Source organism: Arthrobacter sp. TJ-238, from assembly GCF_058269215.1.
The window spans coordinates 392878-449278 of the sequence record NZ_JBZCNH010000002.1 but is presented as its reverse complement, the minus strand read 5'-3'; the positions used below and the strand labels follow the sequence as shown (position 1 = coordinate 449278).

Here is a 56401-nt window from a genome sequence, read left to right as displayed (position 1 = left end):
CGGCGGCGAAGGTGCCCCACGGCGAGGAGCGTCCGAGGAGCGCCACGGTGATCGCGTCGAAGCCGAAGCTCGCGGCGACGCCCGAGGTCAGGACCTTCTCGGTGCCCGACACCTGCGCCACCCCGGCCAGGCCCGCGAGGGCTCCGGCGATGGCCATGGCCAGGATGTAGCCCTTGCTGACGTTGACGCCTGCCGTGCGGGCGGCGCTCGGGTTCGCGCCGACGGACCGGAGTTCGAAGCCGACGGTGGAGCGGTTCAGCAGCCACCAGACGAAGACGGTGGCGAGCACGGCGACCACGAAACCCCAGTGGAGGCGGAAGGCCGGTCCGAGCAGCGGCGGGTAGAGCGCCGTCGCGTCGAGCTGGGGACTGATGGGGTTCGTGGACCCGGGCCGCTGGAACGCCGGGGTGCTCAGGAAGTAGAGCACCAGGTTCGTCGCGATGTAGTTGAACATGATGGTGAGGATGACCTCGTGGGCGCCGGTGCGGGCCTTGAGGAGTCCCACGAGTCCGGCCCAGATGGCGCCGCCGACCATGCCCGCGAGGATCACGAGCAGCAGGTGGATCCCGGCCGGCAGGTGCAGGGTGAAACCGACCCAGCCGGCGAACGTCGCGCCGATGAGGATCTGTCCCTGGGCGCCGATGTTGAACAGGCCCGCCCGGAACGCGAGGGCCACGCCGAGACCGGCGCAGATGAGCGGCGTCGCGACGGTCAGGGTCTGCGTCAGGGGGTAGACGACCCGGGTGAAGGAGTCCCCCTCCAGGTTGAGCACGGAGCCCTGGAACAGGGCGAGGTACGCGCTCGAGGCGGCCGTCCATGCCGCGGCCAGGGTGTCCTGGGGGCGGCTGAAGAAGTACGACGACGCCCGGGCCACGTTCTCGTCCGTCACCGCGATGAGCAGGCCGCCGAGGATCAAGGACAGCACCACGGACAGGAACGCGACGAGCGCGTTGCCCGTCATGATGCGCTGCATCAGCGTGGCGTCAGGCCCGGGGCCGGCGCCGAGGTCGGCCGCCGTCGCGGGCACGGCCGGGGGCGGCAGCTCCCCTCCGGCGGTCTCGACGGCGTTCTCGAGGCGCACCTCGTCCTGGCGGGCGGCGTCATTCGCTTCCCTGCGCGAGTGCGGGGCACCCGCGCCGGTGGCCGGGACTGCCGGCCGTTCCTCCTGCGGGGTCACAGGTTTCCTCCTTGAACGTCGTGGGCCTGCGCCAGCGCTTCGTCGGCAGGCATGCCGGCCATCATGAGGCCGAGGACATCGCGCGAGACCGTGCCGGGCACGATCCCCATGAGGCGGCCGCGGTACAGCACGGCGATGCGGTCGGCGAGCTCCAGGACCTCGTCGAGCTCCGTGGAGACGATGATGACGGGCGTGCCACCGTCACGTTCGGCGACGATGCGGCGGTGCAGGAATTCGATGGACCCGACGTCGACGCCGCGGGTGGGTTGCGAGGCGATGAACAGTTTGAGCGGCCGCGAGAACTCGCGGGCCATGACGACCTTCTGCTGGTTGCCGCCGGACAGGGTGCCGGCCGCGGCGGACGCCGACTGCGTGCGGACGTCGTACTCGGCGATCTTCTCGTCGGCGTTCTTCTCGATGGCCGACGGCGACATGGACAGCCCCTTCGCGAACGGGGCGGCGTCGTACCGGTTGAGGATGAGGTTCTCGGCCACGGAGAACGTGCCCACGAGGCCCTCGACGCTGCGGTCCTCGGGGACGAACCCGACGCCGGCGCGGATGATGTCCTTGACGCTGCGGCCCACGAGCTCGTTGCCGCCGAGGGTGATGGATCCCGTGACGTGGTCCTGCAGGCCCATGATGGCCTCGGTGAGCTCGGTCTGCCCGTTGCCCTGCACGCCGGCGACGGCGAGGATCTCGCCCTCGGCGACGTCGAAGCTCAGGCCGTCCACCACGCGCTGGCCGTTGGCCGCCTGCACGGTGAGGTCCCGGACCCGGAAGGTCACCTCGCCGAGCGTGGCGGGCTTCTTGTCGAGCGTCAGGCTGACGGACCGCCCGACCATGAGGGACGCGAGTTCCGTGGTGGGAGCGTTCGGGTCGGCGGTGCCGACCACCTTGCCGCGGCGGATCACGGTGATGACGTCGGAGACGGCCTTGACCTCGCGCAGCTTGTGCGAGATGAACACGATCGACTTCCCGTCCGCCTTCAGCTGCGCCATGATACCGAGCAGCTCGTCGGTCTCCTTGGGCGTCAGCACGGCGGTGGGTTCGTCGAGGATCAGCACCTCGGCCTCGCGGACGAGGGCCTTGATGATCTCGACGCGCTGCTGGACACCGACCGGGAGGTCCTCGACCACGGCGTCGGGATCGACGTCGAACCCGTACTGGTCGGAGATCTGCCGGATCCGCGTGCGCGTCTCCTGCAGGTTCAGCATGCCGCCGGCCTTCGTGGCCTCGTTGCCGAGGGCCACGTTCTCCGCGACGGTGAAGACCGGTACGAGCATGAAGTGCTGGTGCACCATGCCGATCCCGGCAGCCATCGCGTCCCCGGGGCCCTTGAAGGTCACGGGCCTGTCGTCGACGCGGATCTCGCCCTCGGTGGGGTCGTAGAGCCCGTACAGCACGTTCATGAGGGTCGACTTGCCGGCCCCGTTCTCCCCGAGCAGGCTGTGCACCTGTCCGGGTTCCACGACGAGGTCGATGGAGTCGTTGGCCACGAGCGATCCGAAGCGCTTCGTGATGCCGATCAGTTCGAGTTTCACAGCTCAGCCTGTTCTGTTGTTCTCACGTCTCTCGTCAGGCGAGAACCGTGCTGAAGTCACCGGAAAGGATACCGGGTGCGGCTCTGTGCCACGCACCGCGGACGAACGCAAACCGCCTTCCTCCCTGCGGGGGTCCGCAGGGAGGAAGGCGGTTCGGATGCGGTGGCCGGTGCTACTTGGGGCTGGCGGCCGAGTCGACCGTGATCTCGCCCGCGACGATCTGGTCCTTCAGCTCGTCGAGCTTGGTCTGCAGATCGGCCGGCACGTTGGCCTCCTGGTCGTGGAACGGCGCGAGTGCCACCCCACCGTTCTCGAGGGTGCCCACGTACGGGGTGTTGTCGAAGTTGCCCTCGACGTCCGTGCTGATGACGTCCTCGACGGCGTCGCCCATGAGCTTCATGACGGAGGTGAGGATGAACTCCTCGCCCTTGCCGGCGGTCTCGTAGCCGTCGGAGTCGACCCAGATGGCCTTGACGTCCTTGCCGGCGCCGTTGGCCTCGATGACGGCGTCGAGCGTGCCGGAGCCCACCGGGCCCGCGACCGGCATGATGATGTCAGCGCCCTCGTTGATGAAGTTCTGGGTGTTGGTCTTGCCGGCGGCCGCGTCCTCGAAGTTGCCGACGAAGGTGCCGTTCTGGCTCTCCTTGTCCCAGCCGAGGAGCTGCACGTCGCCGCCCGTCTCCTCGTTGAAGTAGGCGACTCCCTCGGCGAAGCCGTCCATGAAGATGGTCACGGTGGGGATGTTGATGCCGCCGTAGGTGGCGACCTTGCCGGTCTCGCTCGTCGCCGCGGCCGTGTAGCCGGCGAGGAACGCTGCCTGGGCCGTGTCGTAGATGATCGGCTTGACGTTGTCGGCCGTGATCGAGTTGTCGTCGACGATCGCGAAGTTTGCGTCCGGGTTCGCCTCGGCGGCGGCCTTCGTGGTGTCGGCGAGCAGGAAGCCGACGGTGACCGTCAGGTTGCAGCCGGCCTGGACCATCTGGTCGACGTTGGGGCCGAAGTCGGTCTCGGCCTGGGACTCGGCCTGGTTGATCTTGATGCCCAGGTCCGTCTCCGCCTTCTTCAGTCCCTCGTAGCTGGACTGGTTGAACGAGCGGTCGTCGAATCCGCCCGAGTCCGAGACGATGCAGCCGAGGTAGTCGGAGTTGGCTTCGGCGCCGCCGCCGCCGGACGAATCCTCGGCCGGCGGCGCACCGCAGCCGGAGAGGACGAGGGCCGATACGCCGAGGACGGCGGCGGACAGGCCGGTGCCGCGCGAAAACTTGCGCAGTGAGTTCTTCAAAATGCCTCCAGAAAAGAAATGCGCCACGGGTATGAGTACCAGTGAGTGACCATCCCGGGTCTCATGCGATCCGGGGCTCTGTTGTCACTGGAAGACCGTGGCGCCGCGACACCGTCGGTGCAGCACGTATGCGAACATCCTAAGGGCCAAGTGACGAAGAGCACTACACGGCCCGCTCGGCGGGGAGGATCGTTCGGGTTTCGTTATGCGTGGCGACCGCGGGGACGGCAGCGGGCGGGTCCGGGGGCCCCGGCCTCAGTCGTCCTCGCCGAACACGACCTGCAGGGCGGCCGCGGCCATGACGCGCACGCCGCAGCCGATGGCCCGCTCGTCCGGCGCGTAGTCGCCCCGGTGCAGGTCGAACGTCTCGCCGCCGGGGGTCCGTGTGCCGAGCCTCATCATGGCGCCGGGCACCTCCTGCGTCATCCACGCGAAGTCCTCCCCGCCCATGGACTGGGGCGTCAGGACGACGGCGTGCGAACCGAGTTCCGCGCGTGCGGCGGCCTCCAGGAGACCTGTCTCGGCCTCCTGGTTCACCACCGGCGGTACCCCGCGGATGTGCTCGAGCCGGACGTCCACGCCGAACGGGGCCGCGACCTCGCGCACCGCGCGGTCGAGCATCTCGCCCGCCGAGTGCCAGGCCTCCCCCTCGAGGCAGCGGAGGGTCCCGGACATGAAGCCGTGGGCGGGGATGGCATTGGGGGCGGAGCCCGCGTGGATCTGCCCCCAGACCACGGACACCGCGCTGCGGACGTCGATCCGGCGCGACAGGACGGCCGGGACGTTCACGGCGATGGAGGCGAGCGCGAAGACGAGGTCCTCGGTCAGGTGGGGGCGCGAGGTGTGGCCGCCGCGCCCGCTGAGCTCGACGCGGATGGTGTCCGACGCGGAGGTGATTGCCCCGATGCGGGTGCCCACGAGGCCCACGTCGATCCGCGGGTCGCAGTGCAGTGCGAGGATGCGCGGGACGCCTGCGAGGACCCCCTGCGCGATCACGTCCAGGGCACCGCCGGGCATCAGCTCCTCCGCGGGCTGGAAGATGATCCTCACCGTGCCGGGCAGCGCCTCGTCGGCGTGCACCCCGGCGAGGACGAGCGCGACGCCGAGCATCACGGTGGTGTGGATGTCGTGTCCGCACGCGTGCGTGACGCCCGTCGTGGCGGACTCGAAGGGAAGGCCCGTCTCCTCGATGATCGGCAGGGCGTCGATGTCGGCGCGCAGCGCCAGCCGGAGCGGTCCGCTGCCGACGTCGACGAACACGCCCGTCCCCTCGAGCCGCTGGGGGGAGAGCCCCGCCTGCTCGAGCCGGGCCACGAGGACGTCCGTGGTGCGGTGCTCCTTGTAGGACAGTTCGGGGTGGCGGTGCAGGTCGCGCCGGATCTGCACCAGCTCGTCGTGGAGCTGCTCGAGGGCGGCTCCCACCCGGGAGGTCGGAGTCTGCGTGATGAACGTTTCCACCAGCTCAGCCTACCGACCGCAGGGCGGGCGCCCCCACCCGGGACCCGGCGGGTCCGGTGTTCGACAGATCGGCTCCCTGCAGGGCGTCGGCGCTACAGCACGTCGGTGTCACCGCTGGCACGCAGGCGCTCCACGGCCTTCTTGACCTCCTGGGCGTGCTCCTTGGTCGTCACGAGCAGGGCGTCGGGGGTGTCGACGATGACGACGTCGTCGATCCCGATCAATGCGATCACACGCTTGGTGTCGGACACGACGATGCCCGAGGCGTTCTCCGAGAACACGCGCGCGCCCTCCCCCATCACCGTGAGTTCGCTGTTCTCCTCCGCCGGGTTCAGGCGGCCGATCGCGGCGAAGTCCCCGACGTCGTCCCAGCTGAACTCGCCCGGGATCATGGCGACGTCGCCCGCGGCCGCCGCGGGCTCGGCGACGGCGTAGTCGATGGCGATCTTCGGGAGGGTGGGCCACACGCGGCGGGCCACCTCGACGCGCCGGGGGGTGTCCCAGGCCGCGGCGATCTCCATCAGGCCCGCGTAGAGCTCGGGCTCGTTGGCGGACAGGTGCTTGAGCATGAGGTCCACCGGCGCCACGAACATGCCGGCGTTCCACGAGTAGTTGCCACTGTCGATGTACCCGTCGGCGACCTCCTGCGACGGCTTCTCCACGAACTCGATGACGGCGCGGGCGCTGGGGGCGCCCTCGGCCGCGAGCGACTCCCCGGCGCGGATGTACCCGAAGCCGGTGGAGGCGTGGGTCGGCTTGATGCCGATCGTGACGATGTACCCGCAGGCGGCCGTGTGGATGGCCTCGCGGACGGCGGCCTGGAAGACCTCCACGGGCGCGATCACCTGGTCCGCGGCGAAGGACCCCATGATGATGCTCGGGTCCCGCTGGTGCAGGATGGCGGCGGCCAGGCCGATCGCGGCGCCGGAGTCCTTCGGCTCGGACTCGAGGACGAGGTTCATGTCGTCGATCTCGGGCAGCTGCGCGAGGACGGCCCGGCGGTGCACGATCCCCGTGACCACCATGGTGCGGCCGTCGCACAGGGGCCGGAGCCGGTCGTAGGTCGCCCGGATCAGCGTGCTGCCCGAACCGGTGAGGTCGTGCAGGAACTTCGGGGCGGCCGCCCGGGAGAGGGGCCACAGGCGCGTGCCCGTCCCTCCCGCGGGGATGACGCCGTGGAAGCGGTCCAGCACGTTGTCGGGGGTCTGGGCAGCGGCCCTCTCGGTATTCATCGCTTCCACGGTAACCGACGCGCGCCACCGGGCACCGGTGTGTCGCGATCCCGGGCTCACCATCGGCCTCGGCCCCGGTGGTGACCCCGGTGTTAACAAGGTCACAGGTGAGGCCCCCCTAAATTGAACGGAGAGTGTCACCGGCCTAGATTATTCTTATCTGAAGAGTGCTGTCGCACTGGCGTAATCACTGCGTATATCGCGCTAACGCCCTCGCGATGCAGGGAGGTAATTTCAATGCCGAAGACACTGACACCAGCAGGCACCCTTTACCGCGGCCGTGAGGGCCAGTGGTCCTGGGTCGCGCACCGCATCACCGGGGTCGTGATTTTCTTCTTCCTCCTCGTGCACGTGCTGGACACGTCCCTCGTCCGTGTGTCGCCCGAAGCGTATGACGCCGTGATCGCCTCCTACAAGAACCCGATCATGGGCCTCGGTGAGCTCGGCCTCGTCGCGGCCATCGTGTTCCACGCCTTCAACGGCATCCGGCTGATCCTCGTGGACTTCTGGAAGAAGGGCCCCAAGTACCACCGGCAGATGCTCTGGGGCGTCGTGGGCCTCTGGGCGCTCGTCATGATCGCCTTCTCGATCCGCCATCTCTCGCACGTCTTCCACGTCTTCGGAGGTTAGGACCCATGGCTACCCCAATCATCGAAAGCCCCCGTTCCGGACGCGTCGCCCCGGGCTACTCCCGCACCACCAGCTCGCGCAGCAACTTCGAGATGGTCGCGTGGCTGTTCATGCGGATCTCGGGCGCCATCCTCGTGGTGCTGATCTTCGTCCACCTGTACGTCAACCTCATCGCCGGTGACGGCATCACCGGGATCGACTTCGGCTTCGTCGCCGGCAAGTGGGCGAGCCCCCTGTGGCAGATCTGGGACCTCACCATGCTGTGGCTCGCCATGCTGCACGGCACCAACGGCATCCGCGTGATCATCAACGACTACGCGGACAAGAACAGCACCCGCATGTGGCTCAAGGGCGTGCTGTACACGGCGACCGTCGTCATCGTGGTCCTCGGCACCCTCGTGATCTTCACCTTCGATCCCTGCCCCGTGATCGACGGCGTGGCCCACGTCGCGGACTACTGCCCCGCTCCGTAGCAGCGCCCATCGGTACTGCCGATCAGTACCGACCCCAGCACTGACCAACAGCGCTGATCTCCAGCGCTGACGAGCAGTAGCTGCCGTTTCCCGGCAGCACCAGCACGGCGGGCTCATCGCAGCGCCCCCCGGGCACCACCACCGGTTTCAACAGAAAGAGCGACCAGCATGCAGGTCCACAAGTACGACGTCGTCATCGTCGGCGCAGGTGGCGCAGGGATGCGCGCAGCCATCGAATCGGGCCAGCGCGCCCGCACCGCCGTCCTGACGAAGCTCTACCCCACCCGCTCCCACACGGGTGCGGCGCAGGGCGGCATGTGCGCGGCACTCGCCAACGTCGAAGAGGACAACTGGGAGTGGCACACCTTCGACACCGTGAAGGGCGGCGACTACCTGGTCGACCAGGACGCCGCCGAGGTCATGGCGAAGGAGGCCATCGAGGCCGTCCTCGACCTCGAGAAGATGGGTCTGCCCTTCAACCGCACCCCGGAGGGCCGCATCGACCAGCGCCGGTTCGGCGGCCACACCCGCGACCACGGCAAGGCCCCGGTCCGCAGGTCCTGCTACGCGGCCGACCGCACCGGGCACATGATCCTCCAGACGCTCTATCAGAACTGTGTCAAGCACAACGTCGAGTTCTACAACGAGTACTACGTGCTCGACCTGCTGATGGTCGACCAGGAGGTCACGGTCGACGGCGAGACCCGCATCCAGAAGCGCGTGGCCGGAGTCGTCTCCTACGACCTGGCCTCGGGCGAGCTGCACATCTTCCAGGCCAAGTCGGTCGTCTTCGCCTCCGGCGGCGTCGGCAAGGTCTACAAGACCACGTCGAACGCCCACACCCTGACCGGCGACGGCATGGGCATCGCGTTCCGCCGCGGCATCCCCCTCGAGGACATGGAGTTCTTCCAGTTCCACCCGACCGGCCTCGCCGGTCTCGGGATCCTCCTGTCCGAGGCGGCCCGCGGCGAGGGCGCCATCCTCCGCAACTCGGAGGGTGAGCGCTTCATGGAACGCTACGCCCCGACCATCAAGGACCTGGCGCCGCGCGACATCGTGGCCCGCTCCATGGCCAACGAGGTGCGCGAGGGCCGGGGAGCCGGCCCGAACAAGGACTACGTCCTCCTCGACCTCACGCACCTCGAGCCCGCGCACATCGACGCGAAGCTCCCCGACATCACCGAGTTCGCCCGCACCTACCTGGGCGTCGAGCCCTACACGGAGCCGGTACCGGTCTTCCCCACGGCGCACTACGCCATGGGCGGCATCCCGACCAACATCAAGGCCGAGGTCCTGGCGGACAACGACACCGTGGTGCCGGGCCTGTACGCGGCCGGCGAGGTGGCCTGCGTGTCCGTCCACGGATCCAACCGCCTCGGGACCAACTCGCTGCTCGACATCAACGTCTTCGGCAAGCGCGCCGGCCTCGCCGCCGCGGAGTACGCACTCACCGCGGACTTCGTGGAGATCCCCGAGAACCCGACGGTCGAGACCGAGGAACTCCTCAACCGGGCACGCAGCTCCGAAGGCGGAGAGCGCGTGGCGCTGATCCGCAAGGAGCTGCAGGACATCATGGACGCCAACGTCCAGGTGTTCCGTACCGAGGAGACCCTCCTCGAGGCACTGCGTGTCATCGATACACTGGAGGAGCGGTACACGCGCATCACGGTGCAGGACAAGGGCAAGCGGTTCAACCTGGACCTGCTCGAAGCCGTGGAGCTCGGGTTCCTCCTCGACATGGCGAAGGTCATGACCGCGGCGGCCCTGCACCGCAAGGAGTCCCGCGGCGGACACTTCCGCGAGGACTACCCCGAGCGCGACGACGAGAATTTCATGACCCATTCCATGGCCTACAAGGACCCCAGCGCCACTGCCACCAGCGGCGTCCGCCTTGAGACCAAACCGGTTATCTTCACCCGATACCAGCCCATGGAGCGAAAGTACTGATGAGCACCGAAACGATGGAGAAGGAGCCGGCCTCCAAGGTCGAGCTCGCACCCGGTGTCGGCGGCGGCGGAGAGATCCCCACGTTCGACATCACCCTGAAGGTCCGCCGCTACAACCCGGAGGTCTCGGACGAGGCGCACTGGGACGAGTGGAAGCTGACCATGTACGGCACGGACCGCGTGCTGGACGCCCTGCACAAGGTCAAGTGGGAGCACGACGGCTCGGTCTCGTTCCGCCGTTCCTGCGCGCACGGCGTGTGCGGCTCGGACGCCATGCGGATCAACGGGCGCAACCGGTTGGCCTGCAAGACCCTCCTGAAGGACCTCGACACGTCCAAGCCCATCCTGGTGGAGCCCATCAAGGGCCTGCCCGTGGAGAAGGACCTGATCGTGGACATGGAGCCTTTCTTCCAGTCCTACCGCGAGATCATGCCGTTCCTGATCAGCAAGGGCCACGAGCCCGCGAAGGAGCGCCTGCAGTCCGCCGAGGAGCGCGATCGCTACGACGACACCACCAAGTGCATCCTGTGCGCGGCGTGCACGTCCTCGTGCCCCGTGTTCTGGACCGACGGCCAGTACTTCGGCCCCGCGGCGATCGTCAACGCGCACCGGTTCATCTTCGACTCGCGCGACGACGCCGGAGACATGCGCCTCGAGATCCTGAACGACAAGGAGGGTGTGTGGCGTTGCCGCACCACCTTCAACTGCTCGGAGGCGTGCCCGCGTGGCATCCAGGTCACCAAGGCCATCTCCGAGGTCAAGCAGGCGATCCTGACCCGCAAGATCTGATCCGGACACACCGCCGGTGATGCCGGAGCACCGAGGGCGGCCCCTGTACAGGGGCCGCCCTCTCGTGTTCCCGGAGTGTCATCGCGAGACCGGTCAGGGCCCGACGGCGGCACAGCCGGGCGCTGCGCGTCAGGGGTAGCTGCTGCCTGCGCTGCGGCTCCTGCGGCGGCTGCGCTGCCACAGGGTCCCTGCTTTCGCGTGGTGTTCCCGGTCGGAGACCACGCCCGCGTCCGCCGTGCCGATCGCGCACCAGGCGGTGGCCAGCAGGTACACCTGGCTGAGCAGGAAGAACCAGATGAACAGGGCGAGGATCACGGCGAAGGACAGCAGCAGCGGGTTGTTGCCGAAAGCGCCGAGGATCTGGGCCGAGAACGTCCGCAGCAGGGTGGTGCCGAGCCCCGCGATCAGTGCGCCCTGGATCAGGACCCGCCGTGGCATCTCGATGGCCGACGCGGAGTGGAACAGGACCACGGCCACGAGGATGTCCAGCAGGATCATCACGGCGAAGCCCGCTGCCTGCGTCATGAGCTGGTCCACGACGTTCAGGCGCAGGACGGCGAGCAGGGCACCCACGGTGTTGTTGGCCACCACCCCGAGTCCGGTGGTCACCACCATGATCACCCCGAGGAGCGCGAGGGTCCCGAGGTCCTTCGCCCAGAGGACCACCGGGTGGACCGCGACGGGCGGCAGCGCGAAGATACCGCGCATCGCCTGCCGCATCCCCCCGATCCAGCCGAGGGCCGTCACGAGCATGACCACCGAGGACACCACGATCGCCCAGCCGAGTCCGCTGGTGACCTCGAAGAGCCGCTCTGCAGTCACCAGGCCGCTCTCGCCGCTCGCGTCGCCGATGAGCCCGGGAACCGCCTGGTCGAGTGCATCGACCGAGATCTCCCGGAGTTCCTCGTCGCCCGCGATCACGATGCCGAGGGCGGCGAACGCGACGACCAGGAGCGCGGCGATCGCGAAGAACAGGCGGTAGGCCAGTCCTGCCGCCATCAGGGGCCCGCGCCGCTCGTTGTACAACACGACCACCCGCACCGGGCGCAGCGTGAAGAACCGGCACAGCAGCAGGTCCACCCGCGCGAGCAGGAGCTCCGCTCCCCCGCCACCGGAACGGGTCAGCCGGCCGACCCTGACCTGCGCGTCGATGACCCTGCGCTGCAGATCGGGCAGGCTGGCCGGGGACGGCTGGTCAACCCGCGGCGGCTTCGGAGCTGTCAGCGTCTTCGCCAAAGTGCAGCTCCTCCCTCAGTTTCCACAGGCCCGACTGCACATGCTCGTAGAGTCCCATGCCCCGCACCTCGAAGGAGGCGTCGAAGGCGCGGAGGACCTCGGCAGCAGCGTCGAGTCCCGCCGCGGAGACGTCGTGGGCCACCGTGACGTGCGGGTGGAACGGGAACTCGAGGTCGCGGTCGAGCGGCCCCGCCTGGAGCTTCGCGTGCAGCGCGACGCACTCGTCGAAGCCCTCCACGAGGTTCAGGAACACCACGGGCGAGACGGGCCGGAAGGTACCGGTGCCGTGCAGGCGCACCGTGAACGGGCGCTGGCGGCGGGCCACGGAGCGCACGTGGTCGATGGTCTCGTCCCAGTCCGTCGCGGGCGTCGTGGTGATCAGGGTGATGTGGGGCGGCGCGACCGCCGCCATGGGGTCGCCGAAGGACGCCCGCCACGACTCGAGGTCACCGGCGAGCGGCTCGGGGATGGGGATGGTGACGCCGACGCAGCTGCCGCTCGGGCGCGGGCCGGCGAGGGCTGTCACCATTCCGTGGGGCTGACCGTCCGAGGCGCACATGGATCAGAGGGCCCCCGCGCCGGGGAGGAAACCCACGCGTGAGTACACGTCTGCCAGCGTGGGCGCCGCGAGATCGCGGGCCTTGGCCGCACCCTTGGCCAGCAGGCGGTCGAGCTCGGCGGGGTCGGACAGGAGTTCCTCGGCGCGAGTCCGGACGGGCGCCAGCGCCTCGACGACCACGTCGGCGAGGTCCACCTTCAGGTGCCCGTACATCCGCCCCTCGTAGTCCGCCTCGAGCTCCGCGATGGACCGGCCGGACAGCGCCGAGTAGATGGTGAGCAGGTTCGAGACACCGGGCTTCTCCGCCGGGTCGAACCGGATCTCCGTGCCCGTGTCGGTGACGGCGGAGCGGATCCGCTTGGCTGTGGTCTTCGGATCGTCGAGCAGGTTGATCAGCCCCGCGGGCGACGGGCCCGACTTCGACATCTTCGCCGTCGGATTCTGCAGGTCGTAGATCTTCGCCGACTCCTTCTGGATGAAGGGCTGCGGAAGCGTGAACGTCCGGCCGTATCGCGTGTTGAATCGCTGCGCCAGGTCACGGCTGAGCTCCACGTGCTGGCGCTGGTCCTCGCCCACGGGGACGCCGTCGGGCTGGTACAGCAGGATGTCGGCGGCCTGCAGGATGGGATAGGTGAACAGGCCCACGCTTGCGGTGTCGGTCCCCTGCCGGGCCGCCTTGTCCTTGAACTGGGTCATGCGGGACGCCTCACCGAACCCGGTGAAGCAGTTCAGCACCCACGCGAGTTGCGCGTGCTCCGGGACGTGGGACTGCACGAAGAGGGTGGCCCTGTCGGGGTCGACGCCCCCGGCGATGTACTGGGCGGCCGTGAGCCGGGTCCGCTGCGCCAGTTCCTGCGGATCCTGGGGGACGGTGATGGCGTGCAGGTCGGGGATGAAGAAGACGGCGTCGTAGGTGTCCTGGAGGCGCACCCAGTGCACGAGCGCGCCCAGGTAGTTGCCGAGGTGCAGTGAGCCCGCGGAGGGCTGCATGCCGGAGAGGATGCGCTGGCGCCGGCCGGTGTCCGCGGTGGCTGTCGACGATGTCTCGGCGGATGTCCCGGCGGATGCCTCGTGGGCTGTCGTGGTGGCTGTCATGGAAGCTGTCCTGGGGTCTAGATCTGGTAGTCGACGACGAGCGGGGCGTGGTCGGAGAACCGCGTGTCCCAGCTCGGTGCCCTGTCGACCTCGGCGCTCACGGCGCTCTTCGCAAGGGCCTGCGTTGCCAGCTGGTAGTCGATGCGCCAGCCCGTGTCGTTGTCGAAGGCCTTGCCCCGCCAGGACCACCACGTGTAGGGCCCGTCGACCTCCCCGGCGAGGAGCCGGGCGACATCGAGGAAACCGCACTCGTCCGAGAAGAACCGGTCGAAGTAGGCCCGTTCCTCGGGCAGGAACCCGGCGTTCTTGACGTTGCCCTTCCAGTTCCTGATGTCGAGCGGGGTGTGGCCCACGTTGAGGTCACCCATGACCACGGCGTGGTCCGCGCCGTCCCGGAGCTCGGGCAGGCGCGTGATCATCGCGTCGAGGAAGCGGTACTTGTCGTCCTGCTTCTGCGTGCCGACCTCGCCGGAGTGGACGTAGGCGCTCACCACGGTGAGGCTCGCACCGTCGATGTCGAAGTCGGCCTCGACCCACCGGCCGGACGTGTCGAAGTAGCTGCCGCCGATGGTGGTGCGCGTGGCGGTCGGTGCCCGGCGGGAGGCGATGGCGACGCCGGCGCGGCCCTTGGCCTCGGCCTCGGTATGGAGGATGTGCCAGTCCTCCCCCAGGAGGCTGCGGACGACGGCATCGGGCGCGCGGACCTCCTGCAGGCAGAGGATGTCGACGTCGCGCCCGTCCAGCCAATCCTGCATGCCGCGCTTGTAGGCGGCGCGGATCCCGTTGACGTTCACGGAGGCGATGCGCAGGGGTTTCTGCGGGAGGTTCGGTGCCTGGCTCACCCGATCAACCTTACCCCGGAGGGTACCTGCGGTGCTCCCGGCGGGACGCCCGTCACTCGACGACGGTCCCCTCGACAGGGCCCTCGTTCGACCCCTTCATCATGGAGCGGGCATTGTGCGAGGTGATCTCGATCGTCTCGAGCGCGCGCTCCACCATTCCCTCGTCGCTGCCGAGGTAGTCGCGGACCACTCCCACCTGCACCTGCACGATCTTGAAGCTGTGGTCGAGCTTCAGGTCCCGCGCCCGGTCGGCGGCGACGGGGCCGGAAGGCGCCTGCCCCGCAGGACCGAAGGCGCCGGAAACCTGCAGGCGGGCCGCGGCTTTCCGCGCGGCGGAGCGTAGGCTGAAGACCACGAAACTGAAGATCAGGAGCCACCCCAGCGAGATGATCACCACCAGCCAGCCGATCACGTCGTTCTGGTTCGCGGCAAAGACCACGGCGACCAGGAACACGACAAGCATGACGGCCATCCCGGCACTGCCCATGCGCATGCTCACACCCCGGCCCGCAGGCCGCTCATTGCTCCCTAGTGACTGCATGGGATCATTCTTCCGCATGACCCGGCCGGCCCCGGCGCCTTCCACCGCAGGCGAACTGTCAGGATTCTCGAAGTCTTTTCCCATCTCCTCCAATCCGTGATGCCGATCACCGCGAAGTACTGACATGCGCGCCCCACAGCGCGCCTTACTCGCTCTATGGAGGAACTACCCATGAACAAGAAGATGCGCTTCCTCGCAGTACCAGCCCTCGCCATCAGTGCCGTCGCCATGGCAGGCTCGCCCGCCATGGCCGCACATGACGGCTCCTACTCCTCGACCCTCGGCCAGCTCAACGGCACTACGGGGACCGGCACCATCACCCTCGACGTCGCAGGTGACCAGGCCACCGTCAACCTTCAGGTCTCCGGTCTCGCCCAGACCTTCATGGACGCACCGTACCCCCACGTCCAGCACATCCACGGTGGAGCCGAGGGCGTCTGCCCCACGCCTGCCGACGATGCCAACGGTGACGGCATCGTCAACGTCGCCGAAGGCGTCCCGGGATACGGCGACATCCTCACGACCCTGACCACCTCCGGTGCGTCGACCCCCGCCGAGGGACTCAACCTCGCCCTCGGCGGCCAGGGCGGCACCTACTCCATCAACCGCACCATCACCATCGATGAGGCCACCCAGAAGTCGCTCGCCGCCGGCACCGCCGTCGTCGTCGTGCACGGCCTGGACCCGGCAACTGCCGGCGTCTCACCCGAGGTCTTCGGCAGCCCTTCCGAGATCGCTCCCGAGCTTCCCCTCGGCGCAACCTCGCCCGCCCTGTGCGGCACGCTCATGAAGACCCAGATGGGCGAAATGCCCTACGGCGGAGCCGACACCGGTGTCGCCACCGAGTCCTCCAGCTCGACCGGGATGCTCGCCCTCGGTGGCGGACTCGTCCTCGCAGCAGCAGCCGGCGGAACCTACGCCGTCCGCCGTCGCGCAGCACAGAACGTCTGATCCTGGTCGCTCGTGACCAGTAAAGCAACCGACCACCGCTGGGGCCTCACGGCTCCGGCGGTGGTCGCCCTTTTCCTCCTCGCCGGCTGCGGCTCCGCCGACTCCACGGCGCCGTCCGAGCCGCCTGCCGCGAGTTCCCCGGCGGCCGTCGCGACGCCGTCCGCCACGCCCTCGACGCCGTCCGCCGCGCCCTCGACGCCTGCCGCCGGCGCCTCCGGCGGGACCGCGCCGGGTCCTGTCGCAACGGCACAGCCCCCGGTCCTCGCCGCCTCCGCCCCCGTGACGCTCGAGATCCCCTCCATCGGTGTCAGGACGGATCTGCTCCGCCTCGGTCTCCGCGAGAACCGGAGCCTCGAGGTGCCACCCGACAGCCCGGGCGCACCGGCCGGCTGGTACGATCAGTCCCCCACCCCGGGCGACCGCGGGCCCGCTGTGCTGCTCGGCCATGTGAACGCGACGGACGGCGGCAAGGGTGTCTTCGCCGAGCTCCGGGAGCTCGAGGCCGGCGACCGCATCAGCGTCACCCGCGAGGACGGCACGACGGCGGTCTTCGAGTTCCAGCGCGGGGAGGCGTACCAGAAGGACGAATTCCCCACCCTGACGGTGTACGGCAACACCCCGGGCTCCGAGGTCCGCCTCATCACGTGCGATGGCTACAACCCGGACACGGGCGAGTTCGACGACAACTACGTGGTGTACGCCACCCTCGTGGTGTAGCGCCCTACTTCAGGAACAGCTTCCGCAGGCGCAGCGTGGTGAGGAGCATCCCGACGGCGATCATCACGAGGAAATAGCCGAGGTGGACGATCGTGGCAGGGGTGAACGAGGCGACGCTGATCTGCCGGAGCAGTTCGACCCCGTGCCACAGGGGCAGCGCCTGGATGAACCACTGGATGCCCTGGGGGTACACAGCGAGCGGATAGAACGTGGCCGAGAACAGGAACATCGGCAGCATCACGAAGTTGATCCACTCCATCTGCTGGAACGTCTTCATGAAACTCGTGATCCCCATCCCGAAGGACGCGAACCCGAACGCGATCAGCACGGACGCGGGGACCATGAGCAGCGCCACGGGCGTGGTGAGGAGCCCCATGAGGCCCATGACCGCGGTGAAGCCCGTCGCGTACAGGGCTCCGCGCAGGAGGGCGAGGAAGATCTCCCCGAGTGCGACGTCGAGCGGGCCGAGCGAGGTGTACAGCATCCCTTGGTAGAGCTTCGCGAAGTTCATCCGGAAGAAGACGTTCCAGGTGCTGTCGTAGACGGCACCGTTCATGGCGGACACGGCCAGGAGTGCCGGGGCGATGTACGCCGCGTAGCTGATCGGTTGCCCGTCGGGCCCCTCGACCGATCCGACGAGGGTCCCGAGACCCACGCCCATCGACAGCAGGTACAGGACGGGTTCGAAGAACCCGGACACGATGACGAGCCAGTTGTTGCTGCGCGTGGCGAGGAGGCCCCGCGCGATCACGGCCTTCGCGTTGCGTGAGTAGAGCGCGGCCAGCGGCCTCTTCGAGCCGTCCAGCGCGTAGTCGGCGGCGGTGAGCTGCGTGGTCATCTGCCCAGCCTCCGTGCGTAGACACGGCGGGCGAGCCGGAGACCGACGGCAGCGAGGATCACCAGGAAGAGCACATGCACGGTGGCGAGCCACGCGGGCAGCGGCTGGCCGTAGGTCAGGGCCCTGCCCAGCTCCGTGCCGTGCCACAGCGGGGAGATCCAGCCGATCCACTGCAGGAAGACGGGGAGCGTGGTCAGCGGGAAGAACGTGCCGGAGAAGAGGAAGAGCGGCATGACGACGAACCGCATGACGAGGGCGAACTGCCCCTTGTCGTCCTCGACACTCGCGGCGTACGCCATGAGCGGGAGACCGAACGCGAGACCGCTGAGCACGGCGACGGGGACCGCCAGGACACCTGCCGGCTGGGGCGAGGCGCCGAAGGCCGCCACGATCAGGAAGTAGACGATCGTGGTCACGGTCAGGCGGACCGTGATCGCGAGGACGTGGCCGTGGACGATCTGGTCCGTGCCGAGCGGCGAGGCGTGCGGTCCGTAGTAGACCCGCCGCCACTTGAAGCCGTCCATCACGGGGTACGTGAATTCGGTGGCCGCCGTCATGATGGTCGCCGAGGCGAGCAGCGCGGGTGCGATGAACACGAGGTAGCTGACACCACCGAAGACGCTCCCGGAGTTCCGGTCGACCAGGGTCGCGAGACCCACGCCCATCGCGAACAGGTACATCACCGGTGTCCCGACGCTGGTGGCCAGCAGGGTCCACTTGTAGCCGTTCATGGCCCTGAGCACGTGCTCGGCGTAGTACCACGAGCCGAACGCGCGGGCGCGGCGCGCGGACACCTCCGGCTTGTGCGCGTGCAGCCGGTACGCCGGGCCCGCGTTCTCCTGCACGCCGGCGGACGAGTGGTCAGTCAACGAGGCTCCTCCCGGTCAGGCGCAGGAACACGTCCTCGAGGGATGAACGGCGCACGAGGGACGTGACGGGCCGCAGCCCGCGGGAGACCACCTGTTCGAGCGCCGCCTCCCCGTCGTTCGCGTAGATCAGCACGCGGTCCGGCAGCGGCTCGAGCCGCTCGCCGATGCCCTGCAGCTCGCCGGCGACCGTGGTGTTGCGCTCGGACCCGAAGCGCAGCTCGAGGACCTCGCGGGTGGAGTGCTCGCGGATGAGCTGTGCCGGCGATCCCTCGGCCATGATCCTGCCCTTGTCGACGACGACGAGCCGGTCGCAGAGCTGCTCCGCCTCGTCCATGTAGTGCGTGGTGAGGATCAGGGTCACCCCCGATTCCTTCAGCCGGAACAGTCGGTCCCACAGGATGTGGCGTGCCTGGGGGTCCAGGCCCGTGGTGGGTTCGTCCAGCAGGAGGATCTTCGGCTCATTGATGAGCGAGCGGGCGATCGTCAGGCGGCGCTTCATGCCGCCCGAGAGGGAGTCGACCTTCGCGCCCGCCTTGTCGGTGAGCTGCGCGAACTCCAGCAGTTCGTCGGCCTTGGGCTTGAGGTAGCTCATCGGCAGCCCGAAGTAGCGGCCGTAGACGAGCAGGTTGTCGCGCACGCGCAGTTCCTCGTCGAGGTTGTCCTGCTGCGGCACGACGCCGAGGTGCGCGCGCACCTCGGGCCCGTGTTCCTGCGGGTCGAGGCCCATGATGGTGAGGTCCCCGGACGTGCGCTGGGACACGCCGCCGATCATGCGCATGGTGGTGGACTTCCCGGCGCCGTTGGGGCCGAGGAGGCCGAACGACTCGCCCGCGGGGACGTCGAAGGAGATACCGTCCACCGCCGTGAAGTCGGCGTAGTGCTTGCTGAGCCGGTGCGCGGAGATGACCGGTGGACCGGCGAGGGGTGTAGGCACCCGCCCAGCCTAGGCGATGCTAGGCGGATGCAGCCCGACGCTCGGCCGCCTCGACGACATTGGTCAGCAGCATGGCCCGGGTCATGGGGCCCACGCCGCCGGGGTTCGGGGACAGCCAGCTCGCCACCGTCGCCGCGGCGGGGTCGACGTCGCCCGTCAGCTTCGCCTTGCCCGTCACCGGGTCCTCGACGCGGCTGACACCGACGTCGAGGACGATCGCCCCGGGCTTCAGCTGCTCCGCGGTGATCATGTGCGGGATCCCCGCGGCGGCGACGACGACGTCGGCGCGCGCCAGGTGCTCGGCGAGGTCCACGGTCCCGGTGTGCGCGAGGGTCACGGTGGCGTTGATCTGCTTGCGCGTCAGCAGGAGCCCGAGCGGACGTCCGACCGTCACGCCGCGCCCGACGACGAGCACGTCGAGCCCCGTGAGGGCGACGTCGTGCCGGAGCAGGAGTTCCACGATGCCGTGCGGCGTGCAGGGCAGGGGTGACGCCATGGGCGCGTTGACGTTGAGCACGAGCCTGCCGAGGTTGGTCGGGTGCAGGCCGTCGGCGTCCTTGGCCGGGTCGATGCGCTCGAGGATCGCGTTCGTGTCGATGTGCGCGGGCAGAGGCAGCTGCACGATGTAGCCGGTGGTGGCGTCGTCGGCGTTCAGCTCGTCGAGGACCGCCTCGAGCTCCTCCTGCGTGATGGTGTCGGGCAGGTCCCGCCGTACCGAGGTGATGCCCACCTCGGCGCAATCGCGGTGCTTGCCGGCCACGTAGGAGGAGCTTCCGGGATCATCACCGACGAGGACCGTGCCGAGCCCGGGCGTGATGCCGAGTTCCCGCAGCGCGGCGACCCGCTCGGCGAGTTCGCGCTTGATCTGTGCGGCGGTGGCCTTCCCGTCGAGGATACGTGCCGTGGTGCTCATGCGGATCGTCCTCGTCCCCGCCCGATGCCTACCACTGCTCCTGGCCCGGGTAGAGCGGGAAGTCCGCGGCGAGCGCGGACACGCGGGCGCGGAGGGCGTCGACGTCGGGGGCCGGCTTCAGCGCGGCGGCGATGATCTCGCCGACCTCGGTGAACTCGGTGGCCCCGAAGCCGCGGGTCGCCAGCGCCGGCGTGCCGATGCGGAGACCGGAGGTGACCATGGGCGGGCGGGGGTCGAAGGGGACGGCGTTGCGGTTGACCGTGATGCCCACGGAGTGCAGCACGTCCTCCGCCTGCTGACCGTCCAGCGACGAGTTGCGCAGGTCGACCAGGACGAGGTGGACGTCCGTGCCGCCGGTGAGCACCGAGACGCCGTGCTCGGTCACGTCGGGAGCGGTGAGTCGGTCGGCGATGATGCGTGCGCCCTCGAGGACGCGGCCCTGGCGTTCCTTGAACTCGGCGGAGCCGGCGATCTTGAAGGCCGTGGCCTTGCCCGCGATGACGTGCATGAGGGGCCCGCCCTGCTGGCCGGGGAAGACGTTGGAGTTGATCTTCTTTGCCCACTCCTGCTTCGCGAGGATCACACCGGAGCGCGGCCCGGCGAGGGTCTTGTGCACCGTGGAGGTGACGACGTCGGAGTGCGGCACCGGGCTGGGGTGGACGCCGGCGGCGACGAGGCCCGCGAAGTGCGCCATGTCCGTCCACAGGAGCGCGCCGACCTCGTCGGCGATGGACCGGAAGGCCGCGAAGTCGAGCTGGCGGGGGTATGCCGACCAGCCGGCGATGATGACCTGGGGCTTCTCGGCGAGTGCCTGCTCGCGGACCCGCTCCATGTCGAGGCGATGGGTGTCCTCCTCCACGCCGTAGGCGGCGACCTCGTAGAGCTTTCCGGAGAAGTTGAGCTTCATGCCGTGCGTGAGGTGCCCGCCGTGCGCGAGGGAGAGGCCCATGATCTTGTCGCCGGGCTTGATCATGGCGGAGAGGGCGGCGGCGTTGGCCTGCGCGCCGGAGTGCGGCTGGACGTTCGCGAACTCCGCGCCGAACAGGGCCTTGACGCGCTCGATCGCGAGGTTCTCCGCGACGTCCACGTGCTCGCAGCCGCCGTAGTAGCGGCGGCCGGGGTAACCCTCCGCGTACTTGTTGGTGAGGACGCTGCCCTGCGCCTCGAGGACGGCGCGGGGGGCGAAGTTCTCCGACGCGATCATCTCGAGGGTGTCCCGCTGCCGTGCGAGCTCGTCGCGGAGGACGGCGGCGATCTCGGGGTCCACCTCGGACAGGGGTGCGTTGGTGACGGAATCGGCGGCAGCGTGGGACGCGGCCATGGGCGAGGTGGTCATCGGTCGATCCTTCTCTGGGTGTCACGGGGGGGGGGGGGGGGGTCAGCGTGCGTCGCGGGCCGGCGGATCGGTGTCCGCGCGGCAGGAACGTGAGACGTGACCCGCGGCCCAGGCGTGCGATCCGTGGTCTGCACTGGAAGCGCAGGATCTCCCGGGGGCCCTGGTTCCGCGCCGCTTCCTGGTGGTTGCCCACCCTACGCCAGTCGCGACGATCCCATGCTAGCTGCACCGCGGGCCGCGTCGCCACCGGCGCCCGCGGCTCCGCAGCGGGGCCGGAATAGGCCGAGCCCCGGCGCCGTTCCGGTCAGCGGATCGGCGAGCGCCGGACCGGAGAGGGCGCTGTCATGCGCGGGACGGAGCGGGCGGCGGCGGAGGCTCTGACGCATCGGGTGCGCGTGGTCGTGATCGGCGCAGGGCAGGCCGGGCTGAGCAGCGCCTACTATCTCGCCAGGCGGGGCCTCGCACCGCATCGCGAGGTCGTGCTCCTCGACGCTAATCCTGCTCCGGGCGGCGCCTGGCTGCACCGGTGGCCCTCCCTGACGTTCGACGCCGCCCACGCCCTGCACAGCCTGCCCGGTCTCCCCCTCGAGAGGCCGGACCCGAAGGAGCCGGCCTCGGCCGTCGTGAACCGCTACTACGGCGCCTACGAGCGCGAGTTCGCCCTGCCGGTCGTCCGCCCTGTCACCGTGCTCCGCGTTGAACCGGAGGACGACGGCGGCGCCGATCTTCCCGACCGGGCCGATGCGGGGCCACTGAGGGTCACGACGACGGGCGGCACCTGGATCGCCGACGTGGTCATCAACGCGACGGGCACGTGGGACCGCCCCTACTGGCCCTACTATCGCGGGCGGGACGTCTTCGCCGGACGCCAGCTGCACACGCACGACTTCCGGTCGGCGGCCGAGTTCGCGGGGCAGCGTGTCCTCGTGGTGGGGGGCGGGACCTCCGCCGTGCAGTTCCTGCTGCAGCTCGCGGATGCCGGTGCCGACACGGTGTGGTCCACGCGCCGCCCGCCGGCCTTCACACGGCGTGTCTTCGACCCGGAATGGGGGCGGGAAGTCGAGGCAGAGGTCACCGCGCGGACGACCGCCGGCCTGCCGCCGGCCAGCGTGGTGTCCGTCACCGGGCTGTCACTCACGCCGCAGTACCAGGCGGGGATCGACGCCGGGATCCTGGTCTCGCGCGGTCCCCTCGCCGAGCTGCGGGAGCACTCGGCCGTGCTCGCCGACGGCTCCGAGGAACCCGTCGACGCCGTCCTCTGGGCGACCGGTTTCCGCGCTGCGCTCGACCACCTCGCACCGCTGCACCTCCGGGAGCCCGGGGGCGGCATCCGGACGGACAACGTGCGTGTCGCCAGGGACCCCCGGCTCCTGCTCGTCGGCTACGGCGCCTCCGCCTCCACGCTCGGGGCGTCCCGTGCCGGGCGTGCAGCGGCGCTGGCGGCCCTGGACAGGCTGCGCGGCCTCACCCCCGGCGCGGGAGCTACCGGTACGCTGGCTTAGGTGGACTCCCCCGACGCATCATCCTCGTACTCCCTCACGCTGTCCTGCCCTGACAGGCCCGGGATCGTGCACGGCGTCTCCGGCGCCCTGGTCGGCGTGGGCGCGAACATCACGGAGTCCCAGCAGTACGGCAGCCCGGACACGGGCACGTTCTTCATGAGGGTCGACCTGACCACCGGGGCCGGCCTGCAGGACCTGCGCACTGCACTCGAGCCCGTGGCAGCGGAGTTCGGCATGCAGTGGTCGCTCGTGGAGGCGGCCCGGCGCACCCGGACCCTCATCATGGTGTCGAAGGCCGCACACTGCCTGAACGACCTCCTGTTCCAGCACCGCTCGGGAACGCTCGCCATCGACATCCCCGTGATCGTGTCCAACCATCGGGACCTCGAGGGCCTCGCGGCGTTCTACGGCGTCGAGTTCCACCACATCCCGGTGACACCGGAGACCAAGCAGGACGCCGAGGATGCGCTGCGCGCCCTGATCGACCGGCACGACATCGAACTCGTGGTCCTCGCCCGCTACATGCAGATCCTCAGCGACGGACTCTGTGAGGACCTGCGCGGCCGCGCCATCAACATCCACCACTCGTTCCTGCCGTCGTTCAAGGGCGCACGCCCCTATCACCAGGCCCACGCGCGCGGCGTGAAGCTGATCGGCGCCACGGCGCACTACGTCACGGCCGTCCTGGACGAGGGCCCGATCATCGAGCAGGAGGTCATCCGCGTGGACCACGCGCGGACGGCCGAGCAGCTGGCCTCGATCGGGCGCGAGCTCGAGGGACGCGCCCTGGTGCAGGCGGTGCAGTGGCACGCCGAACGGCGGGTCCTGCTCGACGGACGCCGCACGATCGTCTTCAACTGACGCCCTGCTGCCCTAGGCTGACGCCATGACCCACCTCATCGCGTTCCGCGGGAAGACCCCCGACACCGGAGCCGCCGCGTTCATCGCGCCCACCGCGTCCCTGATCGGCGAGGTCGTCCTCGGCCCCGCGTCGAGCGTCTTCTACGGGGCCACCGTCCGTGCGGACACCGCGCCCATCCGCATCGGGGACGGGACGAACCTGCAGGACAACGTCGTGCTGCACGCCGACCCCGGCTTCCCGGCGGTCATCGGCAACCGGGTCAGCGTGGGCCACGGCGCCGTGGTGCACGGGTGCACCGTCGAGGACGACTGCCTCATCGGCATGGGCGCCACGGTCCTGAACGGGGCCGTCATCGGCACGGGATCGCTGGTCGCCGCGGGCGCCGTCGTGCTCGAGGGCACAGTGGTGCCGCCGCGTTCGCTCGTCGCCGGGGTCCCCGCGAAGGTCCGCCGCGAGCTGACCGACGACGAGGTCGCGGGCGTCAGGAGGAACGCCGAGCAGTACAGGGCCCTGGCCCACGAGTACCGTCAAGCGTTAACTTCTTGACTACAAAGTCCGCCTGCGGCAACCTTGGGAGCATGCCCGCAGAATCCCCCTCGACGGCGAGAACACCCCTGAGCGCCGCGCTTCCGAAGCCGGGCTCCCAGTCCGCCCTGCGCGAGCAGAACCAGCGCCGCGTCATCGCAGCCCTGGTGAGCAACGGGCCGCAGACGCAGGCAGAGCTCTCCCGGCAGACCGGTCTGTCGACGGCCACGGTCTCCAACATCGTGAAGGTCATGGCGACCAGCGGGATCGTCAGCACGGCGCCGACCACCAGTTCGGGGCGCCGGGCGCTCTCCGTGATCCTCAACGACAAGGGCCAGGTCGCGGCGGGCATCGACATAGGCCGCCGCCACGTCCGCGTGGTCCTCGCCAGTCCCAACTACCGCGTCCTGCAGGAGGCCTCCGTCAGCCTGCCGCCGCGGCACAGCGCCGTCGAGGGACTCCGGGCGGCCTCGGACCTCCTGGATGCCCTGCTCGCCGAGGGCGGGATCGACCGCAGGGCACTGCTCGGCGCCGGCATCGGGATCCCGGGGCCCATCGACCGGCGCACCGGCACGGTGGTGCAGGGCGCCATCCTGCCCGAGTGGGTGGGCATCAACATCCACGAGACGTTCGGCGAACGGCTCCGCGTCCCCGTGTTCATCGACAACGACGCCAACCTGGGCGCGCTCGCGCAGGTCACCTGGGGACCGCACAGCGCCGTGGAGAACCTGCTGTTCATCAAGGTGGCCTCCGGGATCGGGTCCGGCCTCGTCCTCAACGGGTCGCTCTACTACGGCAACGTCGGCGTCACCGGCGAGCTCGGCCACACCACCATCAACGAGCAGGGCGTGATCTGCCGGTGCGGCAACCGTGGTTGCCTCGAGACCGTCGCCTCCACCTCGATGATGATCGAGCTCCTCGGCCGCGGCAGCACCGAGACCGTCGACACGCAGCGCATCGTCGACTGGGCCCTGACCGGAGACACCGCGGCCCTGCGCGTCATCGAGGACGCCGGCACGGCCATCGGACGGGCCCTGGCCCATGTGGCCAACATGATCAACCCGGAGACCATCGTCATCGGCGGACCGCTGACCAGCCTCGGCGACATCCTCCTGGAACCCGTCCGCCGCGGGCTGGCCCGCCACGCGGTCCCCATCATCGGCGAGACCACGAGCGTATGCATGTCCTCCCTCGGCGACCGCGCCGAGGCCCTCGGCGGTGCCGCCGTCGTCCTCGCCCAACCGAACCTCTCCCCGGCCTTCGCGATCACGGCGTAACGGTCCCGTCTCTATTTGCTGTAGGTTTGCGTTCAACACTTGACGACAATGCCGATCAGCGTGTTCAATTCTTCCGGGCCGAGGTTGGGCCTGCACCAAGACAACGCCGTCACTGCGGGAGGCCCCATGAACAACCACACCATCCTTGAGATGCGCTCCATCACCAAGGAGTTCCCGGGAGTCAAAGCCCTCTCCGACGTTTCCCTCGAGGTACAGGCCGGCGAGATCCACGCCATCTGCGGGGAGAACGGGGCCGGCAAGTCCACCCTGATGAAGGTCCTCTCGGGCCTCTACCCCTACGGCGACTACTCCGGCGACATCGTGTTCCAGGGCGAGGTGGTCGAGTTCAAGGACATCCGCGCCAGCGAGGCCGCGGGGATCGTGATCATCCACCAGGAACTCGCGCTCATCCCCGAGCTCTCGATCGCCGAGAACATCTTCCTCGGCAACGAGCCCACCCGGTTCGGCGTCATCGACTGGGACTACGTCAACCGGACCACCCTCGACCTCATGGCCCGCGTGGGCCTCACCGAGGACCCGACGACGAAAATCAAGGACATCGGCGTCGGCAAGCAGCAACTGGTCGAGATCGCCAAGGCGCTCAACAAGTCCGTGAAGCTCCTCATCCTCGACGAGCCGACCGCGGCGCTCAACGAGTCCGACTCGCAGCACCTCCTCGACCTCATGGCGGGCCTGCGCAGCAAGGGCATCTCCTGCATCATGATCTCCCACAAGCTCAACGAGATCGAGCAGATCGCCGACTCCATCACCATCATCCGGGACGGCAGGTCGATCGAGACGCTGCACGTCAAGAACGACGGCGTGGACGAGGACCGCATCATCCGCGGCATGGTGGGACGCTCTCTCGAGTCACGCTTCCCCGACCACACGCCGTCGATCGGCGAGACCTTCTTCGAGGTCCGCAACTGGACGGTCGGGCATCCCACGGTCCCCGACCGCCTGGTGTGCAAGAACTCCAGCTTCAAGGTGCGCCGCGGCGAGATCGTCGGTTTCGCCGGCCTGATGGGCGCGGGGCGCACCGAGCTCGCCCGCTCCGTCTTCGGCCGCTCGTACGGCAACTTCAAGTCCGGTCAGATCCTCATCAACGGCAAGGAGGTCACGCTGCGCTCGGTACCCCAGGCCATCGACGCCGGCCTCGCTTACGTGACGGAGGACCGGAAGTCGCTCGGGCTCAACCTCCTCGATGACATCAAGGCCACCACGGTGTCCGCCGACCTGAAGAAGATCACGCGCGGCCTCGTGGTGGACAAGGACGAGGAGTTCCGGGTCGCCGAGGAGTACCGGAAGTCGCTGCGCACCAAGGCGCCGAGCGTCAACGACGGCGTCGCCACACTTTCCGGCGGGAACCAGCAGAAGGTGGTGCTCGCCAAGTGGATGTTCACCGATCCCGAGCTGCTCATCCTCGACGAGCCGACCCGCGGCATCGACGTGGGCGCCAAGTACGAGATCTACGGCATCATCCAGAGGCTTGCGGATCAGGGCAAGGGCGTTATCGTCATCTCCTCGGAACTGCCTGAACTGCTCGGCCTCTCCGACCGGATCTACACGATCTTCGAAGGCGCCATCACCGGAGAACTGACCCGCACCGAGGCGAATCAGGAATCGCTGATGAAACTCATGACCGCCAGCAGGAAAACTGCCTGACCGTAGCCCTAGGAAAGACACCATGAAAGCACTCAAACAAATCCTCGGCGGGAACACCCGCCAGTTCGGGATGATCTTCGCCCTGGTCGCACTCGTCGTGTTCTTTCAGTGGCAGACCGGCGGCAAGACCCTCACTCCCGGCAACATGATGAACCTGTTCAACGGCAACTCCTACATCCTGATCCTCGCCATCGGGATGGTGCTCGTGATCATCGCGGGCCACATCGACCTCTCGGTCGGTTCCATCGCCGCATTCGTCGGGATCGTCGTCGCGATCGCCATGCGCGACTGGGGCATCCCCTGGTACATGGGCGTCCTCCTCGGCCTGGTCCTCGGTGCCGTCATCGGCCTGTGGCAGGGATTTTGGGTGGCGTACGTCGGGATACCGGCGTTCATCGTGACGCTGGCCGGCATGCTCCTGTTCCGCGGCGCCAATCAGGCGGTGGGCGACTCGAACACGGTTCCCGTACCCGAGGGATTCCGGTACCTCGGAGCGGGCTACCTCCCCGAGGTGGGCCCCAACACCGGGTACAACAACCTGACCGTCCTGCTGGGACTCGGCCTGGTGGCCTTCGTCATCTACCGGGAGATCCGCAGCCGCCGCAAGCTCGAGAAGATCGGCGCCGAGATCGCCCCGGCCTGGGTGCCCGTGGTCAAGCTGGGCCTGCTCTGCGCGGTCATCCTCTACGCGACCTACCTGTTCGCGACCGGCCGCCCCGGCACCTCGTTCCCAATCCCGGGCCTGATCCTCGGCGTCCTCGTCATCATCTACGCCTTCGTCTCGAACAAGACCATCCTCGGCCGGCACGTGTACGCCGTCGGCGGTAATCGCCACGCGGCGGAACTCTCCGGCGTCCAGAGCAAGCGCGTGAACTTCATGGTCATGATGAACATGTCGGTCCTCGCCGCCCTCGCCGGCATGATCTTCGTCGGGCGCTCCACGGCTTCCGGCCCGTCCGACGGCGTGGGCTGGGAACTCGACGCGATCGCCGCCGTCTTCATCGGTGGCGCGGCCGTCAGCGGCGGCGTGGGCACCGTGGTCGGGTCCATCATCGGCGGCCTCGTCATGGCCGTGCTCAACAACGGACTCCAGCTGCTCGGCATCGGTGCTGACCTGACCCAGATCATCAAGGGACTCGTCCTGCTCGTCGCCGTCGCCTTCGACGTCTACAACAAGAGCCAGGGCAAGCCGTCCATCATCGGCCTGCTCACCAGGAACTTCGGCGGGGGTGGCGGCGGCAGGAAGCCCGACGCCCCCGTTCGCGAGGTCGCTCCGACGGAGCAGGCCATCGGGACGAAGGAAGTAATCTCCCACGACGTCTAGGGATGCGGCTCACGCCGGTCCCAGGCAAGCTCCATCCGTCCATCAGAACAAGAGCAAGAGCGACAGAAAGAGAATGGAATGCGTAAGTTCGCAAAATCCCTCGCAGCCATCGCTGCAGTATCAGCATTGACGCTGACCGGGTGCGGCCGCGAAGACACGGGTACCACGACGGAGGGCGGCGAAGCTGCCGCCTCCGGTTTCGAGACCGGGTCCGCGATCGGCGTCGCCCTGCCGCAGAAGACGTCGGAGAACTGGGTTCTCGCCGAGACGCTCTTCAACGACGGCCTCACCGAGGCCGGCTACGAACCGAACGTGCAGTTCGCCAACGGTGGCGTCTCCGAGCAGCAGAACCAGATCAGCTCCATGATCACCAACGGTGTGAAGGTCCTGATCGTCGGTGCCATCGACGGCGCCCAGCTCGGCACGCAGCTCGCGCAGGCGAAGGAAGCCGGCATCACCGTCATCGCCTACGACCGTCTGCTCCTCAACACCGAGGATGTGGACTACTACGTGGCGTACGACAACTTCAAGGTCGGCGAGCTGCAGGGCCAGGCCCTGCTCGACGGCATGAAGGCCAAGAAGCCCGAGGGCCCGTACAACATCGAGCTGTTCGCCGGTTCGCCCGACGACGCCAACGCGAAGGTGTTCTTCGACGGGGCCATGAGCATCCTGCAGCCCGAGATCGACAACGGCAACCTCGTGGTCGTCTCCGGCCAGACATCCTTCGAGCAAGCTGTGACCCAGGGCTGGAAGGCGGAGAACGCGCAGAAGCGTGCGGATTCCCTGCTCTCCGGCAGCTACGGTTCGACCGAGCTCGACGGCGTCCTCTCCCCCAACGACACGCTCGCCCGCGCCGTCCTGACATCCGTCGAGGGCGCAGGCAAGCCGCTGCCCGTCGTCACCGGTCAGGATTCCGAGGTCGAGTCCGTGAAGTTGATCATGGAGGGCAAGCAGTACTCCACCATCAACAAGGACACCCGCGCCCTCGTGGAGCACTCCATCGAGATGGTCGGAAACCTGCAGGCCGGCGACGAGCCCGAGATCAACGATCCCGACTCCTACGACAACAGCGTGAAGACCGTTCCCGCCTACCTCCTCGAGCCGCAGATCGTGACGAAGGAGAACGCCGCCGAGGCGTACGCCAACGACCCCACGCTGTCCGCGCTCACCAAGTAAGGGCCGCCCGGACTTTCCGGGTCAGTTCCAGCTGAAGCGCCCCGGCCCTCCCGGCCGGGGCGCTTCGTCGTGTCCGGACACCGTGCCGACCCCGGACCAGGGGGGGTGCTGGACGCGGGCCCCGCGTGCGGCAAGGATAGGTCCATGACTCCACAGAATCGCCTGATCGTTCCCCCCTGCGCGGAAGCAGGGGCTCCCAGTCCCGTCGTCGCCACCGGCCGTCCCCTGAAGTGGGGTGTCATCGCCACGGGCGGCATCGCCGCCAAGGTCACCCAGGACATCGCCCTGCTCGAGGACGCGGTGCTCCACGCGGTGAGCTCGCGCAGCGCGGACAGTGCCGCTGCCTTCGCCGAGCGGTTCGGGTTCGCCACGAGCTACGGGAACGACGGCGGCACGGCGGGATACCAGCGCCTCGTGGACGACCCGGAGGTCGACGTCGTCTACATCACCACTCCGCACGGCCAGCACTACGAGGTCGCCAAGGCCGCCCTCACCGGCGGGAAGCACGTCCTGTGCGAGAAACCGTTCACCATCAATGCCACCGAGGCCGAGGAACTGGCCGCCATCGCGGCCACCCGGGGGCTGTTCCTCATGGAGGCCGTCTGGACGCGCTTCCTCCCCAGCGTCAACCGCGCGTGGGAGATCATCCACTCCGGGGAGCTCGGTGACATCCGGTGGGTGCAGGCGGACCTCGGCTTCGCCGCACCCGACGATCCGAGCAGCCGCCTGTGGGACCCGAAGGCCGGCGGCGGGGCCCTCATGGACCTGACGGTCTACCCGCTCACGTGGGCACTGGGGTCACTCGGCTTCCCCGATTCGGTGTCCGCCGTCGGCACCTTGAACGACGACGGCGTCGATCTGCAGGCAGCCGTGACCCTCAGCTACGCGGGCGGGGCGTATGCCCAGCTGTCGTCGTCGTTCATCGCCTCGTGCCCGGGGCAGGCGACGGTCTGCGGATCGAAGGGCTGGCTGAAGACCGGCGGCGGGCACCTCCACAACCCGAAGGAGCTGACCATCCAGGCCGGCCCGGGTGAGGCGCGGGTGGAGGAGTTCGAGCAGGTGGGCGCGGGGTACACCTACGAGCTCCGCGAGGTGACGCGCTGCATCCAGGAAGGCCTCACCGAGAGCCCGACGATGCCGGTCAGCGACAGCGTGAGGACCATGCGCCTGCTCGACGGCGTGCGGGCGCAGATCGGCCTGCGCTACGAGAACGACGCCGCCTGACGAGTCGCGGCCGACGCACGCCGCAGGACGGGTCCCCGCAGCTTCCGCTGCGGGGACCCGTCCTTTTTGGTTCGACAGGACCGGCTATGCGCCTGCCTTCGAGCGGCGGGCGGCCAGCAGACCGCCTGCGCCGGCGAGAAGCAGCAGGGAGCCGAGGAGCAGGATCTGCTGCGCGGCGAATCCCGTGGAGGCGAGGGCCTTCGGGGTGCTCGATGCCGCGCCGGGTGCACCGGCTGCACCGGCTGCCGTGGTGACGTTCACCGAGGTGCTCGCTGCGGAGATCGTGCCGGGTGCGGTACCGGTCCCCGCGTCGCGGACCGTTGCGGCGACGTCGGCGTCGGCGTCGTTCGAGCGGCCATCGTTGGTGCCGTCATCATTCGTTCCGCCATCATTCGTTCCGCCGTCATTCGTTCCGCCATCATTCGTTCCGCCAGGGCCATCGGTGCCGCCGTTGCCGCCCGATCCGGGAACGTCAGGGGTGGTCGGGGCGGTCGGGGTGGTCGGGGTGGTCGGGGTGGTCGGGGTGGTCGGGGTAGTCGGGGTAGCCGGAGTCACCGGGGTCGTCGGAGTCACCGGAGTCACCGGGGTAGCCGGAGTAGTCGGAGTCACCGGGGTAGTCGGGTTAGTCGGAGCTCCAGCGCCGGCGCCGCAATCCGAGGCACTGTCACCGATCAGGGTCACATCGTTGCAACCGACATTCACCGGGATGACGATCTCGGGTGAGATCACATTCCCGTCGAGGATGCCGCCGTCAGTGCTACCGGGCGTGGTGCCGGGCGTCATGCCGGGCGTGGTGCCGGGCGTCGTTTCGGGCGTGGTGCCGGTGGTACCGGTCGTGCAATCAGCGGCACTGTCACCGATCACGGTCACACCGTTGCAGCCGACATTCACCGGCACCACGACCTCGGGCGAGATGATATTCCCGCCCAGGACTCCCCCGCCCAGCAGGCCGCCCTCAGCCGCTGCCGGAGCGAGAGCGGGAGCCGCACCACCGGTCGACCCGGTCGACGTGGACCCGCCTGCCGTCGACGAATCACCGATCACGGACACCGAATTACCGGACAGGTTCACCGGCACCACGACCTCGGGCGAGATCACATTCCCGCCGAGGATGCCGCCGTCAGTGGTGCCGAGCGTGGTTCCGGGCGTCGTGCCGGGCGTCGTGCCGGTGGAACCGTTCGTGCAATCAGAGGCACTGTCACCGATCAGGGTCACATCATTGCAACCGACATTCACCGGCACCACGACCTCGGGCGAGATCACATTCCCGCCGAGGACTCCCCCGTTCAGCAGGCCGCCCTCAGCCGGAGCCGGAGCGGGAGCAGGAGCCGCACCACCGGTCGACCCGGTCGATCCGGACCCGCCGGCCGTCGACGAATCACCGATCACGGACACCGAATTACCGGACAGGTTCACCGGCACCACGACCTCGGGCGAGATCACATTCCCGCCCAGGACTCCCCCGCCCAGCAGGCCGCCCTCAGCCGGAGCGGGAGCGGGAGCGGGAGCGGGGGCAAGAGCCGCACCACCGGTCGACCCGGTCGACGTGGACCCGCCGGCCGTCGACGAATCACCGATCACGGACACCGAATTACCGGACAGGTTCACCGGCACCACGACCTCGGGCGAGATGACATTCCCGCCCAGCAGGCCGCCGTCGAGCAGGTGGTCGGAGGATCCGCTGCCGATGACGCCGAGGTCGACACCGAGGTCGAGGGAACCATCGAGCGAGACCAACGCCTCCTGGATGACCGAACCGCTCGTGGTCCCGGACTGCAGGGGTGCGGTGATGACGGTTCCGAGACTCGAAGCGAGCTCGGCATCGGGTGTTGCCGAAAGGTCTGCAGCCACTGCCGACCCTGCTCCGAGGACGACGACGCCCCCGGCTAGAAGGGCTCCGTAGAGCCCGCGCTGCACGCATGTACGCATGATGTTCTCCTGTGAATCGAAGTGGTGTGGAGACGCCCGAGGCGCCGCGAGCCGTCTGCCGCGCGGAGCACGGCGAGGCCACCACTAATCAGGAGAGGAGCCGGGATCGAAGCTGGGGGAGGTCGGGAGACCGGCCACCGCGGAGCGGTCGGCCCGGCCGGAGAGCAGGATGACGACAAGAAGGGCCGCGCCGCTGGGCGCCGCGAGCGGGGCCGTGGTGCCGCCGCTGGTCATGGAGGCCAGGGCGCCCGCGGACACAGCGATGGGCGCGGTCGGCAGGTCCGGCAGGGCGGTCGTTGCCTGAGCGATACCTGCCAGGACGGGGGCGTCGGCGATGCCCCGGCCACGACGCCTGCCAGGGTCACCGGGAGAAGGGAAGCGTTCCGACCAGCCACTTCGACGCTGCCGACGGGAGCAGCGGAGGCGGTCCGAGGCGCGTCCTGCACCGCGCCGCCAGCCCCGCCGGAGGCGGAGGTGACGTCGTCGGAAGCGGGGGTGATGCCGTCGGAAGCGGGGGTGATGCCGTCGGCGCGGACCGGCTCGGCAGGTGTTCCCGCGACGCCGGGCAGGGCGTCGACCGCGGGGACTGCGGGAGCCGCCACTGGCGCAGCGTCCTCCAGCACGGGGACGACGACGTCGACGGGAGGAATGATCTCAGGAGCCGGGACGACGACGTCGACCACCGGGGCCACGACCTCCGTGACCGGCGTGACGACCTCGAGCACCGGCGCGGTGACGCCGCCGACGGCCCCGTCGACGGCTCCGATCACCGGGGAGGTCACACCCGTGACCGTCCCGGCGGGTACCAGGGAGTGCACGACCGGCACATGGGCGACCAGAGTGTCGACCGCCGAGGTCACGGGGACGAGGACGGTGCCCGCCGGCTGCGCGACTACCTGCGGCGCGCGGGCCAGGAGGTCGGGCACGACGGGGAGATCTGCCAGGAGGGGCCGCGGCGCAGCGGATGCCGGGGTTGCGGGGGCCACCGAGGAGAGCGGCTTCGAGAGGGAGGAGACTGCGGGTGCGCTCACGGAGTCGACGACGCCGACCACCGAGTCGAGCAGACCGGCATCGCGGGGAGACTCGGCGGCCGAGGCTCCGGTGGCACCGAGGGCCAGCCAGCCGAGGGCTCCGATCCCGGTCAGGAACGACACGCGCAGGGTGGTCGTGAGAGACCGACGCTTCTGCATCTTCATCGCGACACCACCCCAGGTTGAGACCGTGGAGCAACCATAGGCCTGTCATGGGGCGCATGTAAATGCCTGTTGTTAAAGTGATCAGCCGGCGTACCATACGGGTGGAACGCCGGCTGATCGGCGAGGAACTACTTGGCCAGGATCGCGAGGACCTCGGACAGCTTCGCGGAGGGACGCATCACCTGGGTGACCTTCGTGACGTCGGGGTGGTAGTAGCCCCCGATGTCCGCGGGCGAACCCTGCACGGCGAGCAGCTCGGAGACGATGGTGTCCTCGTTGCCCGTCAGCGCCTCGGCGACGCGCGCGAAGCTCTCGGCGAGCTCGGCGTCCTGCTCCTGCTCGGCCAGCTCCTCCGCCCAGTAGCGGGCGAGGAAGTAGTGGCTCCCGCGGTTGTCGATCTCGCCGACGCGGCGGCTGGGCGACTTGTTCTCGAGCAGGAACGTGCCGGTGGCGCGGTCCAGCGTGTCGGCGAGGACCTGCGCCCGTGCGTTGCCGGTCGACGTCGCGAGGTGCTCGAAGCTCACAGCAAGGGCGAGGAACTCACCCAGGCTGTCCCAGCGCAGGTGGTTCTCCTTCACGAGCTGCTGCACGTGCTTCGGGGCGGATCCGCCGGCGCCGGTCTCGAAGAGTCCGCCGCCGTTCATCAGGGGCACCACCGAGAGCATCTTGGCGCTCGTGCCGAGCTCGAGGATCGGGAACAGGTCGGTCAGGTAGTCACGCAGCACGTTGCCGGTCACGGAGATGGTGTCGGCACCCTCGCGGATGCGCTTGAGTGTGAAGGCGGTGGCGTCGACGGGCGTCAGGATCTGCAGCTCGACGTCGTCCGTGCCGTGCTCGGCGAGGTACGCCTCGACCTTGGAGATCAGCTTGGCGTCGTGGGCGCGGCTCTCGTCGAGCCAGAACACGGCGGGCGTCGCCGAGGCGCGGGCACGCGTGACCGCAAGCTTCACCCAGTCGAGGATTGCGGCGTCCTTGGTCTGGCAGGCACGCCAGATGTCGCCGGGCGCGACGTCGTGCTCGATCAGCACGGAGCCGTCAGCGTCGAGGACCTGGACCTTGCCCTCGGTCCGGATCTCGAACGTCTTGTCGTGGCTGCCGTACTCCTCGGCGGCCTGCGCCATGAGGCCGACGTTGGGGACGGTGCCCATGGTGGTCGGGTCGAACGCGCCGTTGGCCCGGCAGTCGTCGAGGACCACCTGGTAGATGCCGGCGTAGCTGCTGTCGGGGATGACGGCGAGCGTGTCGGCTTCCTTGCCGTCCGGTCCCCACATGTGGCCGGAGCTGCGGATCATGGCGGGCATGGATGCGTCGACGATCACATCGCTCGGGACGTGCAGATTGGTGATGCCCTTGTCGGAGTCCACCATGGCGATCGCCGGGCCGTCCTCCATGCCCCTGGTGATCGCCTGCTGGACGCCCTCGCGGACGTCCTCCGGCAGCTTGTCGAGGCCGCCGAGGATCGACGCGAGGCCGTTGTTCGGGCTGAGGCCGGCAGCGGTGAGCTGTTCCCCGTACGTCTCGAACAGCTCGGGCAGGAAGGCGCGGACCACGTGGCCGAAGATGATCGGGTCGGAGACCTTCATCATCGTGGCCTTGAGGTGGGCCGAGAAGAGCACGCCCTCGTCCTTGGCCCGGGCCACCTGGGCCTTGAGGAACTCGTTGAGCGCATCGGCGCGCATGACGGTGCCGTCGACGACCTCGCCCGCGAGCACGGGGATCGAGTCCTTGAGCACGGTGACGGTTCCGTCGGCCGCGACCTGCTGGATGCGGAGGGTGCCATCGGCCGGGATGACGACGGACTGCTCGTTCGAGCGGAAGTCGCCGGTCGTCATGTGGGCGACATTCGTCTTCGACTCCGGCGTCCAGGCGCCCATGCTGTGCGGGTTCTGCCGCGCGTAGTTCTTGACGGACGCGGGTGCGCGGCGGTCCGAGTTCCCCTCGCGGAGCACCGGGTTCACCGCGCTGCCCTTGACCTTGTCGTACCGCGCGCGGACGTCCTTCTCCTCGTCGGTGGACGGGTGGTCCGGGTAGTCCGGCAGCGCGTAGCCCTGGCCCTGGAGCTCGGCGATGGCCGCCTTGAGCTGCGGGATCGAAGCGCTGATGTTCGGCAGCTTGATGATGTTGGCTTCCGGCGTCTTCGCCAGGGCGCCGAGCTCCGCCAGCGCGTCGGCCATCTGCTGGTCCTCGGTGAGGTGGTCGCCGAAGAGGGCGATGATGCGTCCCGAGAGTGAGATGTCCCTGACCTCCACCTCGACACCCGCCGTGGACGCGAACGCCTCGATGATCGGCAGGAACGAGTAGGTGGCGAGCATCGGCGCTTCGTCGGTATGGGTGTAGATGATTCTGGCCATGGGTTGGCTTCTCCCTGGTGATCTGCGGTGGTCGGTTTGGGGGTTGCCCATCGGCTCTAACTTACCGAGGTGCGCGGGCCTTCGCCTAACGGCGGGACCCTTCGGTGGCGTCAGTGGAAGAAGTGGCGCGCGCCCGTCAGGTACAGGGTGACGCCGGCAGCGTTCGCGGCGTCGACGACCTCCTGGTCCCGCACCGAACCGCCGGGCTGGACGACGGCGCGGACACCGGCGTCGAGCAGGATCTGCAGCCCGTCGGCGAAGGGGAAGAACGCGTCCGACGCCGCCACGGACCCACGGGCCCGCTCGGTGTCGGCGAGCGTGTTGGCTCGCTCGACGGCGAGGCGGCAGGAGTCCACGCGGTTGACCTGACCCATCCCGACGCCGACGGAGGCACCGTCCCTGGCCAGCAGGATCGCGTTGGACTTCGCGGCCCGACAGGCCGTCCAGGCGAACCGGAGGTCGGCGAGCGTGGCGTCGTCGGCCCGCTCCCCGGCGGCGAGCGTCCAGCCCGAGGGGTCGTCACCGTCGGCGTCGAGCGTGTCGGCGACCTGCATGAGGACCCCCCCGGACACCTGGCGGAACTCCACCGGGTTGCGGCCGTAGCCCTCGGGCAATGTCAGCAGCCGGATGTTCTTCTTCTGCGAGAGGATCTCGACGGCCTGGGCGGAGAACGACGGCGCGATCACCACCTCCGTGAAGATGTCCTTCACGGTCTCCGCCATGCGGGCCGTGACCTCGCGGTTCGCGGCGATGACCCCGCCGAAGGCCGACACCGGGTCGCAGGCGTGCGCCTTGGCGTGGGCGTCCGCGATCGGGTCCTCGGCGTCCGCCGAACCGACAGCCACACCGCAGGGGTTGGCGTGCTTGATGATGGCGACGGCGGGCTCGTCGAAGTCGAAGGCCGCGCGGAGGGCTGCGTCGGCGTCGACGAAGTTGTTGTAGCTCATGGCCTTGCCGTGGAGCTGGTCGGCCTGGGCGATACCCGGCGTTGCACTCTTCTCCACGTACAGCGCCGCCTGCTGGTGCGGGTTCTCGCCGTAGCGGAGCACCTCGGAGCGCTCGAGCGCGAGGCCCGCGTACCCCGGCCAGGAGAAGTCGTCGTCGTCCGTGTCGAACTGCTCGGCGGTCCAGGACGCGACGGCGGTGTCGTACGCGGCGGTGTGCGCGAAGGCGAACGCGGCCAGCCGCCGCCGTGCCCTCAGGTCGAAGCCGCCCTCGGCGGCCGCGGCGACCACGTCGCCGTACCGGGCCGGATCGACCACGACGGCGACCGACGGATGGTTCTTGGCGGCGGACCGGACCATGGCCGGGCCGCCGATGTCGATCTGCTCGACGACGGCGTCGGAGTCCGCACCCGAGCGGACCGTCTCCACGAAGGGGTAGAGGTTCACGACCACGAGGTCGAAGGCCTCGATGTCGAGCTCTGCCAGCTGGTCCACGTGCTCCTGCCGGCGGCGGTCCGCGAGGATCCCGGCGTGCACCTTGGGGTGGAGGGTCTTGACGCGCCCGTCGAGGGTCTCCTGGAAGCCGGTCACCTCGGACACCTCGGTCACGGGGACGCCCGCGGCGGCGATGCGCTGCGCCGTCGAACCGGTGGAGACGATCGAGACGCCTGCACGGTGCAGGCCCTGGGCCAGCTCCTCCAGGCCGGTCTTGTCGAACACCGAGATCAGTGCGCGACGGATGGGGACACGGTCGAGGTGGGGGCTCACGCAGTTCTCCGTCAGTCAGGGGGTCGCCGGGGTCGCGCACCAGTCTATAGGTGGCGGCGTGCGGCACCCCGTCGCCGGCCCCATCCCCGGCGATCCGGCGGGGGTGCTTCCCGGTACAGTTCTCGCAGTACCCGGCCCCTCCACGAAGGCATCATGAGCATCAACACGCAGCTCCCCACCGGCGACCAGGTGGTGCAGGATCTCCCCTGGCGCTGGAAGGTCCAGGGCAAGATCTTCCTCATCGGCGGCCTCGGCTTCATGTTCGACGCCTGGGACGTCACCCTCAACGCCTACCTGATCCCCCTGCTCATCGGCGACTGGGGGCTCTCCCCCGGCCAGGCGGCGTGGATCGCGACGTCGAACCTGATCGGCATGGCCGTCGGTGCGTTCGCCTGGGGGTCGGTGGCGGACATCATCGGCCGCAAGAAGGCGTTCACCCTGACGCTCCTCGTCTTCTCCGTCTTCACGGTGCTCGGGGCGTTCTCCCCCGACATCGTCTGGTTCTGCGTGTTCCGGTTCCTCGCGGGCTTCGGCCTCGGCGGCTGCATCCCGGTGGACTACGCGCTGGTCGGCGAGTTCACCCCGCGACGCCAGCGCGGCCGGGTCCTCACGGCCATGGACGCGTGGTGGCCCGTGGGCGCCTTTTTGTGCGGGGTGGTGACGACGGCGGTCGTCGCGCAGTTCGGCGACTGGCGCTACGCGATGCTCGTCATGGTGCTCCCCGCGCTCCTCGTGTTCTGGGTGCGGCGCGGCGTCCCGGAGTCCCCGCTCTACCTCGTGCAGCGCGGTCGGCAGGAGGAGGCGCGGGAGGTCATCGACGGCCTCGTCGCCCGGACCGGCGCGACGGAACGCGCCTGGCGCCTGCCCGAGCCTGAGGACATCCCCCGCTTGTCCCTCGGCAGCATCTCGGGGCAGCTCACCGGCCTGTGGCGCTACAACTGGCGCATCACGCTGACCGCATGGAGCCTGTTCCTCACCATCCTGCTCGTCTACTACGGTGCGCTGACGTGGATGCCGCGCATCCTCATCGCCTCCGGCTACGCGCAGTCCGTCGCGTTCATCACCACCACGTTCATGACGGGTGTCGGCTTCCTCGGCGTCGTCGCCGCCGCCCTGCTCGTGGAGCGGATCGGCCGCAAGTGGCTCCTCGCCATCACCGGTCCGGGATCCGCCCTGCTCCTGGTGGCCTTCGCACTGACCCTGGACCTGCCCGCCGTCGCCACGGCCTGGCTGCTCGGTTTCGGGTTCGTGGTGCAGGTGGCCATCCCCGTGCTCTACACGTACGTCTCGGAGCTGTACCCCACCGAGCTCCGGGGCAGCGGCTTCGGCTGGGCGTCGACCATCTCCCGGGTGGGCGCGGGCCTCGTGCCGCTGATCTTCGGCACCCTGCTGTGGCCGCTCCTCGGCCTCCCGCTCACGTTCGCCCTCACGGGCGGGCTCGTGCTGCTCGCCGTGGTCTTCATGGCCTTCAACGCCCCGGAGACGAAGAGCGCGCGGCTGCACTGACGGACCGGTACCCGGCGGCGGCACCACCCGCGCCCGGACCTAGAGCCAGTGGTTGCGCCTGAACGCCCAGTACAGCCCGATCCCCATGCCCACCATGAGCACGAGTGCGAACGGGTAGCCGAGCTGCCAGTGCAGCTCGGGCATCACGTCGAAGTTCATGCCGTAGATCGAGGCGATCAGGGTGGGCGCGAAGAGGATCGCCGCCCAGGAGGAGATGCGCTTGACCTCCTCGCCCTGCGTCAGCGACGTCTCCGTCATCCGGGTCATCTCCTCGTTCTGCCGCTGGGCCACGAGCGTCGAGTGCACGGTGAGCGCATTCTGGAGCAGCGTACGGAACGTGGTGATACGTTCGACGACGCGGATCACGTGGTCCTGCACGTCGCGCAGGTTCCGCGTGAGCTCGGCGTCCATCTCGTACTTCTCCGAGCCCCGCAGGAGCCCGTCCATCATCGCGTCGAGGGGCTGCGCGGCCCGCTGGAACTCGATGACCTCACGGTGGAGCTCGTAGATCCGGCGGGAGACGTCGGGGGCTCCCCCGAACAGCTCGTTCTCGATCTCGTCGATGTCGTTCTCGAGTCCCTGCACCACGGGCCCGTACTCGTCCACCACCTGGTCCAGCAGCGCGTAGAGCACGGCCTGCGGCCCCGTGCCCAGCAGCTCGGGATCGGCCTCGAGCCGGCGCCGCACGATGCCGAGGTCGGGCGACTCCGCATGCCGGATGGTCACCACGAAATCCCGCCCGACGAAGATGTGCAGCTCGCCGAACTCGACCTTCTCCTCGGCGTCGAGGTACCGGGCCGGCCGCAGCACCAGGAAGAGGGTGTCCTCGTAGCGTTCGAGCTTCGCGCGCTGGTGGCCGTTGGTGGCGTCCTCGACGGCGAGGGGGTGCAGGCCGAACTCCGCCTCGACGGCGCTGATCTCCTCACGGTCCGGCCGGTACAGGCCGATCCAGCCCATGCCGCCGCTGTCGCGCATGATCTCGAACGTCTGGTCCAGGGTCTCCGGGTTGATGCGCTTCTTCCCGTCGACGTAGACGGCGTTGGCGACCAGGGGCACCTCAGGCCCCCGTCCCGGAGCCGGCAGCGGACCTGGCGGCGGAAGCGGCGGAGCCGGCAGCCGCGAGCCCCGCGAGGGTCTCGATCAGGAGCCTGCGCTCCTCGACCTTGATGCGCTCGTGCAGGGTGGCCTCGGTGTCGTCGGGCAGGACGGCGACCGGCGCCTGGGCGAGGATGGACCCGGTGTCCACGCCGGCGTCTGCGATCATGACCGTGCAGCCCGTGACCTTGACCCCGTAGGCGAGTGCGTCGCGGACGCCGTGTGCCCCGGGGAAGCTCGGCAGCAGGGCCGGGTGCGTGTTCAGGTAGCGGTCGGGGAACCGGTCCAGGAAGTGCTGGTCCACGATCCGCATGAAGCCCGAGGACACCACGTAGTCGGGCTCGTAGGCCGCGACGGCGTCGGTGAGCGCCCGGTTCCACGCGGCCCGGTCCGTGTACCGGCGGAAGTCGACCTCGAAGGTCGCGATGCCCGCTTCGGCCGCCCGCTGCACGCCGCCGGTGCCGGGCCGGTCCGCGCCCACCGCCGCGAGCGTGACGTTCAGGGTGCCGTCGGCGACGGCGTCGATCACGGCCTGGAGGTTGGATCCGCTGCCGGAGACGAGGACTACGATGCGCATGGCTCAACCTTAGGTCGCCGCTCGCCTAGGGTTGAACCATGCCGAAGGAGGAACGATGACGCAGCAGGGCACGGGACGGGGCACGCCGGGACACACCGGGGCCGGGCGGACGAGGACCGACGGCGACGCCTCGGCGCGCCTGTGGCTGCGCCTGTTCCTGCTGACCCTGCTGGGCGCCGTCCTGGCGAGCAACCTCATGCTGCCCTGGAAGGTGCTCGCGCTCGTGCTGTCGCTGTTCGCGCTCGGCGCCGGTGTGGTCGCCCTCGTGAAGGCGATCGGCGCGAAGCTGCCCCGCCTCGTCCTGGTGGCGACGTCCCTCGGTCTCGCGGCGTCGCTCTTCCTGGTGACAGGCATCGGCGCCTCGGTGCTCCTCTGGCGCGTCACACAGACCTACGAGGACTGCATGTCGCGCGCCCTCACGCTCGAGGCGCAGGGGCAGTGCGAGGACGGCCTGCGCGAGCTCGAGGGCTTCAACGGCTGACCCGCCCCCGAGGCAGGACCCCGGACAGGACGGCGCCCTAGCGGCGGCGCGGCTCGCGCTCCAGCAGGGGCCCGACGGCGTGGCCGAGGACGGCTCCGACCGCCACCTCGACGGCCAGCCACAGGCCCACCGCCAGCGGGTCCGGACCGAGGTCCGTGAAGCGGCCGAGGCCGAGTGAGGCCCGCGAGACGAGGGCCACTCCCGCGCCGGCGATCCCGGCCGTGATTCCGATGAGCAGCGCGAGCGCGAGGGTGGACGCCGTCGAGGTCAGCCACCGGTGGGGGTTGTGGAGGACGAGCCACTCGTCGAAGTGGTTCTCGCCCTCGCGGAAGAACCACCACCCGGCGAGGAGACCCGCGAGGACGGGGATGGCCAGCGCCGCGTAGCCGTACTCGAGCGTGCCGGCCGGCAGGGCGCCGAGGATCGGCAGCGCGGGCAGGGGACCCACCGTGCTGGCGAGCGGTGTGAGGGAGCTGCCGGTGCCGAGCGCGAATCCGGCCCCCGTGGACCAGGCCATGGTCCAGACCGTGAGGTTGGGCAGGAACCCGAGCTGGAGCAGGGTCATCACGGACGCGCCGGCGATCCCGCCGTCGATCCGCTCGTAGACGGCGGCGATGCCCGCCCAGTTCAGCCCGATGGCCACGGCGAACAGCGCGGCCGAGAGGCACAGTGCCACCATCACCGCCAGGAAACCCGAGCGGAGGACGGACCACGCGTAGGAGCCCGCCCAGCGGGAGTGCTGGCTGGTGCGGCTCACCCAGGCGGCGAAGTCGACGCCGACGAGCCGGCTCCACGCCCCCGCCTCCCGGTAGGCGCCCGTGATGAGGCCGATCCCGGCGGACACCGGTGGGATCAGCGCCCCGGCCGCCACGGACGCCGACGCGTCGGGGGTGCCGGAGAAGTGCGCGACGGCCGCGCCGATCAGCGCGTAGGTGAGCAGTGCCCCGAGCAGTGCCTGCCACAGCTGATCGGTGTAGGAGGCACGGGCGAGGCGGCGCCCCGCCCGCCAGGCGAGCAGCAGTGGCACGAGGATCAGCCCGAGCGGCACCACGTGCAGGAGTCCCGGCCCCAGCGAGAGCGGCACGCCGTGCATGACGAGCCACCCCTGCCCGGCCAGCCGCGCAGCGGACTCCGGCGTACGGTCGGCGAACCCGCCGGTGAGCCAGACCGCGGCGACGGGCAGGAGGACGAGCAGCGCCGAGATCAGGGCCGCCTGACCGAGTTCGAACACCCCCTGCAGCCACAGGGGCATGGGAAGGGAACGGGGTTTGGTGGGGAGTTTCATCCCCTCCATGGTGCCACCGGCGGGAGCCCGAGGCGCCGCGCGACGCGGACCGGGGACCGCTCCGGGTGGGGTGGCGCCGGTCACCCGGAGAGGTCGAGCACCCCCTTGACGACGGCGAGGGCCGCCCCGACGAACGCGATGACGATGACGAACAGCCGCGCCTGGTCGTCGCGGACGAACCGTCCGAGCTTCTCCCCCGCGTAGATGCCGGCGACGATGGCCAGCCCGATCGCGACCCACATCCACGCCGCGAGGACCGGCGCCTGGGATGGGTCCAGGAGCAGCTTCAGCGTCAGCGTCACGATCCCGATGCAGACGAAGAACGGCTGGAGCGTCGCGGCGAACGGGCGCTGCGGCCAGCGCGAGAGCACGGCGTACGCGCTCACGGCCGGGCCGCCCACGCCGGCCATCGAGTTCGTGAGGCCCGCGGTGAACCCCGCGACGGCCTTCGGCGCATTGCCGCGCACCACGACGTCGGACCGCTGCAGCACGAGGGAGATGGTGAGGGCGACGAGCACCACGGCGCCGACCGTGACCGACAGGGGCGCCGAGGGGACGGCGACGGCGAGGAAGGACCCGGGGACGGAACCGAGCAGCGAGGGCAGCACGAGCCAGCGGAACATGCTCCAGTCGATGTCCTTCCACACCCGGCCCACGATGATGGCCGAGGACACCACACCGCAGATGTTGACGAGGAGCACGCCGGCGTGCGGCCCGAGGATGATCACGAGGAACGGCGCGATCAGCAGGGCGAACCCGAGGCCGGCGATACGCTGCGCCACGGCTCCCACGAGGATGGAGGCCAGCACGATGAAGAAGATGCCGAGAGTCACCCCGCTACAGTACGCCTGGGCAACCAGACGGTGCCGCGGTCCCGTAGCCTGACACCATGACGGCGCTCACCACCGCACTGGCCACTGCCGACTGGCGCCGGCGCGTCTTCGGCCTGTACGACGACGTCCGCGAGCGCGCAACGTCCGAGTCGCCCGAGGCCGCGCACGGCCTGTGGCGGCGGGGCCGCGACGAGCTCTTCCGCACCCACCCGGCCTCGGCTCTCGGGGAGCATGCGAGGGCGTCCTTCCCCGGGCTCGCCGTCGCCCCCTACGATCCGGCGTACCGCTTCGAGGCCCTGCTCGACGACGACGGGGCGGGCGAGGAGATGGAGGTGGCGACCGGCACCGACGGCGTGGTGCGGTTCCGGCGCCTCGGCACCCTGGTGCTGTCCGGGCTCGGGACCCTGGCCCTGTGGAAGCTCGGCTCCTACGGGGGCGGTTTGTTCCTGCCCCTCCGGGACGGTACGGCGGGCACGGCGGGCGGCACGTACGGGGGCGGACGCTACGTCCTCGACACCATCAAGGGCGCCCACCTCGGGGAGGGCCGGGCTCCCGGCAGCCTCGTGGTGGACCTCAACTTCGCGTACAACCCGTCCTGCGCCTACGACGAGCAGTGGGCGTGCCCGTTGCCCGGTCCCGGCAACCGCCTCGCGGCCGAGGTCCCCGTCGGCGAGCTCTACCGCGAGTACTGACCCGTGGAAATCGGGCCTGCGGGGCCGCCGGGCAGTACGTAGGCTGAGGAATCCCGGGCTACCCGTCACCGGGGAGCCTACCGAGGAGCGCGCACGTGCCGATGCAGCAGATGAAGCAGATGCAGTGGCGCCGCCGCTCCGAGATACCCCTCATCCTCGCCGCCGTGCTCTACCTCGCGGCGTACTCGCTGCAGGTCACGGCCGAGCCGGATCCGGCGGAGGCCCGGCTCCTCGAGGGAGTCATCTGGGCCGTGTGGGCCCTCTTCCTCGTCGATTACCTCGTCTGCCTCTTCCTCGCGCCGGCGCGGGGACGCTGGTTCGTCCGGCACCTGCACGAGCTCGTCATCCTGCTGCTGCCCATGCTGCGTCCCCTGCGCCTGCTGCGGCTCATCCCCCTGCTGCGCGTCCTCAACCGGTCCGGGGGCGACGCGCTGCGCGGGCACATCCTCCTCTACGTCCTCTCGGCCATGACGGTGCTCGGGTATGCGGGAGCGCTCGCGGTGCTCGATGTCGAACAGGACGCGCCGGGCGCGAACATCGTGACCCTGCCCGACGCTCTGTGGTGGGCGCTGACCACCGTCACCTCCGTCGGGTACGGCGACTACTACCCCGTGACGGGAGCCGGGCGGATCGTGGCGGCCGGCCTGATGCTCGGCGGGATCGGCGTTCTCAGCGCGGTCACGGCCGCGTTCGCCTCCTGGCTCGTGGAGAACGTGGCGACGGCACGCGCCGCGGATGAGCAGGTTGCGGAGTCGCAGGGCGCGGAGTCGGACGCCCGGGTGCGGGAACAGCTGAGGACAGTCAGCCTGCAGATCGACACGCTGGCCCGGCAGCTCGCCCACGGCGCCCACAGCGGACAGGGCACCGGCGGACAGGGCGACGTCGGACAGGGCGGGGTCGGAACCAGCGGCGCCGGACAGGGCGGGGTCGGAACCAGCGGCGCCGGACAGGGCGGGCACGCCGGGCGGGAGTAGCCGCGGCCCGGACCGAGTTCTCCCGGAGTTCACCCGACCTCCATGCTGCAGTGGCCCGCCCTCCGCCTCCGCGACGGAGTCTGGGAGTGTGAGGATCGCCGTAGTCGCAGAATCATTCCTGCCCCACATGAACGGGGTCACCCATTCGCTCCTGAAGGTGCTCGCGCACCTGCGCAGCCGCGGGGACGAGGTGCTGGTGATCGCCCCGTCGTCGTCCTGGCTCGACGACGAGGCACCCGCCACCGTGGAGGGGTACCCGGTGCACTCCCTCCCCTCCATGCCCCTCTCGGGGTACGCGAACGTGCGGCTGGCCGCCGGCACTGTGGCGCGCGTGCGCCGCATCCTCGCCGAGTTCGGGCCCGACGTCGTCCACATCGCCTCCCCGTTCGTCCTCGGCTGGCGCGCGGTGCAGGCGTGCCAGCAGCTCGGTGTCCCCTCGGTCTCCGTCTACCAGACCGAGGTCCCGGCGTACGCCGCGCACTACGGCTTCCCGTGGCTCGAGTCCCTCCTGTGGCAGCGAGTCGAGAACATCCACGACGCCTCGACCCTCACCCTCGTACCGTCCACCTTCGCGCTGCAGCAGCTGCGCTCCCACGGGGTGCAGCGGCTCAACCTGTGGCGGCGCGGCGTGGACACGGAGCGCTTCTCCCCCACCCGGTACGACGCCGCCTGGCGGGACACCGTCGCCGCGCCCGGAGAGCGCATCGTCGGGTACGTGGGCCGGCTCGCGGCCGAGAAGCAGGTGGCCGACCTCGCCGCGCTCGACGCCGTGCCGGGCACGCGGCTCGTGATCATCGGATCGGGGCCGCAGAAGGAGAGCCTGCGCGAGCGGCTGCCCCGCGCACACTTCGCGGGCTTCCAGACCGGTCTGGACCTCGCGCGGATGGTCGCCACGTTCGACGTCTTCGTGCACCCCGGCGAGTCCGAGACGTTCTGCCAAACCATCCAGGAGGCCATGGCATCCGGTGTGCCCGTCGTCGCGGTGGGCCGGGGCGGGCCGCTGGACCTCGTGGATTCCTCACGCACGGGATGGATCTACGAGCCGGGCGACCTGGCGGGACTCCGCGCCGCCGTGACCGACCTCACGGGTGACGACGCGAAGCGCCGCGCCTTCGGCCGTGCCGCGCATGCCTCGGTGCAGGGACGTACGTGGCCGGTGCTGTGCGAACAGCTCGTCATGTACTACGAGAAGGCCGTCATCGTGCAGGCACGGCGGGCCGGGGTGGCCTCCCGGGTGCGCCGCAGTCCGCAGCAACCCTGAATCCGTGGCCCGAAGGGCTGGACCGGGCCGCCCCGAGGCGGTATTGTTTCCGCCCGCATCGACACCGCCCCGCCAGGCCCTATCATGGGGAGCGCACACACCCACTCCCGGAGGTTTCGATTACAGACACGGCTGCCCAACACGACATTTATTTCGGTGCCCCCGAGCCGGAGAATGAAGCCGAGATCCTCGAATCGGCGTCGCGCGCGGCGGTAGCCCGGTTCGAGGGCCGCTCGGACATCACGACCGTCAAACGGCGCTTCACCCTGATCAACCAGGATCGCACGCCCCACCAGGCCATGGTCGAGGACCTGCTCTTCATCCGCGCAGCCCTGGACCAGGCGGGCATCGAGTTCCTCCTGGTCCGCGGCAACGACCAGCGGCCCGTCATCGCCGTGGACCTCGCAGACCACGCACGGCTCGTCGCGGCGCTCGTCGTGGCGTGCCGTGACGAACCGTTCTACTCCCGCACCGTGGACACCAAGAGCCGCACCACGCTCCTGGTGAGTGACGGCGAGCTCTCGAAGAGCCGGAAGGCACGGATCTTCCGCCTGTTCCGCCCGCGCATCGAACCCCTCGGAGGGCTCGCCTACGGCCCGTCCGCCGGCGTGCAGATCGAGCTGTGGGCGCTCGGGGCGGCCATCGAACTGCCCGTCGAGAACTCCCTGACACGCCGCACCCTGCCGGCCGCCGAGGTGGTGCGCGGGGAGGTGGAGCGCCACGGGCTCACCTGGCCCACCATCGACAACATGTTCGCGGACCACGCCACGGACATCGACTTCGACATCGACATCGTCTTCTCCTGGGTGGACGGCAGCAGCCCGGAGTTCCAGGCCGCCCGCGCGGCCCGCATGCAGGGCGTGGTGGTGGGCGAGGGTGACGACCACGAGGCCCGCTTCCGCCAGATCGACGAGCTGAAGTACGCGCTCCGCTCGGTCTACATGTTCGCGCCGTGGGTCCGCCGTATCTTCATCGCCACGGACTCGGACCGGCCCGCGTGGCTCGCCGACCACCCGTCGGTGACGCTCGTGCGCTCGGAGGAGCACTTCAAGGACCCGTCGGTCCTCCCGACCCACAATTCGCAGGCCGTCGAGGCGCAGCTGCAGCACATCCCGGGATTGTCCGAGTACTTCCTCTACTCCAACGACGACATGTTCTTCGGCCGTCCCGTGGCACCGGACATGTTCTTCTCCCCGGGCGGGATCACGAAGTTCATCGAGGCGGACACGCGCATCGGCCTCGGCGAGAACGACGCCGAGCGCAGCGGCTTCGAGAACGCGGCGCGCGTCAACCGGCGCCTGCTGCACGAGCGCTTCGGGCGCATCACCACGCGCCACCTCGAACACACCGCCGCTCCCCTGCGGAAGAGCGTGCTGCTCGAGATGGAGGACGAGTTCGCGGCGGAGTTCGAGGCGACGGCGGCGTCGCGCTTCCGGGCCAAGGACAACATCTCCGTGACCAACTCGCTGTACCACTACTACGCCCTGCTCACCGGGCGGGCCGTCACGCAGGAGATGGCCCGGGTGAAGTACGTGGATACCACCATGCGCTCGGGGCTGAAGAGCCTCAACAAGATGCTGGACAAGCGCAGCCAGGACTTCTTCTGCCTCAACGACGGCAGCTTCCCCGAGGTCGCGGCGGACGAGCGGGCCCACCTGGTGACGGACTTCCTCGAGAAGTACTTCCCGGTCAAGGCTCCCTGGGAGATCTAGGCCGCCCGCCGGCCTGCCCGCGCCGCATGCGAGACTGGCGCGATGCAGACCTTCCTGCCGTACCCCGACTTCGCGGCCAGCGCCCGGGTGCTGGACCAGGCGAGGCTCGGCAAGCAGCGGGTGGAGACCCTGCAGGCACTGCGCGCCCTCGTGATCCCCGACTACGGGTGGCGGCAGCACCCTGCCATCCGCATGTGGATGGGCTACGTGCCGGCCCTGACGGTCTACGGCCTGGCCATGGTGTCCGAGTGGGTGTCGCGCGGGCACGCGGACTCGACGCACCGGCAGATCCTCGAGTTCGCCCCGCACGTGCTCGACGACCCGGACGTGCCGATGCCGCCGTGGCTGGGCGAGCCCGCGTTCCACGTGAGCCACCAGTCGAACCTGATCCAGAAGGCTCCGGAGATCTACCGGAGCCGGTTCCCCGGGATCCCCGAGGACCTGCCCTACGTCTGGCCCGTGCCGGAGCAGGAGCGCATCCCGGCCGAGCCGGAGGGGAGGCGGCTGTGGGTGTGGAGGGCCGCGTCCCACCCGCCGGAGGGCGACGCGACGCTGCTGATGCCGCCCGAGCCGCCGGGGGGACGGGCCGCCCCGAAGTGGGAGCGGCAGCTCCACGTGTTCGAGGAGTCCGTGGAGGACGGCGACGCCGTGGCCATCGCCGATCCCGACGGCGAGCACTTCCGCACGGGCCGCGTGGGTCCGGTCCTCATGCACGAGGACGGCCTGCTGCGCCCGGCGCGCCTGCACGGGTGGCTGCGGCGCGCGGACTTCGATCCCCCGGCGCTGCTGCAGGACCCGCGGACGCTCTTCAGCGTGGGACTGCCGGGGGCGCTGGAGTAGGGCGTCAGGCCGAGGTGAGCTGGCGTGCCCGGTGCGTGTCGGTGATCCTCACGCCGGCGGCCTCGAGCCGGCGCCGGGCCTCCTCGCTGGGGACGACCTCGCCCACCGAGGCGTGGCGGCCGGCGGGTACCACCGAGTGGACGATCGTCTCCTCGTAGACGTGCACCAGGTTGTAGGACTGCGCGCCGTCCCGTCCGCGGGTGCCGCCGCCGTCGAACAGCAGGTCCTGCGTGTAGCAGGTGGCGCTGGCCACCGAGACCGGCACGCCGGCGAACATCGCCGTCGTCGAGTAGTGCAGGTGGCCGGCGAGGATGGTGCGCACGTCCGAGCCGCGCACGACCTCGGCGAGGGAGCGCTGGTCGCGCAGCTCCACGAGCACGGCGAGGTCCTGGACGCTGGGCACGGGCGGGTGGTGCAGGGCGAGGATGGTGCCGTGCGGTGCCGGCACCTCCAGCTCGCCCGCGAGCCAGCGCAGCTGGTCCTGGGTGAACTCGCCGTGGTGGTGACCGGGGACGGTGGAGTCCAGGGTGATGATCCGCAGGCCGTCGACGAAGTGCACGGCGTCCACGGGAGCATCGGGGCGGACGGACGGGTGGTCGTCGAGCAGGCCCGCCCGGAACGCGGCGCGGTCGTCGTGGTTGCCCATGGCCCAGATGACCCTTGCGCCGAGCCGGGCCGCCGCCGGGTCCACGATGGCCCGGAGTTTCGCGTACGCGCCGGGCTCTCCCTTGTCGGCGAGGTCACCGGTGAAGACGATGGCCTGCGGCCGGGCGCCCGAGGCCTCGAGGTCCTCGAACACCTCGCGGAGCCGTTCCTCGCTGTCCACCGCCCCGTACAGGGGCCCGTCACCGGCGATCAGGTGCGTGTCGCTCATGTGCAGGATGAAGTGCTGGGGCCGAGGATGCTCTGCCGTCCGGGGGACCATGGAACCTACTCCGATAGCTGATGGGACTTCGCTGCCTTCACCCCATCCAAGCAGGGGTAGCTGCGGGCTGCATGAACGCGCCACGGCATGGCGCGAAACATTGAGGAAACAGGCGCGCGAGGCAAGGGCTGGCGGGGCGGGAGCCCGCGTCGTAGGCTGCTCAAGCCACGTACTTCCCCAGCGAAAGGCACCACCATGGGACTCCGCCCCAGCCACATCCCCCTCCGCCTCGCGACAGGGGCGTTCATCCTCAACTCCGGTCTCGGCAAGACCAGCCTCGACGAGGGCTCGGCCGGCTACCTGCAGGCCATGGCCTCGCGGGCCTTCCCGCAGATCAGCCAGCTCGAGCCCCAGCAGTTCGGCAAGGTGCTCGCCGGCTGCGAGATCGGCCTCGGCGCGGCACTGCTCGCCCCCTTCGTCCCGAGCAGGGTCGCCGGACTCGGCCTGCTCGCCTTCTCGGCCGGCATGATGACCATGTACCTGCGCACGCCGGAGCTGACCATGGACGACGGCATCCGCCCCACGCAGGACGGCGTCGCGCTCGCGAAGGACAGCTGGATGCTGGGGATCGCCCTGTCCCTGCTCCTCGACCGCAGGAAGAAGTAGGCGCGGGAGACACGGGCGACACGGGAGACACGGGTAGATGTGCGGGCGCTTCGTCATCGCGGGCAACAGGGCCGACCTCATCGACGCCTTCGAGGTGGACGAGGCGGTCGAGGACCAGGTACGGCCCTCGTGGAACGTGGCGCCCACGGACACCGTCCAGCTCGTCGTCGAACGGCTGGACCCGGAGACCGGTGAGCTGACGCGCAGGCTCGAACTCGCCCGCTGGGGCCTCATCCCGTCCTGGGCCAAATCGTCCTCGGTGGGCTCGCGCATGATCAACGCGCGCAGCGAGACCGTCCTGGAGAAGCCCTCGTTCCGGTCGGCCGCCCTGAAACGCCGGGCGATCGTGCCCGCCGACGGGTACTACGAATGGCGGAAGAACGCCGACGGGTCCAAGACCCCCATCTACCTGCACGGCACCGACGGCGCGCACCTGGGTTTCGCGGGGCTGTACGAGTTCTGGCGCGACCCCGCGACGGTGTCCGGGGAGAACCCGCAGGGCTCGTGGGTGGTCAGCTGCACCATCATCACGCGGCCGGCGAGCGATGCCCTCGGCGAGATCCACGACCGCACACCCGTGATCGTCCCGCCGGACCTGCGAGGGGACTGGCTCGACCCGCGGAACGATTCGCGGCCCGCCGTCCAGGGGCTCCTGGATGCTATCCCCGACCCCGAGCTGGTCCCGCGGCTCGTCGGCAACCGCGTGGGGTCGGTGCGCAACGACGGACCCGACCTGATCGAGCCCTTGTCCCCGGTTGCCCCGGATGCCTAGGGTCGGGTGCAGGTGACGATCGAAGGAGACGCATGATCAGGACGGATATCGCCCCGGGGATCCACTTCATCGAGCACGCCCGGACCAATGTCTACCTCGTGGAGGACGACGACGGCCTGCTCCTGGTGGACACCGGCCTCCCCCGTTCCAAGGCCCTGCTCCTCGAGGCGCTCAGCCGGATCGGCCGGGCCCCGGAGGACATCCGCGCCGTCGTCCTGACGCACGCCCACTTCGACCACGTGGGCACCGCCGAGCACCTGCGGTCCCGGTACGGGATCCCGGTGTACTGCCACCCCGACGACGCGTTCCTCGCCGCACACCCCTACAGCTACGAGCGGGAACGCTCGCCGTTCCTCTATCCGCTGCGCCATCCGCGCGCCGTCCCCGGCCTGGTGCAGATGGCCGCCGCGGGTGCCGTGGCCGTCAAGGGCGTGGAGGACACCCTGCCGCTGACCCCCGAGGCCCTGGCCGCCCTGCCCGGTGCGCCGCTGCTGGTCCCGACCCCCGGCCACACGAAGGGGCACTGCGCCCTGCACTTCCCGGATCGTGATGCCGTGATCAGCGGCGACGCCCTCGTCACCCGCGACCCCTACACGGGCCGCCCGGGCCCGCAGGTGGTGGCCATGGCAGCGACCGCGGACTTCGCGACGGCCCTGCGCTCGCTCGACGCACTGCGCGCCACCGCCGCAGGGACCGTCCTTCCGGGGCACGGCTTCCCGTGGCGGGCCGGCGTCGACGCCGCGGTGGCGCAGGCCACCGAGATCGGCCGGCACTAGTCGGCCGGCATCGGTGATCACCACGAACGGCGCGGCCCCGGCCGGGCCGGACCACGGCATGTCCGGGAAGGGGCGATACGCTGGGCGCATGAGGTGGCTGGAGCGCAGGACGATGATGGGGTTCGCCGGTGTGACGGTCAAGCGGGCCGCGATCACCCTGTTCTCGGCGCAGGCGGTGGTCATCGGCGGGCTCGTGGGCGTGGACACCTACCAGAAGCGCCGCCGCACCCGGCGGCCCGGCTTCCCCCAGCCGGGGACCTTCCACACCACGATCGCGGACACCGACACCACGGTGTACACGTACGGCGAGGACCTCTTCGACGCCATGATCGCGGCGATCGACGGCGCGAAGCACCAGGTGCTGCTCGAGACGTACATCTGGAAGGGCGACGCCGTCGGCGCGCGGTTCCGCGACGCCGTGAACCGGGCCGCCGAGCGCGGCGTGAAGGTCTTCGTCATCTACGACGGCTTCGCGAACCTCGTGGTCAACCCGTTCTTCTACTCCTTCCACCCGCTCGTCAACGCCTACCGCTTCCCCGTGCTGCGCCCGTCGATCCTGTTCACGAACATCCGCGGCACCGGCTTGGACCATCGCAAGGTCCTCGTGGTCGACGACGAGGTCGGGTTCGTGGGCGGGTACAACATCGGCTCCCTCTACGCGACGAAGTGGCGGGACACGCACCTGGAGATCCGCGGCCCGTCCGTGTGGGAGCTCCGCGAGGCGTTCGCCAGCTTCTGGAACCTCCGCGCCAAGCCGCGCCGGCCGGAGCTGCCGGACCTGAGCGCGTCCTTCTGGGAACCGCGCATCCGCGCCGTCAACAACCTTCCTGCCTACCTCGTGTTCCCCATCCGGGGCATCTACCTGGATGCGATCAACCGCGCGAAGCACCACATCTTCATCACCACCGCGTACTTCATCCCGGACCGGCAGATCCTCGACGCCCTCCTGCGGGCAAGCCGCCGCGGCGTGGACGTCCGCGTGATCCTCCCCGAGGACTCCAACCACGTGGTCTCGGACTGGCTCTCGCGCGGCTTCTACTCGTCGCTGATCAACGCGGGCGTGCGGATCCTGCTGTACCAGAACTCCATGATCCACGCGAAGACGGCCACGATCGACGGCGAGTGGAGCACGGTCGGCACGGCGAACATCGACCGCCTCAGCCTCACGGGCAACTACGAGATCAACCTCGAGATCTTCGACCGCCACCTCGCGGGCACCATGGAGAAGATCTTCGCGGTGGATTCATCCAACAGTCGCGTGCTGACGCGTGAGGAGTGGGAGGGCCGCCACGTCGTGGCCCGCGCCAGCGAACTCATCCTCGCCCCGCTGCGTCCGTTCCTGTAGCTTTCGCCGCCGTCGTGCCCGCAGTCCCCGGTCCCGGCGCGTCCGCCGAGAACCGCTCCATGTACCCGCGCTGCGAGGAGCCCACGTGGCCTGCCATGAGGCGTTCGGCCTCGTCCGCGTTGCCTGCGTCGATCGCCGCGATGATCTGGCGGTGCTCGCCCCACGACTGCTTGCCCCGGTTGTCCACGTCCGCCGCGTAGAGCCACTCGATCTTGCCGGAGATCTGCCGCAGCAGGGCCGCCAGCGACGCGCTGCCGCTCAGCTCGGCGACGCCGAGGTGGAAGCGGATGTTCAGCTCGGGCAGGTCCGCGAGGGCGTCGGCTGCCACGGCGCGGTCGCCGTCGTCGAGGATGTCGACCAGGGCGCGGCGTGCCGTCCACCACTCGGTGCTCGGTGCCTCGCCGGCGAAGTGCGCCGTCGCGCGCAGCGCCGCACGCCGCGCGATGGTGGCCTCGATGACCCTGCGCACGGCGAACAGGTCCTCGGCGTCGTCGAGCGGGATCTGCGCCACGGTGGAGCCGGCGTAGGGACGCGACTCGACGAAGCCCTCCGCCTCCAGGGCGCGCAGCGCCTCCCGGACGGGGATGCGCGAGACCCCGTACGTGGCGGCGAGCGCGGCCTCCGTCACCCGCGTACCGGGGTGCAGCGTGCCGAGGATGATGTCGCGGCGGAGGGCGTCGAGGACGCGCTGTGGGGCGGCCGCGTCCGCCTCAGGCCGCGAAGGCCGCACCGGGGATCGCTCCAAGAAGCTCCTTCGTGTACTCGGCCCGCGGGCGGTTGAAGACATCGTCCACCGAACCGCTCTCGACGACGTCGCCCGACCTCATCACCACGACGGCGGAGGCGATCTGCCGGACCACCGAGAGGTCGTGGGTGATGAAGAGGTAGGTGAGACCGAGCCTATCCTGCAGGTCGGCGAGCAGCGCGAGGATCTGGTCCTGCACGAGCACGTCGAGCGCGGACACCGCCTCGTCGCAGATGAGCAGTTCCGGTTCGAGGGCGAGCGCCCGGGCGATGGCGACGCGCTGTCGCTGGCCGCCGGAGAGCTCGTTCGGCCGGCGCTGCGCGACGGACCGCGGGAGGGCCACCTGGTCCAGGAGCCCGCCGACCCGCGACTGGCGGCTCCGCCGGTCGCCGACGCCGAAGATGCGCAGCGGCTCGTCGATCAGGCGCTCGATGCTGTACGTCGGGTCGAGCGAACCGTAGGGGTCCTGGAAGACGGGCTGCACCTTGCGCCGGAGCGCCCGGCGCTGGGCGCCGCGCGTGGTCGCCAGGGATTCGCCGTCGATCAGGGCCTGCCCCGACGACGCCGTCTCGAGTCCGAGGATGATGCGCGCCACGGTGGTCTTGCCCGAGCCCGATTCTCCGACGACCGCCGTGGTGGTGCCGCGCGGCACCGTGAAGGACACGTCGTTGACCGCGCGCACCGTGCTGCCGCGCTGGCCGCGGAGGGCGAACTCCTTGACGAGGTTCTCGACCACGAGGATGGACGGCGCCCTGCCGTCCGTGGGAGCCGACGCCGTCAGGGGTGTCGCGTCGAGCGCCGCCGCGACGGAGGGGGCTGCTGCGACGAGCCGCTGCGTGTACTCCTCCTGCGGGGCGAGGAGGATCTGCCGGGGTGTGCCCACCTCGACGATCCGCCCCTCGGACATGACGATGATGCGGTCCGTGCGATCGGCGGCGAGCCCGAGGTCGTGCGTGATGAACAGCAGCGACGTGCCGCGCGCATCCACGAGCGACTGCAGGTGGTTGAGGATCTGCCGCTGCACCGTGACGTCCAGCGCGGAGGTCGGCTCGTCCGCGATGAGCAGCTCGGGTTCGCCCGCGAGGGCGATGGCGATGAGCACGCGCTGCCGCATGCCGCCGGAGAACTCGTGCGGGTACTGCCCGTAGCGGCGGTCGGCGTCGGGGATGCCCGCCTCGGACAGGAGGGCGACGGCCCGCTTCCGCACCTCGGCGCGGTCGGGCTTCGCCTCGCCGCGCAGGCTGGCGACGATCGCGTCGGCGACCTGCGGGCCGATCTTCATGGCCGGGTTCAGGTTGGACATCGGGTCCTGCGGCACGAGCGCCACGCGCTGCCCGCGGATGGTGCGCAGCACGGGTTCGGTCGCCGTGGCGAGGTCCTCGACGTCGCCACGCGTACGTCCGGCGCCCAGCACGATGGAGCCGTGCGAGATGCGCCCGCTGCCGGGGAGCAGGCGCAGGATCGCGCCGATCGCCGTCGACTTGCCGGAGCCGGACTGGCCCACGATGGCCACGCGCTCACCGCGCCGCATCGAGAAGCTGATCCGGTGCAGCACGGGCGTGCCGCCGAAGGCGACCTCCAGGTCCGTGACCTCCAGGATGTTCTCAGCGTCCTGCAGCATAGCCCTGTGCTCCTCGCGGGTTGGCGGCGGCGGACAGCACACCGGTCTCGTGGTCCCTGGCCACGGAGGACAGGCGCCCGAGCGACCAGTCCCCCGCCCGCGTCACGACGTGGCCCCGACGTCCGAGGTCGTCGATGACGTCCTCGCCGAGGCGGTCCTCGACGACGGCGCCGCCCGGCTCCCAGGTGCGCGGCCAGAAGGACCCGGGGATGGACGTGGTGTGCAGGGACGGCGCGTCGATGGCCTGCTGCGG

At 69.8% G+C, this 56401-nt stretch carries 53 protein-coding genes (2 of these 53 running past the window's edge); 25 read left to right on the top strand and 28 right to left on the bottom strand.

Going from position 1 to position 56401, the window contains the following annotated elements; genetic code table 11:
* From AC4D2O_RS05420 to AC4D2O_RS05400, 5 genes are all read right to left on the bottom strand, one after another.
* A protein-coding gene (locus AC4D2O_RS05420; protein WP_490905603.1) for an ABC transporter permease crosses the window boundary here: on the bottom strand, positions 1 to 1177 show its 5' portion. Its footprint begins 221 nt before the window's first position; 1177 of the gene's 1398 nt are visible here — the first part of the coding sequence; its start codon is at positions 1175 to 1177; its stop codon lies off the left edge, out of view.
* Positions 1174 to 2718, bottom strand: coding sequence for an ABC transporter ATP-binding protein (locus tag AC4D2O_RS05415; RefSeq protein ID WP_490905602.1), 1545 nt, complete (start codon positions 2716 to 2718; stop codon positions 1174 to 1176). Before AC4D2O_RS05415 ends, AC4D2O_RS05420 begins: the two co-directional genes overlap by 4 nt.
* 172 nt (positions 2719 to 2890) lie before the next feature.
* Complete coding sequence (locus AC4D2O_RS05410; protein WP_490905601.1) at positions 2891 to 4000, bottom strand: BMP family lipoprotein; 1110 nt, start codon at positions 3998 to 4000, stop codon at positions 2891 to 2893.
* Positions 4001 to 4255: 255 nt separating this feature from the next.
* On the bottom strand, positions 4256 to 5422 hold the full coding sequence (locus AC4D2O_RS05405; RefSeq protein WP_490905856.1) for an amidohydrolase: 1167 nt from the start codon (positions 5420 to 5422) through the stop codon (positions 4256 to 4258).
* Positions 5423 to 5550: 128 nt separating this feature from the next.
* Positions 5551 to 6690, bottom strand: a complete 1140-nt coding sequence (locus AC4D2O_RS05400; protein WP_490905600.1) for a mannose-1-phosphate guanylyltransferase — start codon at positions 6688 to 6690, stop codon at positions 5551 to 5553.
* Between the two features lie 237 nt (positions 6691 to 6927).
* Between AC4D2O_RS05400 and sdhC the strand changes: the two genes are divergently transcribed.
* The 4 genes from sdhC (at position 6928) to AC4D2O_RS05380 (ending at position 10528) form a co-directional block, all read left to right on the top strand.
* Complete coding sequence (gene sdhC / locus AC4D2O_RS05395; RefSeq protein WP_490905598.1) at positions 6928 to 7320, top strand: succinate dehydrogenase, cytochrome b556 subunit; 393 nt, start codon at positions 6928 to 6930, stop codon at positions 7318 to 7320.
* Positions 7321 to 7325: 5 nt separating this feature from the next.
* On the top strand, positions 7326 to 7793 hold the full coding sequence (locus AC4D2O_RS05390) for a succinate dehydrogenase hydrophobic membrane anchor subunit (RefSeq protein WP_490905597.1): 468 nt from the start codon (positions 7326 to 7328) through the stop codon (positions 7791 to 7793).
* 168 nt (positions 7794 to 7961) lie between these two features.
* Complete coding sequence (sdhA, locus tag AC4D2O_RS05385) at positions 7962 to 9740, top strand: succinate dehydrogenase flavoprotein subunit (RefSeq protein ID WP_490905596.1); 1779 nt, start codon at positions 7962 to 7964, stop codon at positions 9738 to 9740.
* Positions 9740 to 10528 carry a succinate dehydrogenase iron-sulfur subunit gene (locus AC4D2O_RS05380; protein WP_104049193.1) on the top strand — a complete coding sequence of 263 codons (789 nt, stop codon included), beginning with the start codon at positions 9740 to 9742 and terminating at the stop codon, positions 10526 to 10528. The genes sdhA and AC4D2O_RS05380 overlap by 1 nt, the downstream gene beginning before the upstream one ends.
* Before the next feature lie 129 nt (positions 10529 to 10657).
* Here the strand turns inward: AC4D2O_RS05380 and AC4D2O_RS05375 are convergent, their stop codons facing one another.
* Genes AC4D2O_RS05375 through AC4D2O_RS05355 form a run of 5 tightly spaced genes read right to left on the bottom strand, consistent with a single transcriptional unit; the run spans position 10658 to position 14801 of the window.
* Complete coding sequence (locus tag AC4D2O_RS05375) at positions 10658 to 11764, bottom strand: YihY/virulence factor BrkB family protein (protein WP_490905594.1); 1107 nt, start codon at positions 11762 to 11764, stop codon at positions 10658 to 10660.
* Positions 11724 to 12293 (bottom strand): 2'-5' RNA ligase family protein, encoded by a 570-nt coding sequence (locus AC4D2O_RS05370; RefSeq protein WP_490905593.1) that lies wholly within the window; start codon positions 12291 to 12293, stop codon positions 11724 to 11726. The genes AC4D2O_RS05375 and AC4D2O_RS05370 overlap by 41 nt, the downstream gene beginning before the upstream one ends.
* A gap of 33 nt (positions 12294 to 12326) precedes the next feature.
* The gene (trpS, locus tag AC4D2O_RS05365) at positions 12327 to 13418 is read right to left on the bottom strand and encodes a tryptophan--tRNA ligase (RefSeq protein ID WP_490905591.1); all 1092 of its coding nucleotides are present in this window, start codon (positions 13416 to 13418) and stop codon (positions 12327 to 12329) included.
* A 17-nt stretch (positions 13419 to 13435) separates the two neighbouring features.
* The gene (locus AC4D2O_RS05360; protein WP_490905590.1) at positions 13436 to 14260 is read right to left on the bottom strand and encodes an exodeoxyribonuclease III; all 825 of its coding nucleotides are present in this window, start codon (positions 14258 to 14260) and stop codon (positions 13436 to 13438) included.
* A gap of 52 nt (positions 14261 to 14312) precedes the next feature.
* On the bottom strand, positions 14313 to 14801 hold the full coding sequence (locus AC4D2O_RS05355) for a hypothetical protein (protein WP_490905589.1): 489 nt from the start codon (positions 14799 to 14801) through the stop codon (positions 14313 to 14315).
* Between the two features lie 171 nt (positions 14802 to 14972).
* Here AC4D2O_RS05355 and AC4D2O_RS05350 point away from each other — a divergent pair, with 171 nt between their 5' ends.
* Together AC4D2O_RS05350 and AC4D2O_RS05345 are read left to right on the top strand one after the other, a co-directional pair.
* Entirely contained in the window at positions 14973 to 15752 is a 780-nt protein-coding gene (locus AC4D2O_RS05350; protein ID WP_490905588.1) for a GVDTG sorting domain-containing protein, read from the top strand.
* A gap of 12 nt (positions 15753 to 15764) precedes the next feature.
* Positions 15765 to 16469: a class F sortase gene (locus AC4D2O_RS05345; protein WP_490905587.1), complete on the top strand. Its 705-nt coding sequence runs from the start codon at positions 15765 to 15767 to the stop codon at positions 16467 to 16469.
* Positions 16470 to 16473: 4 nt separating this feature from the next.
* On the opposite strand, the gene AC4D2O_RS05340 is transcribed toward AC4D2O_RS05345, so the two are convergent.
* The 5 genes from AC4D2O_RS05340 to glyA are packed head-to-tail and all read right to left on the bottom strand — an operon-like array spanning position 16474 to position 21359.
* Positions 16474 to 17307: an ABC transporter permease gene (locus AC4D2O_RS05340; RefSeq protein WP_490905586.1), complete on the bottom strand. Its 834-nt coding sequence runs from the start codon at positions 17305 to 17307 to the stop codon at positions 16474 to 16476.
* Positions 17304 to 18176, bottom strand: a complete 873-nt coding sequence (locus AC4D2O_RS05335) for an ABC transporter permease (RefSeq protein WP_490905585.1) — start codon at positions 18174 to 18176, stop codon at positions 17304 to 17306. The genes AC4D2O_RS05340 and AC4D2O_RS05335 overlap by 4 nt, the downstream gene beginning before the upstream one ends.
* A complete protein-coding gene (locus AC4D2O_RS05330) occupies positions 18169 to 19110 on the bottom strand; it encodes an ABC transporter ATP-binding protein (protein ID WP_490905584.1) in 942 nt (313 codons plus the stop codon). The genes AC4D2O_RS05335 and AC4D2O_RS05330 overlap by 8 nt, the downstream gene beginning before the upstream one ends.
* Before the next feature lie 19 nt (positions 19111 to 19129).
* Positions 19130 to 20023: a bifunctional methylenetetrahydrofolate dehydrogenase/methenyltetrahydrofolate cyclohydrolase gene (locus AC4D2O_RS05325; protein WP_490905583.1), complete on the bottom strand. Its 894-nt coding sequence runs from the start codon at positions 20021 to 20023 to the stop codon at positions 19130 to 19132.
* A gap of 28 nt (positions 20024 to 20051) precedes the next feature.
* Entirely contained in the window at positions 20052 to 21359 is a 1308-nt protein-coding gene (glyA, locus tag AC4D2O_RS05320) for a serine hydroxymethyltransferase (protein ID WP_490905582.1), read from the bottom strand.
* Positions 21360 to 21703: 344 nt separating this feature from the next.
* Between glyA and AC4D2O_RS05315 the strand changes: the two genes are divergently transcribed.
* The 8 genes from AC4D2O_RS05315 (at position 21704) to AC4D2O_RS05280 (ending at position 30914) form a co-directional block, all read left to right on the top strand.
* Positions 21704 to 22861 carry an FAD-dependent oxidoreductase gene (locus AC4D2O_RS05315; protein WP_490905581.1) on the top strand — a complete coding sequence of 386 codons (1158 nt, stop codon included), beginning with the start codon at positions 21704 to 21706 and terminating at the stop codon, positions 22859 to 22861.
* Positions 22862 to 23722: a formyltetrahydrofolate deformylase gene (gene purU / locus AC4D2O_RS05310; protein WP_490905580.1), complete on the top strand. Its 861-nt coding sequence runs from the start codon at positions 22862 to 22864 to the stop codon at positions 23720 to 23722. It abuts the gene before it with no gap.
* A 25-nt stretch (positions 23723 to 23747) separates the two neighbouring features.
* A complete protein-coding gene (locus AC4D2O_RS05305; RefSeq protein WP_490905579.1) occupies positions 23748 to 24269 on the top strand; it encodes a gamma carbonic anhydrase family protein in 522 nt (173 codons plus the stop codon).
* 32 nt (positions 24270 to 24301) lie between these two features.
* Positions 24302 to 25525, top strand: a complete 1224-nt coding sequence (locus tag AC4D2O_RS05300; RefSeq protein WP_490905578.1) for an ROK family transcriptional regulator — start codon at positions 24302 to 24304, stop codon at positions 25523 to 25525.
* Between the two features lie 126 nt (positions 25526 to 25651).
* A complete protein-coding gene (gene mmsA, locus AC4D2O_RS05295; protein WP_490905577.1) occupies positions 25652 to 27190 on the top strand; it encodes a multiple monosaccharide ABC transporter ATP-binding protein in 1539 nt (512 codons plus the stop codon).
* A gap of 22 nt (positions 27191 to 27212) precedes the next feature.
* Positions 27213 to 28514, top strand: a complete 1302-nt coding sequence (gene mmsB / locus AC4D2O_RS05290; RefSeq protein WP_490905576.1) for a multiple monosaccharide ABC transporter permease — start codon at positions 27213 to 27215, stop codon at positions 28512 to 28514.
* Positions 28515 to 28592: 78 nt separating this feature from the next.
* A complete protein-coding gene (locus AC4D2O_RS05285; protein ID WP_490905574.1) occupies positions 28593 to 29690 on the top strand; it encodes a substrate-binding domain-containing protein in 1098 nt (365 codons plus the stop codon).
* Between the two features lie 144 nt (positions 29691 to 29834).
* Positions 29835 to 30914: a Gfo/Idh/MocA family protein gene (locus AC4D2O_RS05280; RefSeq protein WP_490905572.1), complete on the top strand. Its 1080-nt coding sequence runs from the start codon at positions 29835 to 29837 to the stop codon at positions 30912 to 30914.
* An 84-nt stretch (positions 30915 to 30998) separates the two neighbouring features.
* Here AC4D2O_RS05280 and AC4D2O_RS05275 read toward each other — a convergent pair whose 3' ends face one another.
* The 5 genes from AC4D2O_RS05275 to purH all read right to left on the bottom strand — a co-directional run bounded on the left by AC4D2O_RS05275 (position 30999) and on the right by purH (position 38102).
* Entirely contained in the window at positions 30999 to 32843 is a 1845-nt protein-coding gene (locus AC4D2O_RS05275) for a chaplin family protein (RefSeq protein ID WP_490905571.1), read from the bottom strand.
* A gap of 84 nt (positions 32844 to 32927) precedes the next feature.
* Complete coding sequence (locus tag AC4D2O_RS05270) at positions 32928 to 33077, bottom strand: hypothetical protein (protein WP_490905570.1); 150 nt, start codon at positions 33075 to 33077, stop codon at positions 32928 to 32930.
* Entirely contained in the window at positions 33074 to 34039 is a 966-nt protein-coding gene (locus AC4D2O_RS05265; protein WP_490905569.1) for a hypothetical protein, read from the bottom strand. Before AC4D2O_RS05265 ends, AC4D2O_RS05270 begins: the two co-directional genes overlap by 4 nt.
* Before the next feature lie 128 nt (positions 34040 to 34167).
* Positions 34168 to 36390 (bottom strand): NADP-dependent isocitrate dehydrogenase, encoded by a 2223-nt coding sequence (locus AC4D2O_RS05260; protein ID WP_490905568.1) that lies wholly within the window; start codon positions 36388 to 36390, stop codon positions 34168 to 34170.
* A gap of 110 nt (positions 36391 to 36500) precedes the next feature.
* Complete coding sequence (purH, locus tag AC4D2O_RS05255; protein ID WP_490905567.1) at positions 36501 to 38102, bottom strand: bifunctional phosphoribosylaminoimidazolecarboxamide formyltransferase/IMP cyclohydrolase; 1602 nt, start codon at positions 38100 to 38102, stop codon at positions 36501 to 36503.
* Positions 38103 to 38255: 153 nt separating this feature from the next.
* Between purH and AC4D2O_RS05250 the strand changes: the two genes are divergently transcribed.
* Complete coding sequence (locus tag AC4D2O_RS05250; protein ID WP_490905566.1) at positions 38256 to 39608, top strand: MFS transporter; 1353 nt, start codon at positions 38256 to 38258, stop codon at positions 39606 to 39608.
* A 39-nt stretch (positions 39609 to 39647) separates the two neighbouring features.
* On the opposite strand, the gene corA is transcribed toward AC4D2O_RS05250, so the two are convergent.
* Complete coding sequence (gene corA, locus AC4D2O_RS05245; RefSeq protein ID WP_490905564.1) at positions 39648 to 40664, bottom strand: magnesium/cobalt transporter CorA; 1017 nt, start codon at positions 40662 to 40664, stop codon at positions 39648 to 39650.
* A gap of 1 nt (position 40665) precedes the next feature.
* Positions 40666 to 41280 carry a phosphoribosylglycinamide formyltransferase gene (purN, locus tag AC4D2O_RS05240; protein WP_490905563.1) on the bottom strand — a complete coding sequence of 205 codons (615 nt, stop codon included), beginning with the start codon at positions 41278 to 41280 and terminating at the stop codon, positions 40666 to 40668.
* 55 nt (positions 41281 to 41335) lie between these two features.
* Between purN and AC4D2O_RS05235 the strand changes: the two genes are divergently transcribed.
* On the top strand, positions 41336 to 41761 hold the full coding sequence (locus tag AC4D2O_RS05235; RefSeq protein ID WP_490905562.1) for a hypothetical protein: 426 nt from the start codon (positions 41336 to 41338) through the stop codon (positions 41759 to 41761).
* A 37-nt stretch (positions 41762 to 41798) separates the two neighbouring features.
* Here the strand turns inward: AC4D2O_RS05235 and AC4D2O_RS05230 are convergent, their stop codons facing one another.
* Positions 41799 to 43046: a cell division protein PerM gene (locus AC4D2O_RS05230; protein ID WP_490905561.1), complete on the bottom strand. Its 1248-nt coding sequence runs from the start codon at positions 43044 to 43046 to the stop codon at positions 41799 to 41801.
* A gap of 80 nt (positions 43047 to 43126) precedes the next feature.
* A complete protein-coding gene (locus AC4D2O_RS05225) occupies positions 43127 to 43879 on the bottom strand; it encodes a TSUP family transporter (protein WP_490905560.1) in 753 nt (250 codons plus the stop codon).
* A gap of 56 nt (positions 43880 to 43935) precedes the next feature.
* Here AC4D2O_RS05225 and AC4D2O_RS05220 point away from each other — a divergent pair, with 56 nt between their 5' ends.
* The 5 genes from AC4D2O_RS05220 (at position 43936) to AC4D2O_RS05200 (ending at position 49358) form a co-directional block, all read left to right on the top strand.
* On the top strand, positions 43936 to 44571 hold the full coding sequence (locus AC4D2O_RS05220; protein WP_490905559.1) for a DUF1684 domain-containing protein: 636 nt from the start codon (positions 43936 to 43938) through the stop codon (positions 44569 to 44571).
* A 101-nt stretch (positions 44572 to 44672) separates the two neighbouring features.
* Complete coding sequence (locus AC4D2O_RS05215) at positions 44673 to 45545, top strand: potassium channel family protein (RefSeq protein WP_490905854.1); 873 nt, start codon at positions 44673 to 44675, stop codon at positions 45543 to 45545.
* 88 nt (positions 45546 to 45633) lie between these two features.
* Positions 45634 to 46806 (top strand): glycosyltransferase family 4 protein, encoded by a 1173-nt coding sequence (locus tag AC4D2O_RS05210; protein ID WP_490905558.1) that lies wholly within the window; start codon positions 45634 to 45636, stop codon positions 46804 to 46806.
* A gap of 185 nt (positions 46807 to 46991) precedes the next feature.
* Complete coding sequence (locus AC4D2O_RS05205; protein ID WP_490905852.1) at positions 46992 to 48518, top strand: stealth family protein; 1527 nt, start codon at positions 46992 to 46994, stop codon at positions 48516 to 48518.
* Positions 48519 to 48560: 42 nt separating this feature from the next.
* Positions 48561 to 49358: an MSMEG_6728 family protein gene (locus tag AC4D2O_RS05200; RefSeq protein WP_490905557.1), complete on the top strand. Its 798-nt coding sequence runs from the start codon at positions 48561 to 48563 to the stop codon at positions 49356 to 49358.
* A gap of 4 nt (positions 49359 to 49362) precedes the next feature.
* Here AC4D2O_RS05200 and AC4D2O_RS05195 read toward each other — a convergent pair whose 3' ends face one another.
* The gene (locus tag AC4D2O_RS05195; protein ID WP_490905556.1) at positions 49363 to 50232 is read right to left on the bottom strand and encodes a phosphodiesterase; all 870 of its coding nucleotides are present in this window, start codon (positions 50230 to 50232) and stop codon (positions 49363 to 49365) included.
* 246 nt (positions 50233 to 50478) lie between these two features.
* Between AC4D2O_RS05195 and AC4D2O_RS05190 the strand changes: the two genes are divergently transcribed.
* From AC4D2O_RS05190 to AC4D2O_RS05175, 4 genes are all read left to right on the top strand, one after another.
* Positions 50479 to 50889: a hypothetical protein gene (locus AC4D2O_RS05190; protein ID WP_490905555.1), complete on the top strand. Its 411-nt coding sequence runs from the start codon at positions 50479 to 50481 to the stop codon at positions 50887 to 50889.
* Positions 50890 to 50926: 37 nt separating this feature from the next.
* Entirely contained in the window at positions 50927 to 51661 is a 735-nt protein-coding gene (locus tag AC4D2O_RS05185) for an SOS response-associated peptidase (RefSeq protein WP_490905554.1), read from the top strand.
* A gap of 32 nt (positions 51662 to 51693) precedes the next feature.
* Positions 51694 to 52437, top strand: coding sequence for an MBL fold metallo-hydrolase (locus AC4D2O_RS05180; RefSeq protein ID WP_490905553.1), 744 nt, complete (start codon positions 51694 to 51696; stop codon positions 52435 to 52437).
* A gap of 88 nt (positions 52438 to 52525) precedes the next feature.
* On the top strand, positions 52526 to 53782 hold the full coding sequence (locus tag AC4D2O_RS05175; RefSeq protein WP_490905551.1) for a phospholipase D-like domain-containing protein: 1257 nt from the start codon (positions 52526 to 52528) through the stop codon (positions 53780 to 53782).
* Here AC4D2O_RS05175 and AC4D2O_RS05170 read toward each other — a convergent pair.
* The 3 genes in view from AC4D2O_RS05170 to AC4D2O_RS05160 are tightly spaced (each overlapping or abutting the next) and all read right to left on the bottom strand, a layout consistent with a single transcriptional unit that may run on beyond the window.
* A complete protein-coding gene (locus tag AC4D2O_RS05170) occupies positions 53751 to 54527 on the bottom strand; it encodes a GntR family transcriptional regulator (RefSeq protein WP_490905550.1) in 777 nt (258 codons plus the stop codon). The two genes, AC4D2O_RS05175 and AC4D2O_RS05170, sit on opposite strands and share 32 nt — an antisense overlap.
* Complete coding sequence (locus AC4D2O_RS05165; RefSeq protein ID WP_490905549.1) at positions 54493 to 56148, bottom strand: dipeptide ABC transporter ATP-binding protein; 1656 nt, start codon at positions 56146 to 56148, stop codon at positions 54493 to 54495. The genes AC4D2O_RS05170 and AC4D2O_RS05165 overlap by 35 nt, the downstream gene beginning before the upstream one ends.
* Positions 56132 to 56401, bottom strand: the 3' end of a protein-coding gene (locus tag AC4D2O_RS05160; RefSeq protein ID WP_490905548.1) for a gamma-glutamyltransferase family protein. The gene runs 1539 nt beyond the window's last position; the window shows 270 of its 1809 coding nt (coding positions 1540–1809); its start codon lies off the right edge, out of view — the gene reads right to left on this strand; it ends in the stop codon at positions 56132 to 56134. The genes AC4D2O_RS05165 and AC4D2O_RS05160 overlap by 17 nt, the downstream gene beginning before the upstream one ends.

What these genes read in the sequence shown, in the direction of transcription:
- AC4D2O_RS05250 (WP_490905566.1), top strand. Translation starts at nt 38,256, where the DNA reads ATGAGCATCAACACGCAGCTCCCCACCGGCGACCAGGTGGTGCAGGAT.
- mmsB (WP_490905576.1), top strand. Translation starts at nt 27,213, where the DNA reads ATGAAAGCACTCAAACAAATCCTCGGCGGGAACACCCGCCAGTTCGGG.
- purN (WP_490905563.1), bottom strand. Translation starts at nt 41,280, where the DNA reads ATGCGCATCGTAGTCCTCGTCTCCGGCAGCGGATCCAACCTCCAGGCC.
- mmsA (WP_490905577.1), top strand. Translation starts at nt 25,652, where the DNA reads ATGAACAACCACACCATCCTTGAGATGCGCTCCATCACCAAGGAGTTC.
- AC4D2O_RS05220 (WP_490905559.1), top strand. Translation starts at nt 43,936, where the DNA reads ATGACGGCGCTCACCACCGCACTGGCCACTGCCGACTGGCGCCGGCGC.
- AC4D2O_RS05355 (WP_490905589.1), bottom strand. Translation starts at nt 14,801, where the DNA reads ATGCAGTCACTAGGGAGCAATGAGCGGCCTGCGGGCCGGGGTGTGAGC.
- AC4D2O_RS05230 (WP_490905561.1), bottom strand. Translation starts at nt 43,046, where the DNA reads ATGAAACTCCCCACCAAACCCCGTTCCCTTCCCATGCCCCTGTGGCTG.
- AC4D2O_RS05380 (WP_104049193.1), top strand. Translation starts at nt 9,740, where the DNA reads ATGAGCACCGAAACGATGGAGAAGGAGCCGGCCTCCAAGGTCGAGCTC.
- AC4D2O_RS05235 (WP_490905562.1), top strand. Translation starts at nt 41,336, where the DNA reads ATGACGCAGCAGGGCACGGGACGGGGCACGCCGGGACACACCGGGGCC.
- AC4D2O_RS05175 (WP_490905551.1), top strand. Translation starts at nt 52,526, where the DNA reads ATGAGGTGGCTGGAGCGCAGGACGATGATGGGGTTCGCCGGTGTGACG.
- AC4D2O_RS05215 (WP_490905854.1), top strand. Translation starts at nt 44,673, where the DNA reads ATGCAGCAGATGAAGCAGATGCAGTGGCGCCGCCGCTCCGAGATACCC.
- AC4D2O_RS05370 (WP_490905593.1), bottom strand. Translation starts at nt 12,293, where the DNA reads ATGGTGACAGCCCTCGCCGGCCCGCGCCCGAGCGGCAGCTGCGTCGGC.
- AC4D2O_RS05195 (WP_490905556.1), bottom strand. Translation starts at nt 50,232, where the DNA reads ATGAGCGACACGCACCTGATCGCCGGTGACGGGCCCCTGTACGGGGCG.
- sdhC (WP_490905598.1), top strand. Translation starts at nt 6,928, where the DNA reads ATGCCGAAGACACTGACACCAGCAGGCACCCTTTACCGCGGCCGTGAG.
- AC4D2O_RS05340 (WP_490905586.1), bottom strand. Translation starts at nt 17,307, where the DNA reads ATGACCACGCAGCTCACCGCCGCCGACTACGCGCTGGACGGCTCGAAG.
- AC4D2O_RS05260 (WP_490905568.1), bottom strand. Translation starts at nt 36,390, where the DNA reads ATGGCCAGAATCATCTACACCCATACCGACGAAGCGCCGATGCTCGCC.
- AC4D2O_RS05280 (WP_490905572.1), top strand. Translation starts at nt 29,835, where the DNA reads ATGACTCCACAGAATCGCCTGATCGTTCCCCCCTGCGCGGAAGCAGGG.
- AC4D2O_RS05275 (WP_490905571.1), bottom strand. Translation starts at nt 32,843, where the DNA reads ATGCGTACATGCGTGCAGCGCGGGCTCTACGGAGCCCTTCTAGCCGGG.
- trpS (WP_490905591.1), bottom strand. Translation starts at nt 13,418, where the DNA reads ATGACAGCCACCACGACAGCCCACGAGGCATCCGCCGGGACATCCGCC.
- AC4D2O_RS05325 (WP_490905583.1), bottom strand. Translation starts at nt 20,023, where the DNA reads ATGAGCACCACGGCACGTATCCTCGACGGGAAGGCCACCGCCGCACAG.
- AC4D2O_RS05200 (WP_490905557.1), top strand. Translation starts at nt 48,561, where the DNA reads ATGCAGACCTTCCTGCCGTACCCCGACTTCGCGGCCAGCGCCCGGGTG.
- AC4D2O_RS05285 (WP_490905574.1), top strand. Translation starts at nt 28,593, where the DNA reads ATGCGTAAGTTCGCAAAATCCCTCGCAGCCATCGCTGCAGTATCAGCA.
- glyA (WP_490905582.1), bottom strand. Translation starts at nt 21,359, where the DNA reads ATGACCACCTCGCCCATGGCCGCGTCCCACGCTGCCGCCGATTCCGTC.
- AC4D2O_RS05390 (WP_490905597.1), top strand. Translation starts at nt 7,326, where the DNA reads ATGGCTACCCCAATCATCGAAAGCCCCCGTTCCGGACGCGTCGCCCCG.
- AC4D2O_RS05270 (WP_490905570.1), bottom strand. Translation starts at nt 33,077, where the DNA reads ATGACCAGCGGCGGCACCACGGCCCCGCTCGCGGCGCCCAGCGGCGCG.
- AC4D2O_RS05300 (WP_490905578.1), top strand. Translation starts at nt 24,302, where the DNA reads ATGCCCGCAGAATCCCCCTCGACGGCGAGAACACCCCTGAGCGCCGCG.
- AC4D2O_RS05190 (WP_490905555.1), top strand. Translation starts at nt 50,479, where the DNA reads ATGGGACTCCGCCCCAGCCACATCCCCCTCCGCCTCGCGACAGGGGCG.
- AC4D2O_RS05185 (WP_490905554.1), top strand. Translation starts at nt 50,927, where the DNA reads ATGTGCGGGCGCTTCGTCATCGCGGGCAACAGGGCCGACCTCATCGAC.
- AC4D2O_RS05165 (WP_490905549.1), bottom strand. Translation starts at nt 56,148, where the DNA reads ATGCTGCAGGACGCTGAGAACATCCTGGAGGTCACGGACCTGGAGGTC.
- AC4D2O_RS05400 (WP_490905600.1), bottom strand. Translation starts at nt 6,690, where the DNA reads ATGAATACCGAGAGGGCCGCTGCCCAGACCCCCGACAACGTGCTGGAC.
- AC4D2O_RS05265 (WP_490905569.1), bottom strand. Translation starts at nt 34,039, where the DNA reads ATGAAGATGCAGAAGCGTCGGTCTCTCACGACCACCCTGCGCGTGTCG.
- AC4D2O_RS05350 (WP_490905588.1), top strand. Translation starts at nt 14,973, where the DNA reads ATGAACAAGAAGATGCGCTTCCTCGCAGTACCAGCCCTCGCCATCAGT.
- AC4D2O_RS05315 (WP_490905581.1), top strand. Translation starts at nt 21,704, where the DNA reads ATGCGCGGGACGGAGCGGGCGGCGGCGGAGGCTCTGACGCATCGGGTG.
- AC4D2O_RS05305 (WP_490905579.1), top strand. Translation starts at nt 23,748, where the DNA reads ATGACCCACCTCATCGCGTTCCGCGGGAAGACCCCCGACACCGGAGCC.
- sdhA (WP_490905596.1), top strand. Translation starts at nt 7,962, where the DNA reads ATGCAGGTCCACAAGTACGACGTCGTCATCGTCGGCGCAGGTGGCGCA.
- AC4D2O_RS05180 (WP_490905553.1), top strand. Translation starts at nt 51,694, where the DNA reads ATGATCAGGACGGATATCGCCCCGGGGATCCACTTCATCGAGCACGCC.